The organism is Nocardioides sp. SRI_004 (assembly GCF_057586415.1).
In genome coordinates this window covers 1-56,755 of sequence record NZ_JBYCZV010000009.1, presented here as the reverse complement: position 1 = coordinate 56,755, position 56,755 = coordinate 1, and the positions used below count along the sequence as shown (strand labels likewise).

The 56,755-nt window shown below is 71.3% G+C and carries 51 protein-coding genes; 24 read left to right on the top strand and 27 right to left on the bottom strand.

Features of this window, described 5'->3' with window-relative positions; all coding sequences use genetic code 11:
* Positions 1-256 precede the first annotated feature (256 nt).
* Positions 257-1,333: a M23 family metallopeptidase gene (locus AC2YHB_RS13900; RefSeq protein ID WP_487354142.1), complete on the top strand. Its 1,077-nt coding sequence runs from the start codon at positions 257-259 to the stop codon at positions 1,331-1,333.
* A gap of 79 nt (positions 1,334-1,412) precedes the next feature.
* Here the strand turns inward: AC2YHB_RS13900 and pcrA are convergent, their stop codons facing one another.
* The gene (gene pcrA, locus AC2YHB_RS13895; RefSeq protein ID WP_487354141.1) at positions 1,413-3,875 is read right to left on the bottom strand and encodes a DNA helicase PcrA; all 2,463 of its coding nucleotides are present in this window, start codon (positions 3,873-3,875) and stop codon (positions 1,413-1,415) included.
* A 310-nt stretch (positions 3,876-4,185) separates the two neighbouring features.
* Between pcrA and AC2YHB_RS13890 the strand changes: the two genes are divergently transcribed.
* On the top strand, positions 4,186-5,238 hold the full coding sequence (locus AC2YHB_RS13890; protein ID WP_179647850.1) for a type IV toxin-antitoxin system AbiEi family antitoxin domain-containing protein: 1,053 nt from the start codon (positions 4,186-4,188) through the stop codon (positions 5,236-5,238).
* Between the two features lie 176 nt (positions 5,239-5,414).
* Here the strand turns inward: AC2YHB_RS13890 and AC2YHB_RS13885 are convergent, their stop codons facing one another.
* The 4 genes from AC2YHB_RS13885 to AC2YHB_RS13870 are packed head-to-tail and all read right to left on the bottom strand — an operon-like array spanning position 5,415 to position 8,648.
* Entirely contained in the window at positions 5,415-5,780 is a 366-nt protein-coding gene (locus AC2YHB_RS13885; protein WP_036551391.1) for a hypothetical protein, read from the bottom strand.
* Between the two features lie 42 nt (positions 5,781-5,822).
* Positions 5,823-6,710: a M15 family metallopeptidase gene (locus tag AC2YHB_RS13880; protein ID WP_487354140.1), complete on the bottom strand. Its 888-nt coding sequence runs from the start codon at positions 6,708-6,710 to the stop codon at positions 5,823-5,825.
* Positions 6,707-7,366 carry a LuxR C-terminal-related transcriptional regulator gene (locus AC2YHB_RS13875; protein WP_036551389.1) on the bottom strand — a complete coding sequence of 220 codons (660 nt, stop codon included), beginning with the start codon at positions 7,364-7,366 and terminating at the stop codon, positions 6,707-6,709. The genes AC2YHB_RS13880 and AC2YHB_RS13875 overlap by 4 nt, the downstream gene beginning before the upstream one ends.
* Positions 7,359-8,648, bottom strand: coding sequence for an ATP-binding protein (locus tag AC2YHB_RS13870; protein ID WP_179647851.1), 1,290 nt, complete (start codon positions 8,646-8,648; stop codon positions 7,359-7,361). Before AC2YHB_RS13870 ends, AC2YHB_RS13875 begins: the two co-directional genes overlap by 8 nt.
* A gap of 144 nt (positions 8,649-8,792) precedes the next feature.
* Between AC2YHB_RS13870 and AC2YHB_RS13865 the strand changes: the two genes are divergently transcribed.
* From AC2YHB_RS13865 to AC2YHB_RS13845, 5 genes are read left to right on the top strand one after another with little or no spacing between them, the layout of a single operon-like run.
* Positions 8,793-9,971 carry a PspC domain-containing protein gene (locus AC2YHB_RS13865; protein WP_179647852.1) on the top strand — a complete coding sequence of 393 codons (1,179 nt, stop codon included), beginning with the start codon at positions 8,793-8,795 and terminating at the stop codon, positions 9,969-9,971.
* Positions 9,968-10,339, top strand: coding sequence for a hypothetical protein (locus AC2YHB_RS13860; RefSeq protein WP_179647853.1), 372 nt, complete (start codon positions 9,968-9,970; stop codon positions 10,337-10,339). The genes AC2YHB_RS13865 and AC2YHB_RS13860 overlap by 4 nt, the downstream gene beginning before the upstream one ends.
* The gene (locus AC2YHB_RS13855; protein ID WP_444547290.1) at positions 10,330-10,881 is read left to right on the top strand and encodes a YbaK/EbsC family protein; all 552 of its coding nucleotides are present in this window, start codon (positions 10,330-10,332) and stop codon (positions 10,879-10,881) included. The genes AC2YHB_RS13860 and AC2YHB_RS13855 overlap by 10 nt, the downstream gene beginning before the upstream one ends.
* 48 nt (positions 10,882-10,929) lie before the next feature.
* Positions 10,930-11,463, top strand: coding sequence for a SigE family RNA polymerase sigma factor (locus AC2YHB_RS13850; protein WP_257026802.1), 534 nt, complete (start codon positions 10,930-10,932; stop codon positions 11,461-11,463).
* Positions 11,456-12,493: a hypothetical protein gene (locus AC2YHB_RS13845; RefSeq protein WP_179647854.1), complete on the top strand. Its 1,038-nt coding sequence runs from the start codon at positions 11,456-11,458 to the stop codon at positions 12,491-12,493. Before AC2YHB_RS13850 ends, AC2YHB_RS13845 begins: the two co-directional genes overlap by 8 nt.
* A gap of 21 nt (positions 12,494-12,514) precedes the next feature.
* On the opposite strand, the gene npdG is transcribed toward AC2YHB_RS13845, so the two are convergent.
* Positions 12,515-13,222: an NADPH-dependent F420 reductase gene (npdG, locus tag AC2YHB_RS13840; RefSeq protein WP_179647855.1), complete on the bottom strand. Its 708-nt coding sequence runs from the start codon at positions 13,220-13,222 to the stop codon at positions 12,515-12,517.
* Between the two features lie 156 nt (positions 13,223-13,378).
* Here npdG and AC2YHB_RS13835 point away from each other — a divergent pair, with 156 nt between their 5' ends.
* The 10 genes from AC2YHB_RS13835 to AC2YHB_RS13790 all read left to right on the top strand — a co-directional run bounded on the left by AC2YHB_RS13835 (position 13,379) and on the right by AC2YHB_RS13790 (position 27,639).
* The gene (locus AC2YHB_RS13835; protein WP_036551380.1) at positions 13,379-14,425 is read left to right on the top strand and encodes an LLM class F420-dependent oxidoreductase; all 1,047 of its coding nucleotides are present in this window, start codon (positions 13,379-13,381) and stop codon (positions 14,423-14,425) included.
* The gene (locus AC2YHB_RS13830; RefSeq protein ID WP_036551377.1) at positions 14,425-15,573 is read left to right on the top strand and encodes an acyl-CoA dehydrogenase family protein; all 1,149 of its coding nucleotides are present in this window, start codon (positions 14,425-14,427) and stop codon (positions 15,571-15,573) included. The genes AC2YHB_RS13835 and AC2YHB_RS13830 overlap by 1 nt, the downstream gene beginning before the upstream one ends.
* Before the next feature lie 167 nt (positions 15,574-15,740).
* The gene (locus AC2YHB_RS13825) at positions 15,741-18,101 is read left to right on the top strand and encodes an MMPL family transporter (RefSeq protein WP_257026803.1); all 2,361 of its coding nucleotides are present in this window, start codon (positions 15,741-15,743) and stop codon (positions 18,099-18,101) included.
* Positions 18,102-18,461: 360 nt separating this feature from the next.
* A complete protein-coding gene (locus AC2YHB_RS13820; RefSeq protein ID WP_179647856.1) occupies positions 18,462-19,514 on the top strand; it encodes a hypothetical protein in 1,053 nt (350 codons plus the stop codon).
* An 81-nt stretch (positions 19,515-19,595) separates the two neighbouring features.
* Positions 19,596-22,151 (top strand): bifunctional FO biosynthesis protein CofGH, encoded by a 2,556-nt coding sequence (locus AC2YHB_RS13815; protein WP_179647857.1) that lies wholly within the window; start codon positions 19,596-19,598, stop codon positions 22,149-22,151.
* Positions 22,152-22,232: 81 nt separating this feature from the next.
* Positions 22,233-22,886 carry a hypothetical protein gene (locus AC2YHB_RS13810; protein WP_179647858.1) on the top strand — a complete coding sequence of 218 codons (654 nt, stop codon included), beginning with the start codon at positions 22,233-22,235 and terminating at the stop codon, positions 22,884-22,886.
* Positions 22,887-23,094: 208 nt separating this feature from the next.
* Positions 23,095-24,189, top strand: coding sequence for a sugar ABC transporter substrate-binding protein (locus AC2YHB_RS13805; RefSeq protein WP_036551366.1), 1,095 nt, complete (start codon positions 23,095-23,097; stop codon positions 24,187-24,189).
* Positions 24,190-24,298: 109 nt separating this feature from the next.
* The gene (locus AC2YHB_RS13800; protein WP_179647860.1) at positions 24,299-25,084 is read left to right on the top strand and encodes an ATP-binding cassette domain-containing protein; all 786 of its coding nucleotides are present in this window, start codon (positions 24,299-24,301) and stop codon (positions 25,082-25,084) included.
* Between the two features lie 10 nt (positions 25,085-25,094).
* Complete coding sequence (locus tag AC2YHB_RS13795) at positions 25,095-26,396, top strand: sugar ABC transporter permease (protein WP_207006607.1); 1,302 nt, start codon at positions 25,095-25,097, stop codon at positions 26,394-26,396.
* A 19-nt stretch (positions 26,397-26,415) separates the two neighbouring features.
* Positions 26,416-27,639 carry an ROK family transcriptional regulator gene (locus tag AC2YHB_RS13790; RefSeq protein ID WP_179647861.1) on the top strand — a complete coding sequence of 408 codons (1,224 nt, stop codon included), beginning with the start codon at positions 26,416-26,418 and terminating at the stop codon, positions 27,637-27,639.
* On the opposite strand, the gene AC2YHB_RS13785 is transcribed toward AC2YHB_RS13790, so the two are convergent.
* The 4 genes from AC2YHB_RS13785 to AC2YHB_RS13770 are packed head-to-tail and all read right to left on the bottom strand — an operon-like array spanning position 27,640 to position 32,040.
* Positions 27,640-28,827 (bottom strand): ROK family protein, encoded by a 1,188-nt coding sequence (locus tag AC2YHB_RS13785; RefSeq protein ID WP_487354139.1) that lies wholly within the window; start codon positions 28,825-28,827, stop codon positions 27,640-27,642.
* Positions 28,820-29,992 (bottom strand): xylose isomerase, encoded by a 1,173-nt coding sequence (xylA, locus tag AC2YHB_RS13780; protein WP_487354138.1) that lies wholly within the window; start codon positions 29,990-29,992, stop codon positions 28,820-28,822. Before xylA ends, AC2YHB_RS13785 begins: the two co-directional genes overlap by 8 nt.
* Positions 29,993-30,018: 26 nt before the next feature.
* The gene (xylB, locus tag AC2YHB_RS13775; RefSeq protein ID WP_487354137.1) at positions 30,019-31,404 is read right to left on the bottom strand and encodes a xylulokinase; all 1,386 of its coding nucleotides are present in this window, start codon (positions 31,402-31,404) and stop codon (positions 30,019-30,021) included.
* A 27-nt stretch (positions 31,405-31,431) separates the two neighbouring features.
* Positions 31,432-32,040, bottom strand: coding sequence for a DUF4126 domain-containing protein (locus AC2YHB_RS13770; protein ID WP_179647864.1), 609 nt, complete (start codon positions 32,038-32,040; stop codon positions 31,432-31,434).
* A 43-nt stretch (positions 32,041-32,083) separates the two neighbouring features.
* Here AC2YHB_RS13770 and AC2YHB_RS13765 point away from each other — a divergent pair, with 43 nt between their 5' ends.
* Entirely contained in the window at positions 32,084-32,557 is a 474-nt protein-coding gene (locus AC2YHB_RS13765) for a DUF5709 domain-containing protein (protein WP_036551352.1), read from the top strand.
* A 6-nt stretch (positions 32,558-32,563) separates the two neighbouring features.
* Here AC2YHB_RS13765 and AC2YHB_RS13760 read toward each other — a convergent pair whose 3' ends face one another.
* Entirely contained in the window at positions 32,564-33,796 is a 1,233-nt protein-coding gene (locus tag AC2YHB_RS13760) for an endonuclease/exonuclease/phosphatase family protein (protein ID WP_218864604.1), read from the bottom strand.
* 158 nt (positions 33,797-33,954) lie between these two features.
* Between AC2YHB_RS13760 and AC2YHB_RS13755 the strand changes: the two genes are divergently transcribed.
* On the top strand, positions 33,955-34,098 hold the full coding sequence (locus tag AC2YHB_RS13755) for a GPGG-motif small membrane protein (RefSeq protein ID WP_179647866.1): 144 nt from the start codon (positions 33,955-33,957) through the stop codon (positions 34,096-34,098).
* 25 nt (positions 34,099-34,123) lie between these two features.
* Here AC2YHB_RS13755 and AC2YHB_RS13750 read toward each other — a convergent pair whose 3' ends face one another.
* The 8 genes from AC2YHB_RS13750 to AC2YHB_RS13715 all read right to left on the bottom strand — a co-directional run bounded on the left by AC2YHB_RS13750 (position 34,124) and on the right by AC2YHB_RS13715 (position 41,789).
* Positions 34,124-35,227 carry an FAD-dependent oxidoreductase gene (locus tag AC2YHB_RS13750; protein ID WP_179647867.1) on the bottom strand — a complete coding sequence of 368 codons (1,104 nt, stop codon included), beginning with the start codon at positions 35,225-35,227 and terminating at the stop codon, positions 34,124-34,126.
* The gene (locus AC2YHB_RS13745; RefSeq protein WP_179647868.1) at positions 35,224-36,114 is read right to left on the bottom strand and encodes a DUF1295 domain-containing protein; all 891 of its coding nucleotides are present in this window, start codon (positions 36,112-36,114) and stop codon (positions 35,224-35,226) included. Before AC2YHB_RS13745 ends, AC2YHB_RS13750 begins: the two co-directional genes overlap by 4 nt.
* A 46-nt stretch (positions 36,115-36,160) precedes the next feature.
* Positions 36,161-38,785 (bottom strand): EAL domain-containing protein, encoded by a 2,625-nt coding sequence (locus AC2YHB_RS13740; protein ID WP_179647869.1) that lies wholly within the window; start codon positions 38,783-38,785, stop codon positions 36,161-36,163.
* 212 nt (positions 38,786-38,997) lie between these two features.
* On the bottom strand, positions 38,998-39,246 hold the full coding sequence (locus tag AC2YHB_RS13735; RefSeq protein WP_179647870.1) for a KTSC domain-containing protein: 249 nt from the start codon (positions 39,244-39,246) through the stop codon (positions 38,998-39,000).
* A 25-nt stretch (positions 39,247-39,271) separates the two neighbouring features.
* Entirely contained in the window at positions 39,272-39,652 is a 381-nt protein-coding gene (locus tag AC2YHB_RS13730; RefSeq protein ID WP_179647871.1) for a ubiquitination-like system serine protease family protein, read from the bottom strand.
* Positions 39,649-41,106 (bottom strand): ThiF family adenylyltransferase, encoded by a 1,458-nt coding sequence (locus AC2YHB_RS13725; protein WP_179647872.1) that lies wholly within the window; start codon positions 41,104-41,106, stop codon positions 39,649-39,651. Before AC2YHB_RS13725 ends, AC2YHB_RS13730 begins: the two co-directional genes overlap by 4 nt.
* Positions 41,106-41,495 carry an E2/UBC family protein gene (locus AC2YHB_RS13720; RefSeq protein ID WP_179647873.1) on the bottom strand — a complete coding sequence of 130 codons (390 nt, stop codon included), beginning with the start codon at positions 41,493-41,495 and terminating at the stop codon, positions 41,106-41,108. Before AC2YHB_RS13720 ends, AC2YHB_RS13725 begins: the two co-directional genes overlap by 1 nt.
* Positions 41,496-41,498: 3 nt before the next feature.
* Complete coding sequence (locus AC2YHB_RS13715) at positions 41,499-41,789, bottom strand: hypothetical protein (RefSeq protein ID WP_179647874.1); 291 nt, start codon at positions 41,787-41,789, stop codon at positions 41,499-41,501.
* A gap of 128 nt (positions 41,790-41,917) precedes the next feature.
* Between AC2YHB_RS13715 and AC2YHB_RS13710 the strand changes: the two genes are divergently transcribed.
* Both AC2YHB_RS13710 and AC2YHB_RS13705 read left to right on the top strand, forming a co-directional pair.
* Positions 41,918-42,808 carry an ImmA/IrrE family metallo-endopeptidase gene (locus AC2YHB_RS13710; protein ID WP_179647875.1) on the top strand — a complete coding sequence of 297 codons (891 nt, stop codon included), beginning with the start codon at positions 41,918-41,920 and terminating at the stop codon, positions 42,806-42,808.
* Between the two features lie 8 nt (positions 42,809-42,816).
* Positions 42,817-43,281 (top strand): helix-turn-helix domain-containing protein, encoded by a 465-nt coding sequence (locus AC2YHB_RS13705; protein WP_179647876.1) that lies wholly within the window; start codon positions 42,817-42,819, stop codon positions 43,279-43,281.
* Positions 43,282-43,615: 334 nt separating this feature from the next.
* Here the strand turns inward: AC2YHB_RS13705 and AC2YHB_RS13700 are convergent, their stop codons facing one another.
* Entirely contained in the window at positions 43,616-45,439 is a 1,824-nt protein-coding gene (locus AC2YHB_RS13700; RefSeq protein ID WP_487354136.1) for an ATP-dependent nuclease, read from the bottom strand.
* 563 nt (positions 45,440-46,002) lie between these two features.
* Here AC2YHB_RS13700 and AC2YHB_RS13695 point away from each other — a divergent pair.
* Positions 46,003-47,304 carry an HNH endonuclease signature motif containing protein gene (locus AC2YHB_RS13695; protein WP_179647879.1) on the top strand — a complete coding sequence of 434 codons (1,302 nt, stop codon included), beginning with the start codon at positions 46,003-46,005 and terminating at the stop codon, positions 47,302-47,304.
* A gap of 26 nt (positions 47,305-47,330) precedes the next feature.
* Here the strand turns inward: AC2YHB_RS13695 and guaA are convergent, their stop codons facing one another.
* The 7 genes from guaA to AC2YHB_RS13660 all read right to left on the bottom strand — a co-directional run bounded on the left by guaA (position 47,331) and on the right by AC2YHB_RS13660 (position 55,732).
* Positions 47,331-48,917, bottom strand: a complete 1,587-nt coding sequence (gene guaA, locus AC2YHB_RS13690; RefSeq protein ID WP_036551342.1) for a glutamine-hydrolyzing GMP synthase — start codon at positions 48,915-48,917, stop codon at positions 47,331-47,333.
* Entirely contained in the window at positions 48,914-49,531 is a 618-nt protein-coding gene (locus AC2YHB_RS13685; protein ID WP_487354135.1) for a hypothetical protein, read from the bottom strand. Before AC2YHB_RS13685 ends, guaA begins: the two co-directional genes overlap by 4 nt.
* Positions 49,528-50,766: a hypothetical protein gene (locus tag AC2YHB_RS13680; RefSeq protein WP_487354134.1), complete on the bottom strand. Its 1,239-nt coding sequence runs from the start codon at positions 50,764-50,766 to the stop codon at positions 49,528-49,530. Before AC2YHB_RS13680 ends, AC2YHB_RS13685 begins: the two co-directional genes overlap by 4 nt.
* Before the next feature lie 17 nt (positions 50,767-50,783).
* The gene (locus AC2YHB_RS13675) at positions 50,784-51,521 is read right to left on the bottom strand and encodes an ABC transporter ATP-binding protein (protein WP_179647882.1); all 738 of its coding nucleotides are present in this window, start codon (positions 51,519-51,521) and stop codon (positions 50,784-50,786) included.
* A 1-nt stretch (position 51,522) separates the two neighbouring features.
* Positions 51,523-52,008 (bottom strand): hypothetical protein, encoded by a 486-nt coding sequence (locus AC2YHB_RS13670; RefSeq protein ID WP_179647883.1) that lies wholly within the window; start codon positions 52,006-52,008, stop codon positions 51,523-51,525.
* Positions 52,009-52,373: 365 nt separating this feature from the next.
* The gene (locus tag AC2YHB_RS13665) at positions 52,374-54,089 is read right to left on the bottom strand and encodes a GMC oxidoreductase (RefSeq protein ID WP_487354133.1); all 1,716 of its coding nucleotides are present in this window, start codon (positions 54,087-54,089) and stop codon (positions 52,374-52,376) included.
* Positions 54,090-54,103: 14 nt separating this feature from the next.
* Positions 54,104-55,732: a succinic semialdehyde dehydrogenase gene (locus tag AC2YHB_RS13660; RefSeq protein WP_179647884.1), complete on the bottom strand. Its 1,629-nt coding sequence runs from the start codon at positions 55,730-55,732 to the stop codon at positions 54,104-54,106.
* Positions 55,733-55,995: 263 nt separating this feature from the next.
* Between AC2YHB_RS13660 and AC2YHB_RS13655 the strand changes: the two genes are divergently transcribed.
* Together AC2YHB_RS13655 and AC2YHB_RS13650 are read left to right on the top strand one after the other, a co-directional pair.
* Entirely contained in the window at positions 55,996-56,397 is a 402-nt protein-coding gene (locus AC2YHB_RS13655; RefSeq protein ID WP_487354132.1) for a cupin domain-containing protein, read from the top strand.
* 34 nt (positions 56,398-56,431) lie between these two features.
* On the top strand, positions 56,432-56,755 hold a 324-nt coding region (locus AC2YHB_RS13650), incomplete at its 3' end, for an AfsR/SARP family transcriptional regulator (protein ID WP_487354131.1).

Sequence of the window (56,755 nt, the reverse complement as noted above, 5' to 3'; positions counted from 1 at the left end):
ACGAGTAGGACGAGTCCGGGAGCCACGACGTGACACGGCTCACGGCAACGCCCTCCCGGTCGCACCGCCTCACAGCCCTCCACAGGGGCGGACGCCCGATTTCGAGGGCGTCGGGGTATCGGATATGGTCGGCACGCATGTTTCACCCGGCTGTCACCCGACAGCCACTTCGTGTCGGAGCCACTCGGGCGCCTCGGACGAGAAGGTGCGGGTCGAAACCGGCCTGCACGATCGTCCCCCAAGGAGTCAGCAGTCGATGGGTAGCCACCGAGCGGATCACCGCGCGCCGCAGCCCTCCTCTGCCTCCGGGTACGTCGGCAAGCGAGTCGCCCAGCGGGCGGTCAGCGAGGCCCCCTCGACGTACGTCGGCAAGCGCGTCGCCCGCCCGGTCGACACCCCTGCGCCGGTGGCCCCGGTCGAGGCCGCCGCTCCGGTGGCACCCGCCGCGCCGGTCCTCATCCGCGGCCTGGAGCGCACCCCGACGGTCGAGCTCCCCGCGCTGCGCGACATCCCGCTGCTCGACCCGCTGACCGACTCCTCGACGCAGCTGCGCGCGGTCGGCTCGGTCGGCAAGCGCCGCGCCACCCGCCATTCGGGCCCCCGCGGTCCCCTCTTCAAGGGACTGCCCACCCTCCCCGTCGCCGTCGGCGTCGCGACCCTCGCGGTCGCGGTCGGCGGCGCTGTCGCTTCCGCGGACCCCCAGCTCGCCTCCGGCGGCGACCGGGTCGCCGCCGCCAACGCGATGACCGGCTCCTTCGGCAACGGCTCGGTCACCGAGCGGGTCGACACGGTCAGCCGCGACTCCGACCGCGACGCGCTCTCCCAGGCCAACCCCGGCGATCTCGAGGAGACGGTCGAACTGTCGGTCAAGCAGCGCGACACCGCGCTCGACGACCTCGCGAAGGCCGCCGAGAAGGAAGCCGCCGAGATCGCCCTCAACAAGTGGGGCCTTCCGCTCAAGAGCTACCGCCTGACCGCCACCTTCGGCGAGTACGGCCTCTGGTCGAGCTACCACACCGGCCTCGACTTCGCGGCCCCCAGCGGCACCCCGATCTACGCGGTGACCAACGGCACGGTCACCTCCGCCAGCTTCGACGGCGCCTACGGCAACAAGACCGTGCTCACCCTTGAGGACGGCACCGAGCTGTGGTTCTGCCACCAGACCGCCTTCAACGTCTCCGTCGGTGACACCGTCCGCACCGGCCAGCTCATCGGGTACGTCGGCAGCACGGGCCACGTCACCGGCCCGCACCTCCACCTCGAGGTCCGCCCCGGTGGCGGCGACCCGGTGGACCCCGACGCCGCCCTCCGCCAGCACGGCGTGACGCCCTGACGCGAGCGCGTCCTCGCTCCGTCGGGGGCAGCTCCTGGTCAGGGGCGTCGTCGCACCGCCCGGCGTGAGCCGCCGTCCGCTAGAGCTTCTCCACCGGCGCGTAGCGCAGCAGCAGGCGCTTCACCCCGTCGGAGCCGAAGTCGATCGACGCGACGGACCTGTCGCCCTGGCCCTCCACGGACACGACCGTGCCGAGGCCGAACGAGTCGTGGGTGACCTTGTCGCCGGGGGCCAGCACGGGGATCGCGCGTGACGGCTTGGACTTCGCGGCGGCGTCGGCGCGCGCGGCGGCCGAGCTGAAGTTGCGGCGGCCGGCCGCGGTGGGGGCGCCCATCCCGCCACCGCCGCTGCCGTACGACGACCCGCCGCCGTCGTACCGGCCGGCGTTGCCGTAGGCGGGGCGGGACCAGCGGGTCTGGTCGGCCTCGGTGCGGCGCCAGTCGACGAGGTCGATCGGCAGCTCGCCGAGGAAGCGGGAGCCCGGGTTCATGGCGGGGGCGCCCCACGCGGAGCGGACCATCGCCCGGGAGACGTAGAGGCGCTGGCGGGCGCGGGTGATGCCGACGTAGGCGAGCCGGCGCTCCTCCTCGAGCTCGGGCTTGTCGCCGAGCGCGCGGGAGTGCGGGAAGACGCCGTCCTCCATGCCGGTGAGGAAGACGACCGGGAACTCGAGGCCCTTCGCGGTGTGCAGGGTCATCAGGGTGACCACGCCGGTGTCCTCGGGGGCGTCGGGGTCATCCGGGTCGGGGGCGTCGGGGATCGAGTCGGCGTCGGCGACGAGCGCGACCCGCTCGAGGAAGTCGCCGAGACCGGGCTCGACGGTGCCGGCGTCCACGTCGGCGGGGTCGGCCGACGGACCGGCGACCGGGTCCTCGGCGAACTCCCGCGCCACGGCGACGAGCTCGGCGAGGTTCTCGATGCGGGTGGCGTCCTGCGGGTCGTCGGAGTCCTCGAGGCTGGCGAGGTAGCCGGAGCGGTCGAGCACGGTCTCGAGGATCACGTCGGGCCGCTCCCCCGCCGCGACCATCTGCTGCAGGTCCTGGACCATCGCGACGAACGCCTCGATGTTGGTCTGGCTGCGGGTGGCCAGGCCCGGCGCCTCGCCGGCGCGCTGGAGCGCCTCCCAGAAGGTGATCCGCTCGCGGTCGGCGAACGTCGTGATCGCGAGGACGGCGCGGTCGCCGATCCCCCGCTTGGGGGTGTTGAGGATGCGGCGCAGCGAGACCTGGTCGTCGGGGTTGACCAGCATCCGCAGGTAGGCGAGCGCGTCACGCACCTCGCGCCGCTCGTAGAAGCGCACGCCGCCGACGACCTTGTAGGGCATGCCGGTGCGGATGAAGATCTCCTCGAACACCCGCGACTGCGCATTGGTCCGGTAGAACACCGCCACGTCGGACGGCTTCAACCCGCCCGCGTCGGTCAGCTTGTCGATCTCGCCGGAGACGAAGCGGGCCTCGTCGTGCTCGTCGTCGGCGACGTACCCGACGATCTTCTCGCCGTCGCCGGCGTCGGACCACAGGCGCTTCGGCTTGCGGCTGTCGTTGCGCTCGATGACCGCGTTGGCGGCGGTGAGGATGGTCTGGGTGGAGCGGTAGTTCTGCTCGAGCATGACCGTCCGCGCGTCGGGGAAGTCCTGCTCGAAGTCCATGATGTTGCGGATGTCGGCGCCCCGGAAGGCGTAGATCGACTGGTCCGCGTCACCGACGACCATCAGCTCGGCCGGCGGCACCCGGTCGGCGGGTCGCCCGTCGAGGGTGGTCGGGTCGTGCTCCTCGAGGTCCTGCCCGCAGAGCTGGTGGATGAGCGCATACTGCGCGTGGTTGGTGTCCTGGTACTCGTCGACCAGGATGTGCCGGAACCGCCGCCGGTAGGTCTCGCGGATCTCCGGCTTGAGCTGGAAGAGCCGGACCGTCTCCATGATCAGGTCGTCGAAGTCGAACGCGTTGGCCTCGCGCAACCGCCGCTGGTAGGCCTTGTACGCCGCAGCGTAGGTCTCGTCGATGCTGTTGCGGGCCTCCGCGGCGACCTCGTCGGGGTCGCGCAGCTCGTTCTTGTGGTTGCTGATCCAGTGCAGCACCGGACCGGGCTGGAACTTGCGCGGGTCGAGCTCGAGGTCGTTGCAGACCAGCGTGATCAGCCGCTTCTGGTCCTGGGCGTCGTAGATCGAGAAGTTCGACTTCACCCGCTCGTAGCCGAGGTGCTCGACCTCCTTGCGCAGGATCCGCACGCACGCCGAGTGGAAGGTGCTGACCCACATGACCCGGGCGCGGTTGCCGACCAGCTCGCTGACCCGCTCCTTCATCTCGGCCGCGGCCTTGTTCGTGAAGGTGATGGCCAGGATCGAGCCGGGGTGGGCCTTGCGCACCGCGATCAGCCACGCGATCCGCCGGGTCAGCACCCGCGTCTTCCCGGACCCCGCCCCGGCGACCACGAGGAGGGGCGTGCCCTCGTGCTTCACCGCCTCCTGCTGGGGGCCGTTGAGACCCTCCAGGAGCGCTTCTGCGGTGAGGGCCGGGGGCGTGGTGCTGTGTGCGTCGATCATGCTCCGACCAGCCTACGGCGCCGTACCGACGGTGGTGGTGCCGGGACGGAACGCTCGCCCGGGGTGGTCGCCGCTGTAACACGCTGTTCGCCCGTCTACCTGCCGGGATTCAGGGACGACACGCCGCAGAACGGTCGGATCGGCCCTGAAAACCGCCGACCAGTTGAGCGACCAGCGTGTTACATGAGGACGGCCGCCCCGCCCCGGATTCATCCACCCGCCCTCCACAGGCACTCCGTGCGCGTGGGATATCCACCGGCCGACGGCGCGAGGGGTGGCCCAGCCGGAGCGGGCGGGGACGCTCGCTCCCATGAATGCTCGTGTGGCTGCGCTGATGAGCGCCCAGTGGGGCCTGGTCACGCGCCGGCAGGCGCTCGAGGCCGGCATGACCGGCGCACGCATCGACCACCTCCTGCGCACCCACCGGTGGGAGGCGCTGCGAACGGGCGTGTACGCCGAGACCGCCTTCACTGCCCTGCTGTCCACCGCGCTCCAGCGGAAGGTCCTGGCGGACCGGGCGGCGAGTCTTCGGATCGCGGCCGCGCACGTGATGAGCCACCACTCCGCGGCCGACCTGTTGCGCATGCCACTGCTGAACGAGCGGACGCCGAACACGCACGTCACGCGGCCGGGCATCGTCGGGTCGCACCTCCGACACGGGGTCAAGCACCACCTGGCGCCCTACGCGCCGCACCAGGTGGTGACGGTCGAGGGCGTGCAGGTGCTGGACCGGGCACGTACGGCGCTCGACGTCGCGCGGGAGGAGGGCTACCTCGCCGGACTCGTTGCCGCCGACGCCGCGATGCGCGCTGGAACGAGCAGGCACGAGCTCTCGGCAGCAGCCGCCGCGATGCGTTGCTGGCCCCACGTGAACGTCGTCCGCGACGTGATCGCGTCAGCCTCGGCGTTGACCGACTCGATCGCCGAGACCCTCGGGCGCGACCTCGTCACCGAGCTGGGCTACGGCGTTCCCCAGCCACAGTTCGGGCTGACGGCCGACGGGCGGACCGTCTGGTGTGACCTGCGGCTCGGACGCCACTTCTTCGAGATCGACAGCCGCCTGAAGCTGCGACCGCTCGCGGCGGGCGGGCTGTCGGTGAGGGCGCCCGAGGAGACCTTGTGGGACGAGAAGCTGCGGCAGGACTTCGTCACCGGCTTCAAGACCGGCGTGTCGCGCCTGACCTGGGACGACTTCTTCGGACGACGGCGCCGGGCGGCCCTGGACCGGTGCCGCCGCGAGTTCCTCGATACCTGCGCCAGGTTCGGCACCGACATCTCCGACCTGGCGCAGTTCCGGCCACGGAGCCCCAAGCCCCCGGTCGCCGTACCAGCCGGACCGCTGCTACCCGCGTGGCTCCCGTAGCGCCCGCCGAGCAGACCCAGCGTGATGTAACACGTGGTTCGCGCAACATGGCGCCACTTCTCAGGGACGACACGCCGCAGAACTGTCGGTTGGGCCCTGAAAGGCGCCCCCCAGTTGAGCGGACGGCGTGTTACAGCGGGGGGCGCCCCACCGACACCAGGACGCCGGCCGCGACCTCAGGACACGCTGTGTGCGGACGACCAGAGCACCGCGACGCAGACCTCGGCGATCGACAGCACGAGCAGCCCGGCCCACAGGCCGTTCGGGATCTTCTCCTTGCGGAGGTTGGCCATGACGAGCACCAGCAGGACCAGGCCGATCACCAGCTTGACCGCGACCTTCGCGTGGTTGACCTCGACGCCGTCCATGCCCTCGAGGACCCCGACCAGCAGGAGCCCGGCGAGGAAGGCGGTGCCGACGCCGTCGCGCATCACGCCGGTGACCTTCTTGTCGCCCGGACCGACCTGCGCCAGCAGACCGCCGATCAGGGCCGAGAAGCCGAGGATGTGGGCGATGAGCAGGATGAGGCGCACGGTCTCCATGGGGCGCACTCTATGCAATCGCCGCCGCGCACGGGCAGCGGGTCAGCGGCCCGTCGCGGTGAAGTGCTGGTAGTCCTTCAGCGAGCTCCACGATCCGCCCCACGACCACCCGATCCGGGCGAACTCGCGCACGACCAGGTCGCCGGCGTGGATGACGCCGGGTTGGGTCCGGCTGCGGTCGAGGTACGCCGACGCGCGCTCCGGGAGCACGAGGTCGCCCTTGCTGTAGGGGTTCAGGAACGGGTTGACGTCGATCGCCAGGCCGTAGGCGTGGGCCGACCACGTCGTCGTTCCCCGCGAGGCCCGGCAGACCAGGCCCGCGGTGTCGTTGCCGTCGCCGGTGGGTGGGGCGTCGAGGTCGGCGGTCGTCGGCAGCCGCATCTCCTCGATCGGGTACGACGCCGCGAAGAGCGCCCGGAACACCGACACCACGTCCTCGGCCCGGTCGACGGCCACGACGAGCTCGCCGGTGTGCGCGGCGCCGTCGAAGCCCCGGAACGAGACGTTGAGGTAGGCCAGGTCGGCCAGCGCGACCGGGCAGACCGGTGACCACGTCTCCCCCATCCGCTCCCGGATCGCCGGCGTCACCGGGCCGATGGTCGAGTGGAAGCGCCCGTCGGCCGGCGGCGGGAGCAGGTCGGTCGTCGGGTAGCGCCGCACCCGCAGCGCCTTCGGCGTCGGCAGGATCTCGCCGAAGCCGTCAGCCGTGCGGGGCAGGACGTGGACGCCCAGCTCCCAGTCCGAGTACGACGGCCCGGGGGTCGGCGGAGTCTCCGACGAGGGAGCGGCGGTCGTCGTACCCGGGCTCGACGGGGAGCTCGACGGGGAGCTCGACGGGGAGCTCGACGGGGAGCTCGACGGCTGCGGGCTGCCCGAGCACCCCGCGCCCAGCGCCGCGACGACCACCAGCGTCGCGGCGAGCGACCTCACAGCAGCCGCCGGTCCGAGGCCCAGCGGGTGAGCTCGTGGCGTGAGGAGAGCTGGAGCTTCCGCAGCACCGACGACATGTGGGTCTCGACCGTCTTGATCGAGATGAAGAGCTCCTTGGCGACCTCCTTGTAGGAGTAGCCGCGCGCGATCAGGCGCATCACCTCGCGCTCGCGCTCGGTGAGCCGGTCGAGGTCCTCGTCGACGCTCGCGAGGTCGGCGGAGAGGCCGGCTCCGGCGAAGGCATCGAGCACGAAGCCCGCGAGTCGCGGCGAGAAGACCGCGTCGCCGTCGGCCACGCGACCGATGGCGTCGACCAGCTCAGGGCCGGTGATCGTCTTGGTGACATAGCCGCGGGCGCCGCCGCGGATGGTGCCGATGACGTCCTCGGCGGCGTCCGACACCGAGAGCGCGAGGAAGCGCACGTCGGGGTCGTTGACCCGGCGGATCACCTCGACGCCGCCGCCGCCGGGCAGGTGCACGTCGAGGAGTACGACGGCCGGCCGGTGCGTCGTGACCGCGGCCACCGCCTCGTCGACGTCGGCGGCCTCGGCCACGACCTCGACGCGACCCGCGCCCGTGGCGCCCAGCTCGGCGCTGACGCCGCGACGGAACATGGCGTGGTCGTCGACGACGACCACGCGCACCGGCTCACTCATCGGTCTCCTTCTGCTGGTGGTCCAGGTGGAGCCGGACCTCCGTGCCCTCGCCCGGCGCCGAGCGGATCTCCGCCCGGCCGCCGTGCCGCTCCATGCGGTCGATGATGCTGCGTCGTACTCCCAGCCGGTCCTCCGGGGTCGCGGCCGGGTCGAAGCCGGCGCCGCGGTCGCGGACGAACACGTCGATGCCGGTCGCGGTGATCTCGGCGTAGACGTCGACGCGCGGGACGCCGGCGTGCTTGGCCGCGTTGGTGGTCGCCTCGCGCGCGGCCATCACGATCGGGCGGGTGTGCTCGTCGTGGTCGCAGTCGCCGACCGCCACCACGTCGACGGTGATGCCGTAGGCGTCCTCGATCTCGGCGGCGGCCGCACGCAGGGCGCTGGCCACGGTCGCCTCGTCGAGCGACTCGCCGGCGTAGAGCCAGGCCCGGAGGTCGCGCTCCTGGGCGCGGGCGAGCCGGGTGGCGTCGGCGGGGTTCTTCTGGATGAGGGCGAGGGTCTGCAGCACCGAGTCGTGGAGGTGGGCGGCGACGTCGGCGCGCTCCTGCGTGCGCACCCGCTCCTCGCGCTCGGCGCTGAGCTCGGTCACCAGGCGGTAGACGAAGGGCGCGACGACGATGGAGATGCCGCCTACGCCGAGGACGATGGCCAGGGTGGCGTCGCGCGCGACGGTCAGGGAGCCGTCGCGCAGCACGAGCCAGAGCACGGCGACGCCGACCAGGCCGATGCCGGCGGCCAGCCGGCCCCAGGCCGCCCAGCCGCCCCCGCCGAGGACCACCCGGACCGGGTCGACCTTGCCGGTGGCGTCGAGCCAGCGCTCCCGCTGGGCCTCGTCGGCCTGGCGCCACAGCAGGGCCACGCCGGCCACCGCGATCGCCAGCGGCCAGACCCACCAGCCGGTGCCGAGGAGCGCGCCGGTCGCGAAGACCACGCCGACGCCGAGCGCCGCGAGGGTGATGACCGGTCCGATGTCGGAGAGCCGGCGCGCCCGGCCGGGGCGGCGGCCGTCGCGGGACGCGCTCTCCAGGCCGGGGGCGAGCACCGACGGCGGGGGCCCGGCCGGCAGCATCGCCCAGAGGGCGGCGTACGCGAGGACGCCCATGCCGCTCACGAAGGTCGCGACGACGAAGGCCACCCGCACCCAGAGCACCGGGACCGCGAGGTGCGCGGCCAGGCCGGACGCGACGCCGCCGAGGACCGGCTCGCGCAGGTCGCGCCAGGCGCGCCGGGGCTCCCGGGCCGCGGGGGCAGCCGGGGGCAGGGTGGTCGCAGAGCTCGTCATGGTGCCTCCATCGTCACACAGCGCCACGCGCACGAGCAGGGGGAACGACCCTGATCCGACCCTGAGCCGCACCCCCGGTCCATGCGGCAGGATCAGGGCACTCCCCGATGGTTTCGTCCCGCTCCGGACTCCAGGCTTGGAGACATGAACGCACCGAACGACACCGAGACCGGCCCGTCCGGACCGTACGGGCCCGAGCCCGGCGAGTCCGGCCCCCGCGTGACCCGCGACGAGGTCCGCGACCTCGCCCGGCTGCGCCGGAGCCGGACCGACCGCAAGGTGTCCGGTGTGGCCGGGGGCATCGCCCGCCACCTCGACATCGACCCGCTGCTGGTGCGCGTGGCCTTCGTGATCCTGACCTTCTTCGGTGGCGGCGGCCTGATCCTGTACGGCGTCGCGTGGGTCCTCGTGCCGGAGGAGGAGACCGGTGACACGGTGATCCGCACCGACGAGGGCGTGCGGACCGCAGCGCTGATCATCGCCGGCGTGCTGGCGGTCGCCTCGGTGATCGGCGACTCGGTCGGCGGGATCGACTTCCCGTGGCCGCTGCTCGTGGTCGGCCTGGTGCTGCTGGTCGTGTTCGGCAGCAAGCAGGCCAAGGGCAAGCGGGCCGGAGCGGACACGCTGGTGCCGCCCCCGCCGGGCGCGCCCGGACCGTCGTACGAGACCTACCGCCCGTGGCAGCCGCCGCAGCGCCCGCGCCCGGTCGACCCGCGGCGCCGGGGTCCGCTGCTGTTCCCGTTCACCCTCGCCCTCACCGCCCTCGCCGTCGGCGTCGTCGGCACGATGGACCTCGCCGGCGTCGACGTGGTGCCCTCGGCCTACCCGGCGACCGTCCTGGGCGTGGTCGGCCTGATGCTGCTGGTCGGCGCCTTCTTCGGCCGGGCCGGCGGGCTCATCTTCGTCGGGCTCCTGGCGGCACTGGCGACCGCGGTGACCTCCGTGGTCGACGACGACCACATCGGTGAGGTGCGGGAGACCCCGCAGAGCGCCGCACAGCTCGACGCGAGCTACGGGCTGGGGATCGGCGACATGGTGATCGACCTGACCGAGATCCCCGCCGACGAGCTGGCCCAGCTCGACGGCGACAAGCTCGAGGTCGACAACCGGGTCGGCCACATCCGCGTGATCGTGCCCGACGAGGGCCTCCGCGTCGACGTGGACGCGCAGATCGTCGCGGGCGAGGTCGTCCTGTTCGACACCAAGAAGTCCGACAGCTCGAAGAAGGCGTCCTGGGGTGACGCCGACGAACCCACCCTCACCATCGAGGCCGACATGTTCCTCGGCCAGGTCGAGGTCCTCACGGAGGAGCAGGCAGCATGAGCACGCACGAGAACCCCACCGAGCCGACCGCTGGGCCGACCGCCGGGCCGACCACCGGGCCGACCCGCGAGCAGGACGCTCCCACGCCGCCGCGGCGTACCGGGTGGCACCAGGTCAACACCGGCCACCTCGTCATGGGCACCGCCTTCCTCGGGCTGGTCGGCGCCTGGGCGCTGCTGATCAGCGACACCGTGGCCATCGAGGACCACGGCTGGGTGCTGGGCCTGCCGTGGCTGGTCGCCGGCGCGGTCGGCCTGCTCGCCACCGTGCTGCGCGGACCGCGCCGGCACTGGTCCCACGACCAGTGGTGGCAGGACCACGGCCACGGCGGCAACCACGGATCGGGCAGCATGCACGGGTGGCACTGACCGACCTCCCCCAGCTCCCCGGGCTCCGCTCGCTCCCCGTGCTCGAGCGCCCCGACCTCGTCGCCGCCCCCGTCGCCGCCGCCCTCGCGGACTGGCCGGGGGCGTCGGGCGTCGCCGTCGTCGAGATCGACCCCGAGCTCGCCGACACCGCTGCGATGAGCGCCGCCTACGACCTGCCCATGGAGGCGGGCGCCAACTGCGTCCTCGTCGCCGGCAAGCGCGAGGGCGAGGAGCGGATCGCCGCCTGCCTCGTCCGCGCCGACACCCGCGCCGACGTCAACCACACCGTCAAGCGGCTGCTCGACGTGCGCAAGCCGTCCTTCCTGCCGCTGGAGCGAGCGGTCACCGAGTCGGAGATGGAGTACGGCGGCATCACCCCCGTCGGCCTCCCCACCGGCTGGCGGCTGCTGGTCGACGCGCGGGTCGCCGACATCGACGTCGCCGTGATCGGCTCGGGACTGCGCCGCTCGAAGCTGCTCGTTCCGGGAGGCCTGCTCGTGCAGCTCCCGCGCGCCGAGGTCGTGGAAGGACTCGCCGGCTGACAACCTTTCGGCACCGCTCACCGCTTTGGGAGGGTGAGAGGAGTGCCGATGCAGCGAACGGTGGTGGAGCAGGCGATGCCCCAGGGTGCCGTGCCGGAAGACGGGTTCGACGGCTTCGTCGCCGCGCGCGGTGACGCGCTGTGGCGCTCGGCGTGGCTGCTGACCGGCGACCACCAGCTCGCCGAGGACCTGGTGCAGACCGCCCTGGCGAAGTCGTGGCGGGCATGGTCGCGGGTCGGCGCGGACGGCTTCGAGGCCTACGTCCGGCGCGTCATGTACACGACCTACGTGTCCTGGTGGCGCCGCAAGTGGCGCGGCGAGCGCCCGACCGAGCACCTGCCCGAGCGGCCGGCTGCCGTCGAGGACCGCGACGGCCGCAACGACCTGGTCGCCGCCCTCGGCGCCCTGCCCCGCGGCCAGCGGGCCGTCGTCGTGCTGCGCTACTTCGAGGACCTCACCGAGCAGCAGACCGCGGCGGCGCTGGGCATCGGCGTCGGCACGGTGAAGAGCCAGTGCTCACGGGCCCTGGCCGCGCTGCGCTCCTCTCCCCACCTGCGACGAGAGGAGACGGACGATGAGTGAGCCGAACGACGAGACCTGGCTGCGCGAGGGTCTGGCCGGCGCCGTGCCGGAGCCGCCCGCCGCGCCCGACCGCGCCGAGGGGGCACGCGCGAAGGCCCGCCGCGCCCGTCGTACGACGGTGGCGGCGGCCGGTGGCGTGGCGGCGTCCGTGCTGCTGGTCGCCGGCGTGGTCGCGACGGTCGGCGGCAGCAGCCCGGACGACGACAAGGCCGCGGACGACGTCCCGGTGTCGCCGTACGACGCCCCGGCCTGCCCCGCCGCTCCGGTCGACACGCAGACCCAGGTCGGCCCCGACCACGTCCCGGACGGCGCGAGCTCGGTGCGCCTGTGCGGCGGCAACGAGGTGCCGATCGACGTGCCGAAGGACGCGCTCGTCGACGGCGTGGACGACGTCGCGGCCTCGATCAACGGCCTGGAGACCGCGCCATCGGACCTGGCCTGCACGATGGAGCTCGGGCCCGCCTACCAGCTGGTCTTCGCCTACCCGGACGGGTCGAGCGTCGTCGCGTCCGGCGAGCTCTACGGCTGCCGGCAGGTCGTCGTGGACGGTGTCGAGCGGGTCGGCGCGGACGAGCCGTGGGAGACGTTCATCGACCGGCTGCGGGCGCAGCGGAAGCGGCTCGACCCGCCGGCGCCCGTGGACGCCGCGACGCTCGAGTGCCCGGCCGCGACGGACACCGTCGGCGTCCCCAGCGTCGGACGGGCGCAGGACCTGGCGGTCGCGGCCTACTGCGCGGAGGACAGGCTCGGCAGCGGCACGTGGCGCCGGGCGCCGATCCCCACCGCCGACCTCACGTCACTCGTGACGGACATCCGGGCCAACACGGAGGAGAACGCCGGGATGGTCGACTGCGACGTCACCCCACCCGTCCCGCACATCGTCGGGGTCACCGCGTGGGGCGACCGGGTGGACCTGCAGGCCCAGTGCACCAATGGCTGGTTCACCGTCGACGTCGCGACGAACGCGGTCTGGTCGCCGAGCGAGGACGCCCGCGCGATCCTGGAGAGGCTGTTCGGGGAGGCCCGCTGACGGGCCTCCCCGACCGGGAGGTCAGTGGGCGTCGAGCCCGGTGACCCGGATGCCCGAGTGCGCCTTGTACTTCCGGTTGATCGAGATCAGCACCGCCGTGAACGGCTCCAGCACCCGCGCCAGGCGCAGCTTCCCGCCATCGATGCCCGGGTGACCGGTGACGGAGGCAGCCAGGTCGATCGCGACCTGCTTGCCCTCCACCGAGTCACCCACCACGATCACGTCCTCGTCGAGGAACTCCTCATCGCCCCACAGGCCCACCGCCGACACGTTGTGGAACGCGCCGACGACCACCGCCTCGGGAGCCAGCTCGGCCGCCGACTCCGCCGCCGAGCCCTCACCGCCGTTGACGACCCGCCCGTGCGCGCCGCGCTTGTCGAAGGCCAGCGGGTTCACGCACGAGATCACCGTCTTGCCCGCCAGCGCACCGGCCAGCGACGCGACCAGCTCGTCGTGCCCGTCGTAGGGCACCGCCAGCAGCACCACGTCGGCCGCCGCCACCGCGTCCTCGTTGGCCGCACCACGCGCCGACCCGGCACCGTCGACACCTGCCAGCCGCTCGGCCACCTCGGCCGCGACGGCCTCGGCCTTCTCCGCGGCACGCGAGCCCAGCACGATGTCATGGCCGTGCCGCGCGAACCGGTAGCCCAGTCCCTTGCCCTGCGGACCGGTGCCACCGATCACGGCGACGGTGTAGCGGGGGTTCCCCGCGGGAGTCTCAGAAGTCACGCTTCCTCCTATCACGGCGGCGTACGGCCGCTGCGGCCTCGGTCTCGAACAGGGAGACCATGGACATTGTGACAGTATTACTGTCACAGTTGTACTGGCGGGGTCACACCGCTCCCCTCACCGTCGAGTTCGGCCACCGCGCCGGAAGGGATTTCCATGAAGCTCTCGATGCCCCTCGTCTACGCGGGCAACCCGCGCGAGTCGGCCGACCAGGTCGTCGCGCTGGAGAAGGCCGGCCTGGACACGATCTGGGTCGCGGAGCCCTACGGCTTCGACGCGCCGACCCTGATGGGCTACCTCGCCGCGAAGACCGAGACGGTCGAGATCGGCGCCGGCATCCTCAACGTCTACTCGCGCACCCCGGGCGCCCTGCTGCAGACCGCGGCCGGCCTCGACAACGTCTCCGGTGGCCGCGCCGTGCTCGGCCTCGGCGCGTCCGGCCCGCAGGTGATCGAGGGCTTCCACGGCCTCCCCTACGACCGCCCGCTCACCCGCACCCGCGAGGTGATCGAGGTGCTGCGCGCCGGCCTGCGCGGCGAGCGCCTCGACTTCCAGGGCAAGACCGTCCAGGTCCCGCTCCCCGAGGGCCAGGGCCTCGGCCTCGGCAAGCCGCTCAAGCTGCTCAACAAGCCGGAGCGCGCCGACCTGCCGATCTGGGTCGCGGCCCTGGGCGACAAGAACGTCGCGATGACCGCCGAGGTCGCCGACGGCTGGCTGCCCTTCCTCTACTACCCCGAGAAGGCCAAGGAGGTCTGGGGCGAGCCGCTCGCCCGCGGTGCCGCCAAGCGCTCGGCCGACCTCAAGCCGCTCGAGATCAGCGCCGGAGGCATGGTCGCCATCGGCGAGGGCCCCGAGACCAAGGCGCTGCTCGACTTCATGCGCCCGCTCTACGCCCTGTACGTCGGCGGCATGGGCGCGCGCGACAAGAACTTCTACAACCAGCTCGCCTGCGAGTACGGCTTCGAGAAGGAGGCGAAGGAGATCCAGGACCTCTACCTGTCGGGCAAGAAGAAGGAGGCCGAGGCGCTCGTCCCGCTCGAGTGGCTCGAGGCGGGCAACCTGGTCGGCCCGGCGTCGTACGTCCAGGAGCGGATCGCCGCCTTCAAGGAGTCCGGCGTGACGAACCTGTCCGTCTCCCCCGCGGCCCCCGACAGCGCGGCCGCGGCCGCGACCATCGCACAGATCAAGGAGTGGGTGGCCTGATGCCCGAGCGTCCCAGCATCTACGAGACCGAGCACGAGGACTTCCGCCAGACCGTTCGCGCCTTCCTGGAGCGCGAGGTCGTCCCCTTCCACGACCAGTGGGAGAAGGACGGGATCGTCGACCGCGAGGTCTGGCGCAAGGCGGGAGCGGCCGGCCTGCTGTCCTTCGAGGTCCCCGAGGAGTACGACGGCCCGGGCATCAAGGACTTCCGCTACAACGCGATCGTGGCGGAGGAGTGTGCCCGCGCCGGCGCGAGCGGTCCGGGCTTCGCCGTCCACACCGACATCATCGTCCCGTACCTGATCGCCATCGGGAACGAGGAGCAGAAGCAGCGCTGGCTCCCCGGCACCGTCTCCGGCGACATCATCACGGCGATCGCGATGACCGAGCCGGGCGCGGGCTCCGACCTCCAGGGCATCCGCACCACCGCCGTCGACAAGGGCGACCACTACGTCCTCAACGGGTCGAAGACCTTCATCAGCAACGGCATCCTGTCCGACCTGGTCATCGTCGTCGCGAAGACGAACCCCGAGGCCGGCGCGCACGGCATCAGCCTCCTCGTCGTCGAGCGCGGCATGGAGGGCTTCACCCGCGGCACCAACCTCGACAAGCTCGGCCTCAAGGCGCAGGACACGGCGGAGCTCAGCTTCGACAACGTCATCGTCCCGAAGGCCAACCTGCTGGGCGAGGAGGGCCAGGGCTTCATCTACCTGATGCAGAACCTGCCGCAGGAGCGCGTCTCCATCGCCTGCATCGCCATCGCCGCGATCGAGGCCGCGCTCGACATGACCCTCGACTACGTGAAGTCGCGCGAGGCGTTCGGCAAGCCGATCGGCAAGTTCCAGAACACCCGCTTCACGCTGGCCGAGATGGCCACCGAGGCCTACATCGCCCGCGTGTTCGTGAACCACTGCATCGAGCAGCTCAACAAGGGCGAGGTCGACACCGCGCTGGCGTCGATGGCGAAGTGGTGGACCACCGAGCTGCAGAAGAAGATCGTGGACCAGGGCGTGCAGATGCACGGCGGCTACGGCTACATGATGGAGTACCCCATCGCGAAGGCCTACGCGGACACCCGGATCCAGACGATCTACGGCGGTACGACGGAGATCCAGAAGGAGATCATCGGCCGGTTCCTCGGCCTCTGAGCCCCCACTCCACCAGCAACGAAGGCCCCGGATGTCGAAGTCCGGGGCCTTCGTTCGTCGCATGTGCGGAAGAAGTTCCCGTCGGGCGATGAATCCGGGGCGATCTCAGGGTCGGATCCGGAGAAATCCCGATGCCGATGTCGGTCCTCACTGGAAGAGTTCCCCGCATGCACCGTCAGATCGCCGGAAAGCTGACCGGCCCCATCACCAAGTGGATCGTGGCAGCGATCGTCGTCTTCGCGGCGATGGCGCTGGCCCCCCTGAACGCGAAGCTTGTCGATGTCCAGAACAACGAGGCATCGTCCTGGCTCCCGGAGTCCGCGGAGTCGACCAAGGTCCTCGAGGAGCTGTCCGGCTCTGACACGCAGGACCCCAACGACATCCCGACGCTCGTCGTCTACAGCAGGGACGGTGGCCTGACCGCCGCCGACCTCGCTGCAATGGACGAGCAGGCTGCGAAGATCGCGGCCGACGTCGAGGGCGTCACCGACTCGACCGGCGACGGGAAGGCCGACGTCCTCTCGCCCAATGTCGCCGAGAAGGCCGGCCTCCCCCAGAAGCTCAAGTCCGACGACGACCAGGTCGCCTACCTCTACCTCGTCCTCAACTTCGGCGACGAGGGCTGGAACGCCATCCCCGACGCGGCGGACGAGATCAAGAAGATCGCGAAGATCGACGGTGTCACCGTCCACCTCGCCGGCTACGGCGGCCAGGCGGCCGATGCGGCCGAGTCCTTCGAGGGCATCGACACCAACCTGATCATGATCACCGGCCTCGTCGTGGTCGTGATCCTGCTGCTGACCTATCGCAGCGCGTTCCTCTGGGTCGTTCCCATCATCTGCGCGATGGCGGCCAACCTGATCGCCACCGGCATCGTCTACCTGCTCGCCCGGTACGCCGACCTCACCGTCAACGGTCAGAGCCAAGCCATCCTGAGCATCCTCGTCATCGGCGCCGGCACCGACTACGCACTGCTGCTCGTCGCCCGCTACCGCGAGGAGCTGCGCCGCCACGAGGACCGGCACGAGGCGATGGCCTTCGCCCTGCACCGTGCGGCCCCGGCCATCCTCGCCAGCGCCGCGACCGTCTGCATCGGCATGCTCTGCCTCGTCTTCGCCGAGCTGAACTCCACCGCTGGCCTCGGCCCGGTCATCGCGGTGGGCATCGCCGCCACCTTCCTGGTGATGGTCACCCTGCTGCCGGCCCTGCTGGTGATCTTCGGCCGCTGGATCTTCGGCCCCAGGAAGGACCAGCACGGGCGCTGGGCGAAGATCGGTGCCGGCATGCTCGTGGGCGGCGCGATCGCCGTCGCGCTGAGCTCGACGCTGGGCGACCTCGCCCCGCTGCTGGCGGCGCCGGGCTCGATCTCCCTGCTCTTCGGCCTCCTGATGCTCCTCCAGGTCGGCATCGAGCACTGGACCGGCATCCACGGCCGTCCGGACTTCGGGTCCCGCGAGCCCACCAGCGGAGGCCTGTGGGCCAAGGTCGGCAACGCCATCAAGCCCCGCCCGCGCGCGGTGTGGGTGGTGACCACCGGGCTGCTGCTCCTCGCCTGCCTCGGCCTCTTCCGGCTCGACACCGGCGGCCTGTCGACCGAGGACACGTACACGAAGGAGTTCGACTCGATCAAGGGCCAGAAGCTGCTCGTGGAGCACGGCCTGCAGGACGCGTCGAACACGATCCAGGTCGTGGCGAACGACGACGAGATCGACGCCGTCAAGGGCGCGCTGGGTGACGTCGACGGCCTCGGCGAGCCCGGTCCCGCCATCAAGATCGGCGACGGACGCTCGTTCTTCGAGGCGACGATCGGCGCCGACATCTCCTCCCAGAAGGCCTTCGACATCGTCGATGCCAGCCGTGACGCCGTCCATGACGTCAGCGGTGCCGACGCCCTCGTCGGCGGCGGCTCGGCCTTCTACCTCGACACCAAGACCGCCTCCAACCGCGACAACCTGGTGATCATCCCGCTCGTCCTGCTGGTGGTGTTCGTGATCCTGCTCCTGCTGCTCCGAGCCGTGATCGCCCCGGTGCTGCTGATCGCGACGGTGGTGCTGTCCTTCGGCGCCGCGCTGGGCATCTCGGCACTGCTGTTCGAGTACGTCTTCGGCTTCGCCGGCTCCGATCCCGGGTTCCCGCTGTTCGCGTTCGTGTTCCTCGTCGCGCTCGGCATCGACTACAACATCTTCCTGATGACCCGGGTGCGCGAGGAGACGATCAACCACGGGACGCGGACCGGTTCGCTGATCGCGCTCTCGTCCACCGGCGGCGTGATCACCTCCGCCGGCGTGGTGCTCGCCGCGACCTTCCTCGTGCTCGGCTCGCTGCCGCTGGTGTTCCTCGCCGAGCTCGGCGTGGCCGTCGCCCTCGGCGTCCTGCTCGACACGATGATCGTCCGGTCGGTCCTGGTGACGGCGCTCAACCTCGACCTCGGCGGCAAGATCTGGTGGCCGAGCAAGATCGACCAGGGCGACGCCCCGGCCGACGAGCCGCCCGCGGTCGACATCACCAAGGAACCTGTCGGAGTCTGAGTCGGGCCCTGCCTGCAGCACCTACGATGCTCCCACGGACCGTACGGGCGGTCCGTGGGAGCAAGGGGTTGTCGCCACATGAACGACCAGTCGCCGATCTGGCCGCAGGAGGAGCCGACGAATCCCCGCGGCGAGCGTCCGCAGGGGCCACCGCCGTCGAGCCCTCCCCCTGCCCAGCCGCCGACTGCCCTGCCCCCGCAGTGGAGCCCCGCTCCCCCGCCGGCAGGCCCGCCCGCCGGCCCGCCCGCGGCAGCGCCCCCGCCCGCAGGCGGCGGCTTCCCGCCGTACGGACCTCCTCCCGGCTTCGGCGGTCCCGGCGGCCCGGGAGGCTTCGGACCGCCCCCGAGGCGCAGGAGTCGCGTGGGACTGGTCGTCGGCTCGATCGTCGCGCTGGCGCTCGTCGTCGGGCTCGGCGTCGCCGGGTTCCTCTACTTCACCGGCCGGCTCGGGATCGGCCCGCTGAGCGCGGCCGACAAGGATGCCGCCAAGGCGATCGCCGACGGCGTCGAGAAGCCCGCGTGGGCCAGTGACGGCGACGTCGACTGCGCCGTCGACGACCTCGTCCACGAGCACCGCTCGGGTGAGCTGGAGAAGCGCGGCCTCGTCGACCGCAAGGGAGACGACTGGACCTACACCGGCGAGTGGCGCAGCGAGGACGCGAACGCCTACTACGAGAGCCTGCTCGACTGCACGGGCGACTGGGCGAAGCAGGTCGGCGCCGAGTGGAAGCTCGACGACACCGGCTGCCTCGACGACATCGGTACGACGACGATGGCCGCCTGGTTCGCCCAGGACTTGCTCACCCTGGGCAGCGGCAAGGACGGCGCCGAGGAGGACCGCGCCAAGGCGGTCGAGGCGCTCGACAAGTGCTACCTGAAGACCCCGCCCGCGCCGGAGGCCACGCCCACCGCCGGCTACCGGTCGGTGACGTTCACGTTCGCGGACACCTCGGCCGAGGGCGACGTCACGATCAACACCGGCGGTGCCGGCAACTGGACCCCGCTCACCGGGACGTCGGTGTCGGTCGAGACCGAGGAGGGCGGCGCCCGCGGCTGCGTGGACGCGCAGGCCGTGACGACGTACCCGTGGGGCTCGACGGCCGAGGCGGAGGAGCAGTTCTGCGGCACCGCGAAGCCGAAGCGGATCTGGTGGAAGAAGAAGGCGCGCTGCACGATCGAGCCGGGCTGCTACTCCTTCGTCCTCCACTACGAGGGCTTCAAGGACTTCGCGAGCATCACCGCGAAGTACACGAGCAACGGCGGCGACTGCCTGGCCACGAGCGGGCGGTGCTCCGACACCATCACCGCCGCCATCGGCGGACGCGGCACCGTGGTCACCTGGAGCTTCCCCGGGTCCTACCGCGGCAGCTTCGTCGCCCGCGTGGGCAACCTCAAGTCGAAGCTGCCGAACTGACCGCGCACGGTGGTCCTCGCCGTCCGCGGTGAAGTGGAACACGTTCTAATCCAAGGGTCCAGCAGGTAGCCTGACTCCGTCATGACCGATGGCCCCACCCCCCAGCAGATTCGCCGCGCACTGGCTCGTGCGGAGCGTGGCGCCGCCCTCGACCCCGCCGAGGCCGAGGCCCTCCTCGCCGCGACCGGCGAGGAGCTCGACCGGCTGTGCGCCGCGGCCGCGAAGGTGCGCGACGCGGGCCTGGTCGCCGCGGGCCGCCCGGCGGTCGTCACCTACTCCCCCAAGGTGTTCATCCCGGTCACCAAGCTGTGCCGCGACCGGTGCCACTACTGCACCTTCGTCGAGACGCCGGGCCAAGCCGCACGGGAGGGGCGGGCGCCGTACCTCTCCCCCGACGAGATCCTCGAGATCGCCCGCCAGGGCGCGGAGCTGGGGTGCCTCGAGGCGCTCTTCACCCTCGGCGACCGGCCCGAGGACCGCTGGCCCGAGGCGCAGGCGTGGCTCGACGAGCAGGGCTACGACTCGACCCTGGCCTACATCCGCGCGATGGCCATCCGGGTGCTGGAGGAGACCGGGCTGCTGCCCCACCTCAACCCCGGCGTGATGTCGTGGGAGGAGCTCAACCGGCTCAAGCCGGTCTCCCCGTCGATGGGGATGATGCTCGAGACCACCTCGCGGGGGCTGTTCGAGACCAAGGGCCTCGCCCACTTCGGGTCGCCCGACAAGGACCCGGAGGTCCGCCTCCGGGTGCTCGAGGACGCCGGACGCCTCGGGATCCCGTTCACGACCGGCCTGCTGGTCGGAATCGGCGAGACGCTGACCGAGCGGGCCGAGACGATCTTCGCCCTGCGCGCGAACCTCCGGGCCTATGGCGCCGTGCAGGAGGTCATCGTCCAGAACTTCCGCGCCAAGCCGGACACCGCGATGCGCCACGTCGACGACCTCGACCTGGCCGAGTACCGCGCCGCGATCGCGGTCACCCGGATCGTGCTGGGCCCGAAGGCGCGGATCCAGGCCCCGCCCAACCTGGTCGACCTCGACGAGTGCCGCGCCCTGCTCGGCGCCGGCGTCGACGACTGGGGCGGCGTGTCGCCGCTGACGCCCGACCACGTCAACCCCGAGCGGCCCTGGCCCTCGCTCGACCGGCTCCGCTCGATCACCGCGACCTGCGGGTTCGAGCTCAAGGCGCGGCTCACCGTCCATCCCGAGTACGTCGTCGGCTCGCTCCGCGACGGACAGGCCTGGATCGACCCGCGGCTGCACGCCCACGTGGCCGCCCTCGCCGGACCCGACGGGCTGGCGATCCCCGAGGTCCGCCCGAGCGGCCTGCCCTGGCAGGAGCCCGACGTCGTCCTCGAGTCCGCGGGCCGCACCGACCTCTTCGCCGCCGTCGACAACGAAGGACGCTCCGAGGACCGTCGGTCCGACTTCGCCTCCGTGTACGGCGACTGGGGCGCCGTCGGCGAGGCGGCAGCCCGCACGGGCCTGATCGACGGTGCGCCCGCGGTGCTGCACGCCGAGGGCGGCGCCGCCCTGCGGGCCGCGGAGGCCGCCGCCGAATCAGGGCAGGTCGACCTGTCCGACGAGCACGCCCTGACCCTGATGACGGCCGAGGGTGACCTGCTCCGCTCCGTCGTCCGGCTGGCCGACGACCTCCGCCGGCAGGTCGTCGGCGACGACGTGACCTACGTGGTCAACCGCAACATCAACTTCACCAACGTCTGCTACGTCGGCTGCCGGTTCTGCGCGTTCGCCCAGCGCAGGACCGACGCGGACGCCTACTCGCTGTCCTACGACGAGGTCGCCGACCGCGCCCAGGAGGCGTGGGACCTCGGTGCCACCGAGGTCTGCATGCAGGGCGGGATCGACCCCGAGCTGCCCGCGTCGGCGTACTTCGACATCGCGGCGGCGGTGAAGAAGCGCGTCCCCGACATGCACGTCCACGCCTTCTCACCGATGGAGGTCGTCAACGGCACGGCCCGCACCGGCCTGTCGATCGAGGACTTCCTCATCAAGGCCCGGGAGTCCGGCCTCGGTTCCCTGCCCGGAACGGCCGCGGAGATCCTCGACGACGAGGTCCGCTGGGTCCTCACCAAGGGCAAGCTGCCGGCACGCACGTGGATCGAGATCGTCTCCACCGCGCACCGCATCGGCCTCCCGACCACCTCGACGATGATGTACGGCCACGTCGACAACCCTCGCCACTGGGTCGGACACCTCAACGTCCTCAAGGGCGTCCAGGACACCGCCCGGGAGAACGGATCGTCCGGCTTCACCGAGTTCGTCCCGCTCCCCTTCGTGCACACCTCCGCGCCGATCTACCTCGCCGGCGTCGCCCGCCCCGGGCCCACCCTGCGCGACAACCTCGCCGTCCACGCGATGGCGCGGATCCTGCTCCACGGCCGGATCGACAACATCCAGACCTCCTGGGTGAAGCTCGGCGTCGAGGGCACCCGCGCCATGCTCCGGGCGGGTGCCAACGACCTCGGCGGCACCCTCATGGAGGAGACCATCTCCCGCATGGCCGGCTCCGAGCACGGCTCGGCCAAGACCGTCGCCGAGCTCACCGAGATCGGCGCGGGCATCGACCGCCCGGTCCGCGAGCGCACCACGCTGTACGCCGTACCGACGCGCTGACGCTGCGCCACCCACCCGTTCGCGTTTGCCCGACGACGAACGGTGGTACCCGGGTCCCACCCACCTCTCGGAAGGACCCCCATGAAGCGGATCATCCGCCTGCTCGTCATCGCCCTGGCAGCGTCCGTCAGTCTTGTCGCGTTCCCGTTCGGCGCCCCCGCGGCGCACGCGGACGGCTGGGGCGACGCGTGCAACCCCAACACCTACGGCGGCGCCCGCTACCGCATCGTCAGCGCCACCAAGGCCCCCGTCATCACCCACATCTCGACCTACGCGATCGGCCCCGGGGTGAGGCGGACGATCACCAAGAGCGTCGAGAAGCAGACGGTCATCACCGCCGCGGTGACCTACAGCAGCAAGGTCAACGTCGAGGCCAGCGTGGCCGCGAAGGTGCTCGTGAAGGGCGGCGCCGAGGTCAACCTCCAGCTCCAAGCCTCGGGGAGCCACACGTCGACCACGAACTCGTCGGTCACCGAGGAGGTCGCGAACACCACGAGCCGCAACGTCCAGTACGTCTTCTACAAGGGCGTCTCCAAGGCCAGCGGCCGGTTCCAGAAGCGCACGTGCACCTACTACTACTTCCCGGGCAAGAACTACGGCTACTACCGGGTGCGGGTCAAGGACGGCAACTGGCGCTCCTGGGCCATCGGTGGCTCCGGTGCCGTGCAGTGCGGCGCCGGGACGTCGCTCGGCGCCCTGGCGAAGGCCGCGCTGGCGCTGGGCTGCCCCGCCTGAACCCCGCCTGACCCGCCTGAACCGCGCTGCAGACCTCGCCGAACGCCCGCCGGAAGCTCCCGGCGGGCGTTCGCGTCGTCCGCCCGGAAACTTTTGACCTGTGACCTCTTTACGTGACCGCCGTCACTGAATATGTTGTTCCGAACAACATATGGCCTGCCCGCTTCTGCGGAGCGTTCGGCCAGAGATCGCTAGGAGGCGGTTGGAAGTGAAGCGAACCTACGGAGCGGTCGTCGCGGTGGGCCTCGGCCTCGCCCTGACGCTCACGGCATGCGGCGACGACAGCGGCAAGGGCGGCGACGGCGGCGACGCGTCGAAGGCCAAGGTCGGCGTCATCCTCCCCGACACCGAGTCCTCGGTCCGTTGGGAGGCCGCCGACCGTCCGGCACTCGAGGCCGCCTTCAAGAAGGCCGGCGTCGAGTACGACATCCAGAACACCGAGGGCGACGCCGAGAAGATGACCGCGCTCGCCGAGTCGATGATCGGCGACGGCGTCACGGTCCTGGCGATCGTGAACCTCGACTCCGCCTCGGGCGCGGCGATCCAGGAGAAGGCGGCCGCGGCCGGCGTCCCGACGATCGACTACGACCGCCTGACCCTCGGCGGGTCGGCGTCGGCGTACATCTCCTACGACAACGTCGCGGTGGGCGAGCTGCAGGGCGAGGGCCTGCAGAAGTGCCTCGGCGACAAGGCGGCGAACATCGTCTACCTCAACGGCTCGCCGACCGACAACAACGCCACCCTCTTCGCCGAGGGTGCGCACAAGGTCCTCGACGCCAACAGCAAGCTCAAGGTCGTCGGCGAGCAGGCCGTCCCCGACTGGGACAACGAGCAGGCCGCCAAGATCTTCCAGCAGCTCTACACCGCTGCCGACGGCAAGGTCGACGGCGTCCTCGCGGCCAACGACGGCCTGGGCGGCGCTGCGATCAGCGTCCTCGAGGGCGCGGGCCAGGCCGGCAAGGTCCCGGTCACGGGTCAGGACGCCACGGTCGAGGGGCTCCAGAACATCCTGGCCGGCACCCAGTGCATGACCGTGTTCAAGTCCTCGGTCGGCGAGGCCAACGCGCTCGCCGAGGCGGCGATCGCGATCGCGAGCGGCAAGGACGCGGCGACCACCGGGACCGTGAAGGACACCGAGGGCGGTCGCGACGTCCCGTCGGTCATCCTCGAGCCCGTCGCCATCTCCAAGGACAACATCGCCGAGGAGATCGGCAAGGTCTTCGCCGACGGCAGCATGACGTACGACGACGTCTGCACCGGCAAGTTCGAGAAGCTCTGCACGGACGCCGGCATCACCCCCTGAGCCCCGGCAACCGGCTCGCGTCCCGGTCGGCCACGACCGGCCGGGGCGCGACCCAGCCCACCAATTCGTTGATTCGCCCAACAAACCCGCTTCCCACGGAGGGATCCCGATGACAGCCGAGCCCGGCGCCCCGTTGCTGGAACTGCGCAAGGTCAACAAGAGCTTCGGTGTCGTGCACGTGCTGCACGACGTGGACTTCGCCGTCTACCCCGGTCAGGTCACCGCCCTCGTCGGCGACAACGGCGCCGGCAAGTCCACCCTGGTCAAGGTCATCGCCGGCATCTACGGCCGCGACAGCGGCGACTACCACTTCGAAGGCGCCCCCGTCGCCGTGCACGGTCCCCGTGACGTCTCCGCCCTCGGCGTCGAGATCGTCTACCAGGACCTCGCGCTGTGCGACAACCTCGACATCGTCGACAACATGTTCCTCGGCCGCGAGAAGCGCAAGGGCATCGTGCTCGACGACGAGACGATGGAGACGATGGCCTGGGAGACGCTCACCTCCCTGTCGGTGCGCACCGTCAAGTCCGTCCGGCAGAGCGTGGCGAGCCTGTCCGGCGGCCAGCGCCAGACCGTGGCGATCGCCAAGGCCGTGCTGTGGAACTCCAAGGTCGTGCTCCTCGACGAGCCGACCGCGGCGCTCGGTGTCGCCCAGACCCGTCAGGTGCTCGACCTCGTGCGGCGCCTGGCCGACCGCGGGCTCGGCGTCGTGCTGATCTCCCACAACATGAACGACGTGTTCGAGGTGGCGGACCGGATCACCGCCCTCTACCTGGGCCGGGTCGCAGCCGACGTACCCGCCAAGGACCTGACCCACAACCAGGTGGTCGAGCTGATCACCGCGGGACGCTCCGGAGACCTCGGGATCCGCGACGTCGCCGCCGCGACCATCTGAGGTGACACTGATGACGACCGACATCGACATGAACAAGCCCGCTCCGTCCGCCGACGGCGGCGACTCCAGCCCCACCGGACGCTCGAGCTGGGGCAGTGAGCAGGCGCGGCTCGTCCGCGGCGAGCTCGCGGCCTACGGCAACCGGCTCCGGGGCGGCGACATGGGCTCCCTGCCCGCGGTCCTCGGCCTGGTGGTGCTGTTCGCCGTGTTCGCGAGCCTGCACGACCGGTTCCTCACGACGTACAACATGGCGAACCTGGTCATCCAGGCCGCCTCGATCTGCGTCCTCGCCATGGGCCTGGTGTTCGTCCTCCTCCTCGGGGAGATCGACCTGTCCGCCGGTGTCGCCGGTGGCGCCTGCGCGACGATCACCGCCCTCGCGATGATCGACCACGGCTGGACCTGGTGGGCAGCCACGCTGGCCGGGATCACGGTCGGTGCCCTGATCGGCCTGGCCATCGGCCTGCTGGTCGCCTACCTGGGGATTCCCTCCTTCGTGGTCACGCTGGCCTTCTTCCTCGCGCTGCAGGCCGTGCCCCTCAAGCTGATCGGCGCCGGCGGATCCCTCCGCTTCAACGACGAGGTCCTGCGCGGCCTGTCGATCAAGAACGTGCCCGTCACGGCGGGCTGGATCGTCGCGCTCGTGATCGTGCTGGCGTTCGCGGCCCTCTCGCTGTGGCGCCACACCTCGCGCGTGCGCAAGGAGCTGACCCACAAGCCGCTGCTGCTCGTGATCCTGCAGATCGCCGTCCTCGCCGCCATCGTGCTCGGCCTGACCGCCCTGCTCAGCCGCAACCGCGCGCCGAACCCGCTGGTCTTCAACATCAGCGGCATCCCGTGGGTCGCGCCCGTCGTCATCGCCCTGCTGGTGTTCTGGACCTTCGTCCTCACCCGCACCCGCTTCGGACGCCACCTGTACGCCGTCGGCGGCAACGCCGAGGCAGCCCGCCGGGCCGGCATCAACGTCAACCGCATGAAGATCGCGGCCTTCGTGATCTGCTCCGGCATGGCAGCGATCAGCGGCATCCTCGCGGCGTCGTACACCGGGAAGGTGTCGCCGGGCTCCGGCGGCGGCAACGAGCTGCTGTACGCCGTCGGCGCCGCCGTCATCGGTGGGACCAGCCTCTTCGGCGGCCGCGGCCGGGCGATCGACGCGGTCGTCGGCGGCCTGGTCATCGCCACGATCCCCAACGGTCTCGGCCTGCTCAACCAGGCCAGCTACATCAACTTCCTGGTGACCGGCGGGGTCCTGCTGCTCGCGGCCAGTGTCGACGCGGTCTCGCGGCGTCGGCGCTCGTCGGCGGGCGTGTAGCGGAGATGATGTCGCCACCATGACAGCTGCGACTCGTGGCGCGGGCACCAACCAGGAAGGCGTCCGCCGCCACAATCTCGGGACCCTCCTCCGCCACGTCCACGACACCGGCGAGCTCTCCCGCGCCGAGCTGACCGGCCGGATGGGCCTCAACCGCTCGACGATCGCCGCGCTGGTCAGCGAGCTCGACACGCTCGGCCTGATCGAGCACTCCTCGCCGGCCACGAGCCGGCGGGGAGCGGGCCGGCCGTCGGCGGGCGTGCGGATCCGCGAGGACGGTCCCTACGTCGTCGCGGTCGACCTCGGCGTCGACAACGCGGTCGTCGCCCGGGTCGGCCTCGGCGGCAAGATCTGGCACCGCGCGGCGGCGCCGATCCCGGAGGACCCCGAGGCGTGGATGGTCGGCGCGACCATCGCGACCCTCGTGCGCCAGGTGGTCGCGCTGTCCCCGGCCGACGCTCCCCTGCTGGGCATCGGCCTGGCCGTCCCCGGCCTCGTGCGGCGCAGCGACGGGCTGATCCGGCACGCCCCGAACCTCAACTGGCACGACGTGTCCTTCGGCTCGATCGTCCTCGCGGCGCTCGCCCTCGACGTACCCATCGCGCTGGGCAACGACGCCGACCTCGGCGCCCTCGCCGAGCACCGGCGCGGTGCGGCGGTCGCCGTCGACGACCTCGTCTACCTCTCCGGCAACGTCGGCGTCGGTGCCGGGGTGATCACGAGCGGCCACCGGCTCGAGGGTGTCGCCGGGTACGCCGGCGAGGTCGGCCACCTCTACCACGACCCGCGCGGCCTGCCCTGCCACTGCGGCAGCCGGGGCTGCTGGGAGACGGTCGTCGGCGCGCCGGCGATCGCCGAGGCGCTGCGTTGCTCCCCCGACCAGGTGCCCCGGCTCGGCGAGATCCTCGACGAGATGACGACGGCGCCGCGTGAGCTGCGGTCGATCGCCACCGACCTCGGCCGGGGCCTCGGCGCGGTCGTCAACATCTTCAACCCCAGCCTCGTGATCCTCGGCGGCTACTTCCTGCCGCTCTTCCGGCTCTGCCGGGCCGAGGTGACCGCCGGCCTCGGCGACCGGGCCCTGATGCCGGCCCGCGACTCCGTGCGCCTCACCCTGCCCGGCCTCGGCAACGACTCCGTGCTCCTCGGCGCGGCCGAGATGGCCATGGAGCCGGTCTTCACCGACCCGGTCGCGAGCCTCGGGTCCGCCATCACCGACGCCCCTGCCCGACTGGCCGGCTAGTCAGATGAGGTCGAGGGTGCCGGCGAGGACGTCCTCGAGGGCCCGCTCGGCGGCGCCGGTGGAGGCGGAGCCGGTGCCGAGCTCGCCGAGGCGGAGGTCCGGTACGCCGAGGCTGCTGCTCGCGAGGGTGGCGGCGAGCTCGGCGGTGGCGGGCGCGAGGACCAGGTCGCCGAGGGGCGCGAAGTAGCCGCCCAGGACGATCGTGCCGGGGTCGGCGACGCCGGTGACGATGGCGAGGCCGCGGCCGAGCCAGCGGCCGACCGACGCCACACCCTCCTGGACGACGACCGACGACGGCCCCTCGGACCGGGCCGCCGCGGCGACCGCCGCCGCGGTCTCCTGGGGAGTGCCGACCTCCTCGAGGCCGACGGCAGCGAGCAGCGCGTGCAGGCCCACCGATGCCTCCCAGCAGCCGGTCCGGCCGCAGCCACAGGGGGCTCCCGGCTCACCGACCGGCAGGTGGCCGACCTCGCCGGCGAAGCCGCGGGCGCCGCGCACCAGCCGGCCGTCGTCGACCAGACCGGCACCGATGCCGACGGTGCCGGTGAGGTACAGCAGGTGGGCGGCTCCGCGACCGGCCCCGTGGTGGAGCTCGGCGAGCGCCGAGCAGTCCGCGTCGTTGGTGACCCTGGTCCGGCCGGACCAGCCGAAGGCGGCGTCGACGGCGTCGGCGACCGCGGTGCCGGTGGCGTCGTCGAGGTTCGGCAGCCACACCGCGGTCCGGTCGTCGCCGTCGACGAGCCCCGGTACGGCGACCGTGGCGCCGACCGGCTCCAGGCCCTCGCCGGCGAGGTCTACCGCGAGCTCCCGGGCCAGGCCCGCCAGCGCGGCGACGACGTCGCGCCCGCGGACCGGCCGGGTCGTCTCGCGGCGCACGGTGCCGGCGAGGTCGAGGGCCACCGCGGCGACGTACTCGACGTTGACCTCGAAGCCCAGACCGACCGGGCGCCCACCGTCCAGCGTCAGGAGCAGGCCGGGCCGGCCACGCTCCCCGTTGCGGACCTGCTCGAGCTCGCGGACGACGCCCGCCTCCTCGAGCCCGGCGGCGATGGTGCCGACGGTCGCCTTGGCCAGGCCGGTCCGGGACGCGAGCTCGGCCCGCGAGCCCGGTCCGTCCACCCGCAGCGACCGGACGACGGCCGCGGCGTTGCGCCGCCGCAGCGACTCGGCGCCGGCAGGCTCAGCCACGGACACCGTAGAGGTGCTCGAGGGCGAGCTGGTCGAGCTTCTCCATCGCCACCTCGCGCTGGGCGAGCGCGTCGATCGCGTCGGCGTCGGGCAGCGGCCAGTCCGCCAGTCCACGCCATCCCTCGCCGTCGTCCAGCGTGGGCCGGGCCAGCTCCGGCAGCTCGGCCTCGACGAGTGCGGCCTGCACCTCGGGGTCGGCGCGGAAGGCGGTCACCTTGTCGCGCAGGATGAGGTAGTTGTCGATGCAGGCCTTCGCCGAGGCCCAGACACCGGCCTCGGTCTCGGGCCGGACCGGCTTGTAGTCGAAGTGCACCGGACCGTCGTACCCACCGGCGAGCAGGGTGTCGACCACCCAGAACGCTCCGCGGACGTTGCCGGCGCCGAAGCGCAGGTCCTGGTCGTACTTCGGACCGTTCTGGCCGTTGAGGTCGATGTGGAAGAGCTTGCCGTGCCACAGCGCCTGGGCGTAGCCCGCGGCGGCATTGAGCCCGGCCATCTCCTCGTGCCCGATCTCCGGGTTGAGGCCGACCAGGTCGGGCCGGTCGAGCGTCTCGATGAAGGCGAGCGCGTGGCCGACGGTCGGGAGGAGGATGTCGCCGCGCGGCTCGTTGGGCTTGGGCTCGATGGCGAAGCGCAGGTCGTAGCCCTGGTCGGTGACGTACTCACCGAGCACGTTGAAGGCCTCCTGGTAGCGGTCCAGCGCCGCGGGCACGTCCTTCGCGGCGCCGTACTCGGCACCTTCGCGACCGCCCCAGCAGACGTAGACCTTCGCGCCGAGCTCGGCGGCGAGGTCGAGGTTGCGCATCACCTTGCGGATGGCGAAGCGGCGCACGTCGCGGTTGTTCGAGGTGAAGCCGCCGTCCTTGAAGACCGGGTGCGTGAACAGGTTGGTGGTCGCCGTCGTGACGACGAGGCCGGTGTCGGCGAGGCCCTTGCGGAAGCGGTCGATGATGCCGTCGCGGGTGGCGTCGTCGGCGCCGAACGGGATCAGGTCGTCGTCGTGGAAGTTCACGCCGTAGGCGCCGATCGCGGCGAGCTGCTCGAGCGCGTGGACCGGGTCCATCGGGGCGCGGGTCGCGTCGCCGAAGGGGTCGCGCGCCTGCCAGCCGACGGTCCAGAGACCGAAGGAGAACTTGTCGGCGGGGGTGGGGACGGGTCGGTTCATCGTGGCTTCCTCGGACTGGTCGGGCTTCAGGGCTGGGCGAGACGGTCGCGGAGCGCGGCGTAGCGCTCGCGCACCGACGGATCAGTGGGTACGACGGGCAGGGTGGCCTCGGTCGGCAGCGGCCAGGCCGGCGGCTCGGCCGCCCCGGACAGGGCCCACGCCGCCTGGCGGGCGGCGCCCCGGGCGACGTACTCCCCCGGCGCGGGCAGCAGCACCGGCCGGCCGAGGATGGCGGGGGCGAGCGCGCGCACGGCCTCGCTGCGGGTGGCACCGCCGACCATCAGCACGCGTCGCGGCTCGGCGCCGGTCTCGGCGACGAGGGCGTCGACCGCGTCGGCGAGCGAGCAGAGCAGGGCCTCGACGGCTGCCCGGGCGAGGTCGGCGCGGGTCGTGGCGGGCGTGAGCCCGGTCCAGGTGCCGACCGCGTCGGGTCGGTTCGGCGTGCGCTCGCCGCCGTAGTACGGCGACAGGGTCACCCCGCCCGCACCGGGCGTGGAGGCGAGCGCGAGGGCGGACAGCTCGTCGTGGTCGACGCCGAGCCAGCGCGCCTGCAGGTCGAGGATGCCGGCGGCGTTCATCGTGGTGACCATCGGCAGGTAGCCGCCGGCGGCGTCGGCGAAGCCGGTGACCGTGCCGGTGCCGTCCGCCACCGGGTCGGGTACGACGGCCGAGGCCACCCCCGACGTACCGATGGAGACGAGCACGTCGCCGGCCGTCAGCGGCATCCCGAGCGCGGCGCCCATGTTGTCGCCGGTGCCGCCGGCCACCACCTGTCCGGCGGGGGTCGTGGCCGCCGCGGCGCCGGCCGCGACGACGACGGGCAGGTCGGCGTCGTGGCCGAGGGCGGCGGCGAGCAGGTCGTGGCGCCAGGTGCTCGTACGGGCGTCGAAGTAGCCCGTGCCGGAGGCGTCGCCGCGGTCGGTGAACGGCGCGGTGCCGGGGGCGGACAGGTGGCGGGACACGTAGTCGTGCGGCAGCAGCACCTGTCGCACCTGCGCCGCCTCGGCCGGGGCGTGGTCGCGCAGCCAGCGCAGCTTGGTGCTGGTGAAGGACGCGACGAGCACGCTGCCGAGCGCATCGGCGCAGGCCTGCGGACCGCCGAGCTCGGCGACCAGCTCCACGGCGGCCGCGGCGGAGCGGGTGTCGTTCCACAGCAGGGCGTCCCGGACGGGCTCGCCGTCGGCGTCCAGCGCGACCATGCCGTGCTGCTGGCCGGCGACGGCGACCGCCTCGGCGCGCTCGAGGAGGCCGGCGGTCGCGGTGTCGACGGCGGCCAGCCAGGCGCGGGGGTCGACCTCCGTCCCGGGCGGGTGCGGGGCGGACTGCTGGGCCACGACCGTCCCGTCGTCAGCATCGACGAGGACGGCCTTGGTGGACTGCGTCGAGGAGTCGACGCCGAGGACGAGCGGCACGACTCCTATTTAGTACGAGACTTGAACTTAAGTCAAGGCGCCCGGCGAGACACCCCTGCGTCGCGCCCGCCAGGCCTGGAAGCGGGCCCATCCGCGACGGACCAGCTTCCACGCCATCCACAGCACCAGCAGGCTCAGCACGAGCAGCACCAACGCGACCACCGCGGCCGCGACCGGGTGGTTGACGGCGAACCAGATCACCGCGAGGACCAGCAGGTCCTCGCCGATGCTGACCGCGATATTGGTGAACGGCTCCGGCGAGGTGTTGACCGCGATTCGCGTGCTCGTCTTGATCGCGTGCGACGCGAGCGCGCTCGTGCCGCCGACCGAGCCGCCGACCAGGTCGTTGATCGCGTTCGTGTCCCCCGCGATGAGCACCCCGACCGTCCCGCCGACCATCGGACGGATCACCGTGGAGACGACGTCCCACACCGTGTCGACGAAGGGCACCTTGTCGGCGACGAACTCGAAGGCGTACATCACCGCCGCGGCAGCCAGCACCTCCCACTTGCCGAGGGCGTCGGGGATGTCCGCGAACGAGCCGAACCGGTCGGCGAGCCCCAGCACGAGCACCACGAGATAGCTGTTGATCCCGCTGGCCCATCCCGAGGAGAAGGCGAGGGCGAGTGATTCCACCGCGCAAGCGTAAGGGTCGGCCGGGACGGGGTACTGCAGGCCGATGAGCACGGAGATCCCCGAGAACGACCCCGAGCAGTACGACGACTACAGCGTCGACGACGAGGACCAGCTCCAGCCGGAGGACACCCTGGTCGGCGACGACGTGGAGGACGAGCTGGACCGCGGGTACTCACCGCCCGAGCGGTACTCCCCCGCCCAGCGCTACGGCACCACGCCGTGGGAGCAGGCGCACGACCGGCCGCTCGACGAGCGCCTCGCCGAGGAGGTGCCGGAGCCGGACCCGACCGCCGTGGCCGACGAGGACGAGGACGGGGTGCCGCACGAGGCCGACGAGGAGGGCATCGAGGTCGGCGACGCGCGGGCCGGACGCCTGGTCGCGCCGGACGAGGGCGTGCGCGACGACACCGAGAAGGACCTGGTGGCCGAGGACGTCGGGATCGACGGCGCCGCGGCCAGCGCCGAGGAGGCCGCCATGCACGTCGTACCGGAGGACGAGCTGGGCGCGTCCGACTGAGGCGGCTCAGCGCACGTCGAGCCAGACCATCCGGTGGTCGGAGGTCGGGAACGGATAGGCGCCGGTCAGGCGGTACAGCGGGTCGGTGGTCGCCGGCCAGAACACGCCGCCGCCCAGGACCTTCAGCCGGCGCGAGGGCAGCACGTAGTCGACGCGCAGGTTGCCGGGCGCGCCGTCGGCGAAGTCGGCGGTGTCGAGGTCGGGGTCGCCGGTCTGCGTGAGGTTGGCGCCGCCCTGCAGGGCGGCCGCCTCCGGCGCCCCCGCGGACGACGGGGCGAAGCGGCTGTTGACCAGCGGGTGGTCGAGCAGCTGCAGCACGGCGTCGTCGACGGAGTCGCCGTCCTCGGGATCGGCGTTCTGGTCGCCGGCGATGACGAACGTCGATCCGGGGCGCAGCCCGCCGCGGACCCCGGCGTCGTCGTACAGGTAGCGGCTGCGGGCCGGACCGGAGACGTAGTCGGCCCAGAACCGGATCTCGTCGTGGTTGCGGGTGCCGTTGCGGTCCTCCGCGCCGTCGAAGGTCGGCGGGGTCGGGTGCGAGACGAGGAAGTGGACGGTGCGCCGGCCGACCTCGATCGGCAGGTCCCAGTGCGACTTGGAGGAGAGGCGGAGGACGGCCTGCTCCTGCGGCGAGTACCAGTCCGCAGGCGCGGCGGTCGCCGGGTCGTCCGGCAGCAGCGCGCCGGGCATGTCCTTCCAGAGGAAGCGCTGGAAGGTGCGCACGCCGTCGGTGTCGATCGGATACTTCGAGTAGACGACCATGCCGTACTGGCCCGGGAACAGGCCGAAGCCGAAGGCGTCGTCGCCACCGCCGACCTGGCCGTTGTTGTTGAGGTCGAAGCCGCTCGGCACGCCGGTGTTGGAGGGCGCGATGAAGGCGTAGGGGTAGTCGACCGGGGTGGAGCCGTGGTGCGACACCTCGAGGTAGTTGTCGCGGAAGAGGTCGACGGCCTCGGGCGCGTAGTCGAACTCGTTGATGAGGACGACGTCCGGGTCGACCCGCTGGATGGTCTCCGCGACGTTCTGCGCCTGCTGGTCGTCGGGCGTCGAGAGGTCGGCGACGAGCTCTCCCTCGACCGCGCGGTTGAGCGAGGCGTTGAAGGTCGCGAACCGGACCGGCTCCGCGGGGGCGGCCGCTGCGGCAGCGGGCTGCTGCGGGACCGCACCCACAGGCACGGCGAGGGCCGCGAGCGAGGCGACGGCGGCGAGTGGGATCAGGGCAGCAGGGGTGCGTCGCACGAGGGTCCTCCGAGCAGGGTTGGTCGACACCGCGACCCTAGGCCCCACCGCCGACCGTCGCACCCGCTCGCCCGGTGAAGGTTGGATGAACCGTCTGCTCCGGGGATCGCGGGGTACCTCACTTCCGGGCCGGAAGGCCCCATGGAAAGGGAGGAATCGTGGCTTTCATCTTGTGGATCCTGGCCGTCATCCTGGTGGTGTCGGGCATCGTCAGCCTCTTCCGGGGCGAGGTTCTGTGGGGGGTCGTCCTGATCGTGGTCGGACTCCTGGTGGGGCCGGGTGGCGTCAGCATCTTCACCTGACGCACCCCTGGTGCGGCGGGGTCGCTCAGCGGCCCCGCCGCACACCGCCGTAGATCCCCCGGCGCACGATCCACGGCTGCAGCACACGGTCGACGGACCACGCCGGGAACCGGAACGGGTGCCCTGACGGCGCGAACACCCGCAGCCCGTCGGCCTCCGGTCCGAGGACCGATCCCCAGCGCCGCTCCCTCCCCCTGTACGACGCCAGCGGGCGCCCCTGCAGGTGCGCCACCACGTTGCGCGCGACCAGCCGGTCGGCCCGGTTGCGCGCCGAGGTGCGCAGCGCATCGGTCGCCGCGACGTCGCCGACCGCGAAGCCGCCCGGGACCCCGGGCATCCGCAACGTCGGCTCGACCCGCACGAAGCCCTGCTCGTCGAGCAGGTCCGCCGGCAGCCACCCGCTGTTCGGTCGCACCCGGCCGACCGCCCAGAGCACCGCGTCGGCCGTGCTCGCCGGCTGTCCCGTGGACCAGGCCACCGGCCCGGTCGTGATCTCGTCGGCCCCGGACCCGGGCGGCAGCTCCGCGCGGTGCCCCGGGAGCAGCGCGACGCCGGCCGCGGCGAGCCGCCGACGCGCCACGCCCCAGGCCCGCGGGTGGTGGCGCGGAAGGGCCCGCTCCCCCGGGAACGCCAGGCTCACCGACTTCTCCGGCCACCGGGTCGCCACCTGGAGCGCGCTGCCCACCGCCGCCGCCCCGCCGCCGACGACCAGCACGGACGCGGACGCCGCCAACCGGTCGTGGGCCGAGCCGAGCGCCTCGGTGACGTCGGCCTCGGTCTGGAAGCGGGGGTGTCGCCAGAAGCCGTTGCTCACGCCGGTGGCGACCACCAGGACGTCGTACCCGATCGTGCGGTGGCGGGTCGTGACCACCCTTGCCCCGACGTCCAGCCCGGTCAGCTCGTCGTGCACCAGCTCCACGCCGTCGAGCCGCCGGAAGCGCTCGAATCCGATCCGGTAGTCGCGCGCCCACGCGTCGGGGCGGGCCAGCCGCAGGCCGAGCTCCTGGCCGCTGACCAGCCCGGGCTTGCTGGAGATACCGATGACGTCGACATCCGCACGGGCGAGGTGGATCGCGGTCAGCAGGCCGCTGTCACCGAGCCCGGCGACGACGACGCGCGGCCGGCTCATGCCGCCGGACGGCGCCGCGGGGGGCGCGGCACCAGGCGGGGCACCCGGTCGATGATGTCCTGGTACGTCGGTCGCCGCTCCAGGCTGCGCTTCTCCATCATCGGGATGCTGGCCGCCTGGAACATCACCGTCATCGCGACGCCGCCGACGACGAGCCACCACCAGTCCCCCGGCGCGCCGGCGATGCCGAACAGCGCGAGCGACCACCAGAGGGCGACCTCGCCGAAGTAGTTCGGATGCCGCGACCACGCCCACAGGCCCGACTCCATCGCCTGGCCCGGCTGGCGGTTGCGGATGAACTCCCGCATCTGCGCGTCGGCGACCAGCTGCAGCATCGCCGCGCCGATCCCCGTGACCGTGGCGACCGCGTCGAGCCAGTTGACCGGCTCACCGGGGCGCGCCAGCACGGCGTACGCCGGCACGAGCCCCAGGAACACGATCAGCGTCGGCACGAGGTGGATCCCCACCAGGTCGGCCAGCAGCTCGAAGCGACCGGCCCGCTCGCGGACCCCTGGGTAGCGGAAGTCCTCGTGGTGCAGGCCCGGCCAGTCGTACAGCCAGTTGCCGGTCAGGCGCACCGCCCAGACCGCCACGACGACGACCAGGAGCACGGTCCGGCCGTCGTCCACCCCCGCCACGTCGCGCGCGGCGAGGAGCCAGAACCCGACGAGGAACGGCGGCAGCACGCTCCAGTAGGGGTCGTAACAGCTGGAGTTGTGGAGGACCCGGCTGGCGACGAAGACCCCGAGCGTGGCGATCAGGTCGGCGATCAGTCCGTCGAGCCACAGCCACTCGGTGTCGGGGCCGGCGAGGAGCCACAGCGTCGCAGCGACGAAGGCGATCAGGTAGGCGATGCCCACGCGGGCGAGCGAAGCGGTCTTGCTCATCCGCACAGGTTAGTAGAACGTGTTCTAGAACGACAGGGCTTCGGGGTCACCGACGGGGACGGCGGTCCGCGTGGCGTCGCTTGGCGTCGTACATGCGCACGTCGGCGACGCGCAGCAGCTCGTCGGCATCGTGCCCGTCGGCACCGACGAGGGCGGAGCCGATGCTGACGCCCACGCCGACGTGCAGCGCGAAGGGGTGGCCGTCGAGCGTTGCCTGGACGGCCTCACGCAGTCGCGTGGCGACGTCGTCGTGCGTGACGCCCGGCTCGAGGCGGACCACCAGCACGAACTCGTCACCGCCCATCCGGGCCACCGTGTCGTCCGGGCCGACCGATCCGCTGAGCACGTCGGCCACCGCGCACAGCACGCTGTCGCCCGCGGCGTGGCCGAGCTCGTCGTTGACGGCCTTGAAGCCGTCGAGGTCCAGCATCACGAGAGCCTGGGACGGCCGCCCGGGCGCCGAGGCGGCACTGAGCGCCTCGTCGAGGGCGATCCTGTTCGCGACCCCGGTGAGCGGGTCGACGCGGCCCTGGGCCCGCAGGCGGTCGTGCTCCTCGTGGTGCGGCGTCACGTCGATGAGCGCGTGCAGGCGCATCGGCTCGCCGGCCGGACCGGCGAGCTCGCGGACCCGGACCTCGACCAGCCGGACCTCGCCCTCGCGGGTCACGACCGTCGCAGAGAAGCCGTCGCGTCCCGTCGACGGCTGGTCCCGGGTCGTGAGCCAGCTGCGGACGCTCTGGCCGCGCAGGGAGTCGGCCGGCACGCCCAGCAGCGCCGCGGCCTCCGCGTTGGCGTGCTGCACGAGGTCGTCGACGTCGCTGACCAGGACCGGCGTCGGGGTCGCGTCGAGGACCGAGGTCAGCCAGGCGTTCGACCGCCTCAGCTCGGCCTTCAGCTGCCGGCGCCGCCGGTCGTTGAGCATCCACAGCAGGACCAGCACGAAGCCGGTGCCCGCCAGCAGCCCGGTGACCAGGGGGTCCGCGTGGCCGACCACCGTGCCGACGGCCTCGTCGCGGTCCTGCTCGACCAGCAGCCAGCCGCCGATGGCCGGCACTCCGCTGACCGCCCAGAGGACCCCGTCCGTCCCCCGGCCCGACGCCTCCCGGGCCGCGAGCAGGCGCGGGTCGCGGGTCTGCTCCCCGACCCGCCCGGCGGAGCTCGCCAGGGTGGTGTCGTGCCGGTCGACGACGGTCACCTCGACGCCGTACTGGTCGAAGACGGAGGCGATCTCGGCCTGCAGCCCGGACAGCGCCAGCGTCGCGACGACGAAGCCCTGCACCCGACCACGGTCGTCCCGCACCGCCGCGGCGACCGCGATCGCCCACGTGCGCTGCGCGGTCATCAGCTGGTAGGCCTGCGTGACGTACGCCGTCGTCGACCGGCCCGCCGGGGCGTACCACTCGCGGTAGGCGAAATTGCGCCCGACCACGACGGGCTCCGCCTGCGCGGGCGCCAGGTCGAGCATGGTGCCCTCGGCGTCGTACAACGAGGTGTTGAAGGTCCCCACCGTCGACGAGGCGAGCGTCTCCAGCGCCAGGTCCATCCGCTCCGGGTCCCGGGTCGCCAGCGCCGTGCGCACCGCATCGCTGCGGCTGAACGCGGTGACGACGCCCCGCACCCCACCGAGGCGCATGTCGACGCCGCGGGCAGCGAGCGAGTCGATCGCCGCGAGGCGGTTGCCGGCCGCGGCGGTCAGTGTCTCGTGGCTGTCCTCGTGACCGACGGCGGCGAGCACGGCCACGAGGCCCAGCACCAGCGCCACCAGTCCGCCCAGCACGCGCGGCACGAACCGCTCGAGGAGCGTGAGCCGGTGGGCATCGGGCTCCGCGACGAGCGCGGGCAGGACCACCGCCTCCTCGTCGTGACGGAGCGCCGCTGGTACGACGTCCGACGCCAGCAGCTCCTCGAGCTCCGCCGCCGGCAGGGGCCGGCTCATCAGGAACCCCTGCCCGAACGGGCAGCCCAGGCGCCGCAGCACCGCCACGTGCTGCGGCCGCTCGATCCCCTCGGCGACGACGTGCACGCCCAGCGACAGGCAGAAGCGCACCAACGACTCCGACATCCGGTCGCGGCGGCCACCGGTGCCGAGGTACTGCACGAACGAGCGGTCGATCTTGACCCCGTCGACGTGGAAGCGGCGCAGGTAGTCGAAGCTCGCGTTGCCGGTGCCGAAGTCGTCGAGGGTGACATTGCAGCCCATCGCGGAGAGCTCGGCCAGCACCTGCTCATGCCCCCGACCGGTCTCCGAGAGCAGGGTCTCGGTCAGCTCGACGATGATGGCGTCCATCGGCAGCCCCGCCGCCTCGGTCGCCTCCCGGAACCGGACCGGCAGCAACGGGTCGTCGAGGTCCGCGGGCGACAGGTTGATCGCCAGGCACAGCCGCCGGCCGGCGGGCAGGCGACGCCAGTCCGCGACCTGCCGGGCCGCCAGCGCCAGCACCATCTCGTCGAGGTGCACGACCAGGCCCGACTGCTCCAGGACCTCCAGGAACGCGGCCGGCTGGAGGAGCTCGTCGCTCTCGGCGTCGTACACGCGGGCGAGGGCCTCGACGGCGACCATCTCGCCGGTACGGAGGTCGTAGCAGGGCTGGTAGTGGACGACCACGTCACCCTGCTCGAGGGCGTGCGCGAGCCGCTCCGCAGTCATCTCCCGCGCAGCTGCCGCTCCCATGACGCCCCCACTCCGGGCCCGCCGACCGTGCTCCCGAGGCGGTCGGGCCCCGGCCAACCATGCTAGGAGCGGGGGTCGGTGGGCTCAGGTGGTTTGGGGCGTGGTTGGGACTTTGGTCCCGGGAGTCCCGACCGATCGTCGGCGCGGCGGGGTGTCGGGCGGTGGTACGGCGTCGTGGCCGGGCTTGGGCCAGTGAAGTGATGTGGAGCCTTTCACCCAGAATGACGCGCCCCGCTGAATGTCGGGTCTTTGTCAGGCAGCGATGCGCCGGTACCGGAGTGCGCGAATCTGTCGCCCGACGCGGCGCCAGGGGTGCGGGAGGAGCATGGCCTCGTATAGGAAGCCGGGACGTCGTAGTAGTCATAGGTGCCGCCGCTGCGAAACCTGACCCGCAGGATGCGCGTGACGTGGTCGTAGCCCACGAAGGCGACGTTGTCGGAGACGACGGGGACTAGGTTCATGTTCCTCTCCTCTGGTCGAGGTTGTTCAGCCGCGGGTCCGGTTGGGGACCCAGTGGATGCGCCCGTCCTTGAGCCAGTAGTGGCATCTGTGTTGGCCTTGGTAATCGATGGACGGGTGGAGGGACGGCCGGCCGGTCTCGTCAGTGGTGACCGTCCAGCGGGTTCGCGCGGGGTTGGCCAGGTTCAGCTCGATGGTGTGGCCGCGTCCGCAGGGGCAGTCGAGAAGCGCCCATTTCGGTGTCGTCGCACCGAGGAGGTAAACGCATCGGGGGTGCAGGTCCTCGGGCAGTTCGGCTCGGCGGGCGACGGCAATGACCCGGGGCATGCGGGACTTGGCGTGGGCATTCCGCGTTCGCCGGTAGGCCCGGACGGCGCCGATCTGGGTGCGGGCGAAAAGGCGCTTCACTGGAGCACCCCGGCGAGGTCGAGGTACGGGGCGCGGGTGCCGCGGCCGATGAAATCCGGGTTGGTGCAGAAGCATCCGAGGCGCGGAGACCGGGCGTTACGGCGCAGCTCACCAAGGTGGGAGCGGAGCAGCAGTTCGGTGGCGTCGGTCTTCCCTAGGCCGGTCAGGCGCAGGAGGAACTCGGTCGCCGCGAGCGCAGCAACGCTGGTGGTGAGGGTGACGACCGCGGGCTGCGGGGTCTCGGCGGCTTGGACGTACCCCTCGCCGGCGAGACGCTTACGGGTCTCCGGGTCGAGGTTCTCCGCCGCGGCGAGCGCGGGATCGACCCGGCGCCGGCACAGCAGGCACGCCGTACCGGGAGCGACCCAGGTGACGCGCTGCTCGATCTGGACCCTCCGGGTCCCGTCCTCGCCCTCGGTTGGGGCGACCAGGACGGCGACGTCGATGACCGGCGCGATGTGCGCGAACGCCCACCGGTTCAGGATAAGGCGGGCGCCGTGCCCGTCGACGCAGCTGAATACGACGTCGGCGTGGGCGATCGCCGCGATCGCGTCCGGGTGGTTCAGCGGCTTGTCGATGCGGATCACCGGTGTGCCGAGCCCGATGGCGTCTAGGTGGTCGCCGAGGGCGTCCACCTTGAGCCGGTCGACGTCCTCGGTCGTGATGCCGTGACCGCGGGTCGGCGTCGGGTCCGTGACGACGTCGTCGTCGACGACCACGAGCTCGCCCAGTCCGAGGCGCGCGACCTGGACAGCGACCGCTGAGCCGGTGCCGCCGCCGCCGATGATGGCGGCGCGGACGTGCTTGAGGGTGCGGTTGCCGTCGGGACCGAGCATCCGGATCTGCCGGTCGAACACCGACAGGCGCTCCTTGGTCGACTCCTCGCCGTCTGCGCTGGGCGGCAGGTACAAGTGGAGGCCGGCGCCAGCGACGCGGACGGCGTCGATAACGACGAACTCCGGCGCGCGGGCGTTGAACTCCTCACCGAGGTCGAACAGGCGCGCGGCGACTTCCGGAGCGTCCGGAGTGCCGGCGAGGACGACGGCCGCGTAGTACTTCGCGCCGAACGCTCGGGCGGAGATGGCCAGGTCGATGTCGACCTGGTCGTCGTAGGTGGAGAACTTGGGCATGCCCTGCGGGTGGGTGTGCACGAACACAGGGACCTGGTTGCACGCGGCCGCCGCACGGAACGCAGGCACCCAGCCCGTGGAGGAGATCGACAGGCCCATCGGACCGCGCACGGCGTACGCCACCTCGGGGACCGGGGTGATCGTCTGGGCGACGAGCGTGACGCGCTGATCGACCTTGGTGCCTTCAGCGTCAGCGGTCGTCACGGTGGTCGCTGGGGCCTCAACGAAGGAGGTCGCGACGACCGCCGCGGTTTCGTCACGGGCTCCGAGGGCAGCGACGAGCGGGGTGAACTGGTCCTCGGTGAACGCGATGCGGCTCGACATCAGTTGCCGCCCGCCATCGCCAGGGCCCGGCGGACGTACGCGAGGTACGTCTCGAGGTTGTCGATGCCCGGGCGCCACTGACCCCCGATGTGGCGACTCCACCGCTGCCAGGACCGGCCGAGGTAGTTCTCGATCTGCTCGGTGCCCGGGATAGCCACGCCCTTAGCCGTCAGGGCCGGCGCGACCCAGAACATGTCCGGGGTCGCATCGGGGAACCCGATCGGCAGGCGCAACAGGAGGTCGACATGGCGCTGGTCAAGTCCAGGGGTCGGGAAGTCGGCGAGGACCACGTTGACGAAGCCGTCGGAGACCTCGACCGAGTGGCTGTAGCCCAGCGACTCGAGGAACGACTGGTCTTGTTCGCGGAGGACCACCACGAGCGGACCCATCGGTCAGGCCCCACCGCTCGGGTTGGTGCCCTGGCCGGGGTTGATGACGCGCGGCACGGTGAAGAACCGCATGTTGTTCTCCAGTTCGACGACCTCGCCGTCCTCGATGAGCTTGTCGAGCTCGTCGACGATGTCGAGCCACAAGTCGCGGTCGCTGCTGACTGGCGGCGACGGCACCAAGCGCAACTGCGCGCCCGTGAGCTTGTCCCCCTCGGGGTGGTACTTGGTCCCGTCGATGTAGATCGGCGTCTTCCCCGACGTCGAGTCCTTCGCCTTCTTGGTGTCCTGAGACATGGATCCTGCTCCTGTGTCTTGACGGGATCCGCCACTGTCTGTGAAAGAAAACCCGTGTTCGCAGTTGCGAACACTTCGAAGGTAGCACATTGCGTTCGCAACAGCGAACGACCTAAACTCAAGTCAAGATGCCGACTTCCCAGCTCGAACTTGCGCGCGACCTGTGCCCAGGCGTGCCCGACGCCGTGCTCGTAGAGAGCCTCGTTGAAGTGCTCGGACAGAAGCTGGACCTCGAGCCGCCGATAGATCTCCATCGAGTTGCGAGCTTCCAGGGCGTCAAGGACATTCAGGTCGCTGAGATGGACTGGGCGGGAATGCTGGCGCCCTCAGAGAGCGGCGGATTCATCATCAAGGTGCGCAGCGCGGACCGACCGCACCGAAGGAACTTCACCATCGGGCACGAGATTACGCACACACTTCTCCCTGGGTACGCCGTCATTCAGCATCGTTGCGGAGGGCTTGGAACCCGTAGCCTCCACGGCAACCGACACCTTGAGAACCTCGCCGACATAGGAGCCGCCGAGTTGCTGCTGCCTCGGCGGTTCCTTCAGCCCATCTTCGCGGACCTGGCTTTCGACATGAGTGCAGTCAAGGATGTCGCTGACAGGCACCACGCAAGTTTGGACGCGACGCTTCGACGGCTCCTTCACCTGACGAGCCGGCACGCCATCGTCGTCGACCTTCGCCAATCGGTATTGCCTGATGGCCGCACGCTCACCACGATCCATCGCGTGTTTAGTAACAGCGAATGGTGTCCGATCGCGCCCCTTCAACTGCACGGGAAGAGGGTCCCCCCGATGCACCCAATTAACGAGGTTCTTGGCTGCGCCGAAGCGGCCGACGTCGTCGACCTTTCCTTTCTTCACACGGCCACCCCAACAGCCCACATCTCGGCAATTTCCGATCCCTACATCGACAACGAAGGAAGAACTGTGATGCGTTCACTCGTCCTCGCTACGCCACGCCAAACCCAGTCTGTCCACGCCCCCGGCCACGGCCGGCTGCCTGCAGCGAGCTGACGACCACCATGTCTCCGCACAACCAAAGACTGACGTCTGCAACGAACTTGCTCGAGCGTCTTGATTCGGATGAGACCAACGCCGAGGAAATCGGCGCGCGAATCACGAATCTCCGCCATGACAAGGGCCTATCGCTTAGTGAGCTCGCGTCGATCGCGACAGTGAGCAAGTCCTATCTCTCGACTGTAGAGAAGGGCAGCGGCAGTCGCCCGGGCGCTGCGTTTCTCCACAAGATCGCGCAAGCGCTGGGCGTGACTCTCGCAGATCTCGTCGGCCGGGAATTGGTCGCCGACTCTCCAGGCATTCCGGCTGCATTGCAGGAGTTGGCGTCCGAACGGAATCTTCCGGCTCGCGATGTCGAGATGCTGGCCGGCATCGCGTTTCGTGGTGAAGCCCCGAAAACGAGGGAGCGATGGGAGTTCATCTACAACGCGATCAAGAGCAGCGCCGCAATGGATTCAGACGTCAAGTAGTTCGCGTCCAGATCACCTGAATCCGATACGTGCAAGAGTTCTGGTCCGCCACGAGCCGGCGTCAGCTCGCTACCTTGCCGGCGCAGGGTCGTTCATTGGTGCCACATCAGCCAAGATCCGCTCGGCGGCGGCTGGGCGGACAAGCGTCCGGTCGAACTCGCTCACGCGGGCATCGTTTGATCTGGCTCTTCGCTGACTGTACGAGGTATTGGCAGGCTCTAGCAGGATTCGACGGGTCGGCAGTGTTCGCCGCGAGAGTGCGGGAGCCCGCCGCTGAAGCGGCAAGGCCGCAACTGCGCGACTTCTCTCGGCGCGGAGGCCAGCGCCCCGCAGATCAGACCGGGGCGTGCCGGACGCTAGCGATGATCTGCTCCAGCCAAGTGACGAGTGGCTGGAGGGCCATTGGGAGCGGATCTCCAAGAGCAAGGCAATCGTCCAGCAAGTACGGCGCAAGATGCGGCTCAAGCTTGCCGCTCTTCTTGCGATTCGAGTTCCATCCCCTTGAGCCCATCCAGCTCGCCAACTGCTCGTAGGCGTCAGGGGCTGTCGACAAGGTGCTGGCGAAACTAGCGTCGATGGATCCGTCGCGTCCGGGGCCCAGAGCGGCGACAACGCCGGCGACACCGAGGGCGTCGAGGAACAGTCCCTCCAAGTCCGAGGACAGGACGAAGACATCGAACGGCGACAACAAGTGGTTCAACTTCTTCTGGTTGGCGAAGGCCTGGGATGCGGTCGTACTGGCCTGGTCAGCCTGCTGCATGATGCTGTCGCGTTCGGCCTTGCTCGGTTGCTGATGGCGTGAGGCGAGGATGTTCAGAACTTCGCGCTTGCCACTGCCCGCCGTGCGGACCGCGTCCCCGTCGACGATCACGTAGGAGCGGATACCAAAGACATTGGCGAGCTGCACGAGGTACTGGATCTTGCCTACACCACCCGCTTCGATAACGGTTACCCCCAGCGCATAATGGCCGCCGGGAGCGGCGCAGGCACGGCTCAGGAGCCTCTCCACGACTGAGTAGTCGCCCTCGCCTTCCACGAACACCACCGCGTTCGCGAAGACCAGTTCGCTGTTGGCTGCCGAGCAATAGCGACTCAGACGTCCGGCGTCCGTCGGGTCGAGGACGGGCTTACTTCGTTCATAGGTGGTACCGCCACTCTGGAGGGGAAGCCTTGCGATCCGGGAGATGTCGAAGGAATCGACGAGCACCGAGCTGTGCGTCGTGACGAGGACTTGGGCGTCGTCGGCAATGTCCCCGATGATCTTGGCCATCGCGCGCTGGGTTTGCGGATGCAGGAAGGCCTCAGGTTCCTCGATGGCGAACATGAGGTTCGCCCCCGTTTGAGCCTCCTTGCTCGCTACGTATCGGAGGATGCCGAGCACTAGGGCGGACTGGAAGCCAGTTCCGCGCTCCGAGACAGCGACCGGCGCATCGGATCCGCTCTCGATCAAGGCGGACTCGAGCATCCCCCGCAGCGCGGCGCGGGGCTCGGGCAATTTGAAGCGCACCTCCGACTCTTGGAAGGGCAGGTCGGCGACGATCGCCGCCGCAGATTGATCGAGCGTCTCCCGTACCAGTGTCTCGAGCGGCTCCATCTGGTCGCGGAACTGCTGTTGAAGACCGGTACTGCGTGAGCTACCGGTGCGGATCAAGATGGCCTCGAGCGTGTCCAACAGGCGCGCGAGGGACTCCGGTTCATTGCGGTCGACGTCGCCGGCGACGCGGACAGAGGGGATCTTGACGAAGTGGAACCGGTTCAGGACCTCGAGGTAGAGACGTCGCGCGTCATCTGCCGTCACTCGCTGCGAGGTCTCGTAGGACACGGCACCGCCACGGCTGCACCGCACCTTGATCCAGAACCGGTTGTCGCGGCGCAGAATCGGGGCGAAGGCCGTGCGTTCGTCCTCGGTCAGATCGGTGAACCAGACCTGGATACTGGACAGGGTTCGGGCTCCAAGGTCCCGGTAGTAGGCATTGCGAGGCAACAGGCCGCGCAGGCTCTCGCCCGTCGGATCGGCGAAGAATGCCTCTAGCAGCCGAACCGCCGACGACTTGCCGGCGTTGTTCGGCCCGGCAACGAGCTGGATTGCCGTATCGACCTCGAGCTTGAGTGACTTGAATCCCAAGAATCGCTCGACATCGAGCTCGCAGACACGCACCCGGAGAATTTAGTTGCTGCCGAAGCGCCGCGCGGATGTTCAGCAGGAACGAGGCGCGAGCCCGGTGACGACCGGCCGCTTCGCCCCCGAGGCCGAAGAGCCTGCGTCACCTGTGCCGCGGCCCAACCCTGGGTCCGCCGGTGCGCTCGAGCCGCGCCTCGTCGCCAAATCGGGCCGGGTCGATGGCTCTGGTGGCCGATGTCCGGACGAAGGCAGACACGCCTTCCGCTCAGGGCTCCGCAGTCCACAAGCAGATTCCTGCCCCATGTGGAATGCCGCGCACTCGATTCCCGAGGTACGTCACACCGCCGCCAATGCTGCTCGATCGGAACAGCGCCAGCGGGTAGTCCACAACAGCCCACCGCCCCTTGCGCGGATATTCGAACAGATGTACGATCGGCCCACGGCCGCAAGGCGGGGTGCAACGAGAGGCCCCGGGGACCTGAGGTCGATGTCCAACAGGACATGGCACGCACCTTCCTGGTGCGGAGCCGCTGCACCGGACGGTGCCTCCTGGCGGGCGACAAGTCAGTTTGTCGCGCCTGCCCGAGGAGTTCCGCCAGATGTCCGTCGCCGTCGTCGCACCGCCGCACCCGGTCCTCGGGTGTGCGGCCGAGATGCGTGCGGCGCTGGACGCGGTGGCGGCGGTGCAGCCGACGTACATGAGCACCGCCGACAAGCAGACGGCGCTCGTCGAGCTGGCGCGCATCGAAGGGCGGGTCGCCGAGCTGCGGATGCGGGTCCTCGCGGCCTCGGGCGAGGTCGGGGAGGAGTCGGGAGCCCGGGATGCTGCGGCGTGGCTCGCGCACGCGACGCAGGCGGAGCCCGCCACCACCCGGTCCGACGCCGTGCTGGCCGAGCGACTCGAGCGCCGGCCGCTGGTGGCGGCCGCGATGCGCGAAGGGCGCGTCTCCCCTGCCCAGGCACGCGTTGTCGCCGCCGTCCTCGAGGACCTCCCTAGCCGCCCCGGCCAGGAGGTCGCCACCGATGCCGAGACCACCCTCGTCGCGTTCTGCGAGCACTTCCGGCCCAGCGAGCTGCGCCGCCTCGCCCGGCGCCTGCTGGAGGTGGTGGCACCGGAGGTGGCCGAGGCTGAGGAGGCCAAGCGCCTCGAGGAGGAGGAACGACGGGCGCTGGCTGAGGCGTTCCTCAAGTTCCACGACCTCGGCACCGGCCTCACCCGCTTCTGGGGCGCCTTGCCGACCGCCGTCGCCGAGCGGCTGAAGCGCTACCTGCAGGCCTACTCCTCGCCGCGGCGTACGAAGAAGCGCGGCGGACCCTGCGAGGACGACCCCTCCCCCGATCCCGCCGCCCCCACGGGCACCGGCGAACGCGTACCTGCCCACCGGGCCCACGCCCGGGCGTTCGCGGCCCTGCTCGAGCTGCTCGACCCCGACCGCCTGCCCGAACACGGCGGCGACGCCACGACCGTGATCATCACGATGACCCTCGATCAACTGTTGACCGACCTCGCCACCGCGGGGATGGCGTCGACGAGCAATGCCGACGGCGAGATCACCATCTCCGCCGAGGAAGCACGCCGGCTGGCCTGCCAGGCGGGCCTGGTGCCGGTCGTCCTCGACGGCAAGGGGCAGCCGCTCGACGTCGGGCGGGCCAGCAGGCTCTACCGGGCTCCGCAGCGACGGGCGATCCGGCTCCGCGACCGGCGCTGTCGGGCCGAGGGGTGCACGATCCCCGCGGCCTGGTGCGAGGTCCACCACCGCGAGCCGTGGTCCCAGGGCGGGCGCACCGACATCGCCGATGGCGTCTGCCTCTGTTCCCACCACCATCACCTGGTCCACGACCGGGCGTACGACCACCACTGGACAGCCCAGGGCGACGTGAGGTTCCACCGACGGCGGTGACGCAGACGCGCCCTACCGCCCGGACCTCACTCCCACTCGATGGTGCCCGGCGGCTTCGAGGTGATGTCGACGGTGACCCGGTTGATCTCGGCCACCTCGTTGGTGATGCGGGTCGAGATCTTCTCCAGCACGTCATACGGCAGGCGCGCCCAGTCGGCGGTCATGGCGTCCTCGGAGGTGACCGGGCGGAGGACGACCGGGTGGCCGTAGGTGCGGCCGTCGCCCTGGACGCCGACCGAGCGGACGTCGGCGAGCAGGACGACCGGCATCTGCCAGATGTCGCCGTCGAGGCCGGCGGCGGTCATCTCCTCGCGGGCGATCGCGTCGGCCTCGCGCAGGATGTCGAGGCGCTCGCGGGTGACCTCGCCGATGATCCGGATGCCGAGGCCGGGGCCGGGGAACGGCTGACGCTGGACGATCACGTTGGGCAGGCCGAGCTGGGCGCCGACGGCGCGCACCTCGTCCTTGAAGAGCTCGCGCAGCGGCTCGACCAGCTCGAACTCGAGGTCCTCGGGCAGGCCGCCGACGTTGTGGTGGGACTTGATGGTCGACGTACCGGCGCCGTGGCCGGACTCGACGATGTCGGGGTAGAGCGTGCCCTGGACGAGGAAGCCGACCTTCGTGCCCTCGGGCGCGTCCTTGATGACCTCGAGCTCGGCGCCCTCGAAGGCGCGGATGAACTCGCGGCCGATGATCTTGCGCTTCGCCTCCGGCTCGCTGGTGCCGGCGAGCGCGTCGAGGAACTGCTTCTCGGCGTCGACGATGACCAGCTTGGCGCCGGTGGCGGCGACGAAGTCGCGCTCGATCTGCTCGGTCTCGCCCTTGCGCATCAGGCCGTGGTCGACGTAGACGCAGGTGAGGCGGTCGCCGATCGCCTTCTGCACGATCGCGGCCGCGACGGCGGAGTCGACGCCACCGGAGAGGCCGCAGATGGCGCGGCCGTCCGGGCCGACCTGCTCGCGGATGCGCGCGATCTGCTCCTCGGCGATGTTGCCGATGGTCCACGTCTGGCGGCAGCCGGCGATGTCCCACAGGAAGTGCTCGAGGACCTTCTGGCCGTGCTCGGAGTGCAGCACCTCCGGGTGCCACTGCACGCCGGCGAGACCGCGGTCGACGTCCTCGAAGGCGGCGACCGGGGTGACCTCGGTCGAGGCGAGGACGGTGAAGCCCTCGGGAGCGGCCGACACCGAGTCGCCGTGGGACATCCACACGTTGTGCTCGGCGGGGATGCCCTCGAGCAGCGTGCCGCCCGTGCCGACGGTCACGCGGGTGCGGCCGTACTCGCGGGCGCCGGTCGCGGAGACCGTGCCGCCGAGGCCGCGGGCCATCAGCTGGAAGCCGTAGCACATGCCGAAGACGGCGGGGCCAGACGTGAAGACGGCCGGGTCGATCGCCGGCGCGCCCTCCTCGTAGACCGACGACGGGCCGCCGGACAGGATGATCGCCTTCGGGTTCCGCGCGACCATCTCCGCGATCGGCATCGTGTGCGGCACGATCTCGGAGTAGACCCGCGCCTCGCGCACCCGGCGGGCGATCAGCTGGGCGTACTGCGCCCCGAAGTCCACCACCAGGACCAGGTCGTGCTCGTGCTGGGTCTCCGGGGCCTCCGTCATGGGCGAATCGTATCGACCGCGCGCCCGTCCTCCGACTCGGCGCCGACCCCACGGACGACGCGCCGCACGCGCCAGGCCTCCACGGCGACGTACAGGGAGCCGCCGACCGCGAGGGCGAGCAGCGCCGGCGTGCGCCACTCGGGCCCGGCCACGCCGGACAAGCGGTCCGGGCTCGCATAACCCCACGCCACCAGCACCCCGAACATCGGCGCCCAGTACCAGAGGCGAAGGAGGGCCGTGCTCGCCGCGGCGATCCCCACGAAGCCGAGCACCGTCGACGCCCCACCCACCGGCCAGCCGAGGGCGACGAGTGCCGCCGGCACCGGAAGCGAGACCAGGATGAGGCATCCCATGCGGAGCGCCGGCAGCCTCATCGGCGAGCGGGGCGCCAGCAGGGCGAGCTCGGGCATCCGGTCCACCAGCGGAAAGCCGAGCGCCATGCCCGCCAGCACGGGCATGAGGTGCAGCACCGCGAGCCGGTTGCGCAGGAAGGGCAGCTCGACGTACGCGTCACTGGTGACCAGTGCGGCGAGCGCCAGGCCCAGCGACACCACCAGGGCGCCGTCGAGCGACCAGGCACGGGCCACCGCCCAGGCACGGGCGACCCAGCTCATCCGTGCTTCCTGACCTCGTCGTAGCGGCACTCCGCCAGCTGGCGGTACGTCGTGCGGACCCACGCGTCCTGCACCTCCGGGTCGCCGTGCAGCCAGTCGTAGTCGCCGTCGCTGGGGTCCGGCTTCAGCAGCCCGGCTCGGAACTGGAGCCACCGGCCGAGCTGCCGGCGCACGTCGAACGCCAGCACCGGCGGCCCCTCCGCGTAGTCGGCCGGACAGGCGGCCGGCCGGACCAGCGTGTCGGTCGCCCGGTCGACGTCGACCGTGCGGCGGACCTCGTCCTCCTGGAGGTTGACGACACCGTCACGAGGATCGGCGGGCGGGCCGTAGGGCGTCGCCACGAACCGTTCCGGCAGGCTCACCCCGATCGCGCGCAGTTCCGCCGCCTGGCGATCCACCTTGTCCGTGAAGTCGTCCAGCGGCAGAGGGAGGTCGGCCAGCAGACACACCTCGGGCTGAGCACCCGCGCAGGTGAGCGGCGGGTCGGCGATCGGGACCACGCGATCGCCCGCATCCCCCGGCGCGAACCACCAGGCGCCGACCCAGGCCGCTCCGACGCCGAGGGCGACCACCCGCCGCACGGGCGTGGCCAGGAACAGCCGGGGATGAGCCAGCACCAGGGCCACGCCGGCGAGCGCCAGACCGGCCAGGCCGATCGCCGTCGGGCGCCAGGCGCGATAGGTCATGCCACCCAGCGAGGCGGTGGCGCCACCGGTGTCGAAGAAGTCCGGCGCACCGCCGACCGTCGTCCACATGTAGAGCAGGAAGACGAGGACCACCGCCGCGGGCGCCGCCCACTCCCGCGCCGTGAGGTGGCCGATGAGCACTCCGAGGGCTGTCTGGCCGGCCAGCACCCCGCACGCCGGCACCACGATCCAGTAGAGGACGGGTGAGGCAGGAGCCCCGCGAACGGCAGCCACCGACGAGGCGGCGACGGAAACGAGCAGCAGGGCCAGCGATGCCAGCGCCCAGATCGTCAGGAACGGCCGCAGCCAGCGCTGCCAGTCAAGCCGACTCTGCAGCACGATGTCGCCCATCGCGGACGACCGCAGCCGGGCATAGACCAGGCACGCCGCTCCCGCGGCCGCCGGCCCGATGAAGACGGTGCTGCCCACCCCGTTGTCGAGGGCCTGCTTCCACGACCCCGACCAATGGCCCACGCGCGGCGCGGTGGCGACGGCACCGGCCAGCACCAGCAGACCGAACAGGAGCGCGACCCGCGGTCGGTCACCCACCCAGACCCAGGCGCTCCTCATGAGCGCGCCGCCGCGATCGTGGCGAGGAAGGCGTGCTCCGCGGACCCGTCCGGGCCGCCTCGTTCGGCGACGAAGGCAGCCGTGGGCCCGACGTGCAACAGGCGTCCGGCCTCCAGCACCGCCACCTGGTCCGCCATCATCACCACGTCCTCCATCACGTGGCTGCTGAGCAGCGTGACCGCCGACGTCCCGAGGTCGGCGAGGATCCCCCGCAGACCCGACCGCTGCTCAGGGTCGAGGCCGGTCGTCGGCTCATCCAGCAGGAGGACGTCGGGCTCCGTCACCAGCGCCACCGCCAGTGCCAGGCGGCGCTTCATCCCACCGGAGAGGTGGCGCACCCGGTCCTGCGCCCGGGACGCGAGCCCGACCCGGTCGAGGATGTCCCCGTTCCTCGCCCGGGCCACCGTCGCCGGCACGTCGCGGACCCAGCTCGCGTAGCCGAGCGCCTCGACGACGCGGAGCTCGCCGGGAAGGTCGAGCTGCTGGGGCATGTAGCCGATGCGACCGACCACCGACCGGCGGCGCCGACCGTAGAGGTCGACGCCGCCGACGGTTGCCCGACCCCCGTCGGGCCGCCGGCAGCCGGCCAGCGTGCGGAGCAGGGTCGACTTCCCGGCTCCGTTCACCCCGACCAGGCCGCACACGCCGCGCGCCATCGTGAAGGCGTCGATGTCGACGACCGGCGCTGCGCCGCGCCCGTAGGCGCAGCGCAGCGAGGTGACCGCGACCTCCACCTCAGAGGTTGAAGGTGAAGTACGGCTGGCGGCTGCAGGCATCCGGGCTCCACGACTGGTCCTCGCAGACCTTCGAGTAGACCCGGCCCTTGTCGGCGGCGCGCGTCGAGTAGTCGTCGGCGTCGTACTGGTCCTGCCAGCTGCCGCTCTGCGTCCGCGCACTCTGGTCCGAGCTGCCGACGGCGCACCACGACGGCGCGGTGTTGCCGGTGCACACCACGTAGTAGCGGTAGCCGGTCTCCGTGTAGACGGCGTTGCCGTTGTCGCGGCGGTCGCGGTAGTAGGTGTGGTTCTTGAGGAAGCCGTCCTTCTGGTACGACGTGCCGAAGGCCGACGCACGCAGCGTGCCGTCGTAGGCGTTGAGCGGGTCGCCCGCGGAGTACCAGTTGTACGACGCCGCCATCGCGGCCGGCGCGGTGACGAGGAACAGCAGGCCGGTCAGCGCCGTGAGGAGCAAGGTCGCGACCGAGCGCGAAGAAGTGAGCATGGAACGACTCCCGAGATGAGACCGTCGGCGACGGTCGCCGAGCGGGAGCCACATACTCGTATGGCCACATCGGGAATGTCAACGAGGCCCGTGACCGGTTGTGGATATCCGGGCAGACGTCCGAAAACGCACCAGGACCCGGCCGGGGAGGGAGGGTGGCCGGGTCCTGATTGTCCACGCAGCTGATGGACAGTGCCTGGACCGAGCCCGGGCTTCGGGAGGGAGCGTGATTCCCGGGCTCGGTGGATCAACGAGACCGGGAGGGGCGGGTTACGCCGGTTGGTCACAACTTGGCCAAAAGTTCTGGGGCGGCCCCGGGAGACCCGGAACCGCCCCAGCAGTGCACTTCTGCCCCAGGCGTCGACTCAGCTCACACCGACGATGGGCAGCCGGAGCGCCGCCGGCGCGTCAGCCGGTACGACGGGCGCCTTCGGCGCCACCGGCTGGATCCGCTCGTAGCCCTCGCCGAGCGACGGGCGGGCGTCCTGCTCGCCCTTGTTGGGCCAGTAGGCCATCGCCCGCTCCGCCTGCGCGGTGATCGTGAGCGACGGGTTGACCCCCAGGTTGGCCGAGATCGTCGAGCCGTCGACGATGTGGAGGCCGGGGTGCCCGAAGACCCGCTGGTAGCCGTCGACCACGCCGGTCTCCGGGCTGTCGCCGATCGTGCAGCCGCCGATGAAGTGGGCGGTCAGGGGCCGGTTGAACGGCTCGCCGATCGTCCCGCCGGCGGTGCCGCCGCCCATCACCCGCGCCATGCGGCGGACGGCGTCGTTGGCGGCCGGGATCCACGTCGGGTTCGGCTCGCCGTGGCCCTGCTTCGACGACAGGATCCACTTGCCGGCGACCCGCTTCGGGAAGGTCGTGATCGAGTTGTCGACCGACTGCATGACGAGCGCGATGACGACCCTCTCCGACCAGTGCTTCACGTCGTACAGGTCGCGGACCCGTGAGCGCTCCTTCCACAGCTCCTTGAGCCACACCTTCCAGCGGGCCTCGGGGCCGTCGCCGTCGGTGAGCACGGTCTGCATCAGCGACATCGCGTTGCTGCCCTTGCCGTAGCGCACCGGCTCGATGTGGGTGTGCTCGTCGGGGTGCCACGAGGAGGTGATCGCCACGCCCTCGGTGTAGTCGACGTCGGCGCCCTCGGGCGCGATGGCACCGAGGATCGACTCGGAGTTGGTGCGCGTCAGGTGGCCGATCCGGTCGGAGACGTTGGGCAGGTCGCCCTCGGCCTTGAGCCGGTGGAGCAGCTTCTGGGTGCCGAGCGCGGCGGCCGAGAAGACGACCTGCTCGGCGGTGAACGTCTTGACGGCGGTACGACGGGACAGCTTCGCCTTGGTCCAGCGCGTGTCGACCCGGTAGCCGCCGCCGGCCAGCGGCCGCACCCGGGTCACCGTGGTCAGCGGGTGCACCTCGGCGCCGTTCTGCTCGGCGAGGTAGAGGTAGTTCTTGACCAGGGTGTTCTTGGCGTTGTGCCGGCAGCCGGTCATGCACTCGCCGCAGTCGAGGCAGGCGTTGCGCTTCGGGCCGGCCCCGCCGAAGTACGGGTCGTCGGCCTGCTCGCCGGCCGCCTGGCCGGGACCGCCGAAGAAGACGCCGACCGGGGTCGCGTGGAAGGTGTCACCGACGCCCATCTCGTCGGCGACCTTCTTCATGACCTCGTCCGACGGGGTCATGCGCGGGTACTCGACGACGCCGAGCATCCGCTTGGCCTGGTCGTAGTACGGCGCCAGCTCCGCCTTCCAGTCGGTGATGTGGGCCCAGGACGGGTCCTTGTAGAACGGCTCGAGCGGCTCGTAGAGCGTGTTCGCGTAGACCAGCGAACCGCCACCCACGCCGGCGCCGGCGAGGATCAGGCAGTCCTTGACCATGTCGATGCGCTGGATGCCGTAGCAGCCGGCCGCCGGGGCGTAGAGGTACTTCTTCAGGTCCCAGGAGTTGTCGGCGAAGTCGGCGTCGGTGAACCGCGCGCCGGCCTCGAGGACGCCGACGCGGTAGCCCTTCTCGGTCAGCCGGAGCGCGGTGACTGAGCCGCCGAAGCCCGAGCCGATGACGAGGACGTCGTAGTCGAAGTCGGTCATGTGTTCCCCCTTGCTCAGGCGCGGCCGAGCTTGTCCATGATCCGCAGCGAGGCGGTCATGATCTTCGCGTAGGACTCGTCGGACATGCCGAGAACCGGCCCGAAGCGCAGCAGGCGCTGGACCGCGACCGACTGGGTCTCGGTGTAGCGGTGGATGCCCTCGCTCCCCTGGCGGCGGCCCATGCCGGACTCGCGCATGCCGCCCATCGGGGCGCTGATGCTGGCGAAGGTGGCGCCGAACGCCTCGTTGACGTTGACCGTGCCGCACTTGATCTGGCGGGCCACGGCGCGCCCGCGCGCGGTGTCGCGGGTGTAGACCGAGCCGTTGAGGCCGTACTCGCCGTCGTTGGCGCGCGCGATCGCGTCGGCCTCGTCGTGGAAGCGGTAGATCGAGACGACCGGGCCGAAGGTCTCGTGGCCGAAGCAGGTCATCTCCGGCGTGACGCCCTCGAGGATCGTCGGCTCGTAGTAGTACGGCGCCAGGTCGGGCCGCGCCTTGCCGCCGGCCAGCACGCGGGCGCCCTTGGCGACGGCGTCCTCGACGTGGGCGGAGACGGTCTCGAGCTGGTCGGCGGAGATGAGGGTGCCCATGTCGGAGTCCCAGTCCATCGTGGCGCCGAGGCTCATCGCCTTGGTCCGGGCCACGAAGCGCTCCACGAACCGGTCGTAGACGGCGTCGGCGACGAACATGCGCTCGGTCGACACGCACAGCTGGCCGGCGTTGGAGAAGGACGCCCGGACGGCACCCTCGGCGGCACGCTCGATGTCGGCGTCGCGGAGCACCAGGATCGGGTTCTTGCCGCCGAGCTCGAGCGAGCAGCCGATGAGGCGCTCGGCCGCCTGCTTGGCGATGATCTTGCCGGTCGCGGTGGAGCCGGTGAAGCAGATGTAGTCGGCGCGCTCGATGATCGGCGTGCCCAGCACGCGGCCGGGGCCGGCGACGACCTGCCACAGGTCACGCGGGAAGCCGGCCTCCTCCAGCAGCTGCGCGCCGAGCAGCGCGGAGAGCATGGTCTGCGCGTCGGGCTTGGTGACGACGGCATTGCCGGCGAGCAGGGCCGGGAGACCGTCGCACAGCGCCATCGTGAAGGGGTAGTTCCACGGCGAGATGATGCCGACGACGCCCTTGGGCACGCGGTTGAGCTCCACCTTGGTCAGCACGGGTACGACGCCCGGCCGGCTCTCGGAGTCGAGGTGCTCGTGCGCGGTGCGGGCGTAGTAGCGCGCGGTGAGCGCGATGTGCAGCGGCTCGTCGAAGGCGTGCTTGCGGGACTTGCCGGACTCGAGCTGGATCAGGTCCATGATCTCGGCCTGGCGGTCGAGCACGATGTCGTGGAGACGGTGCAGGATCCGGGCCCGCTCGTCGATCGACACCCGCGCCCACGCCGCCTGGGCGACCCGCGCGCGACGGAAGGCCTCGGCGACGTCGGCCTCGCTCGACTGCGGGATGTTGGCGACCGGGGCGCCGTTGATCGGCGAGTGCACCTGGGTCGTCGTGCCGGTGGTCGCCAGCACGCGATCCGTCAGCCGGGCGACGTACTCCGGCTCGAGGGCGTACGACGCCCGGGGGTCGTGCTCGGGGTCGTGCGGGCCGTCAACGACCGGGCCGTCGGAGGCGCCGGAGCCGGAAATCGCTTCGCTCATGGAAGGAGCGTAGGTGACCGCCGTCACCGAATCTACTGATCGGTAGCAGATGTGCTGCTTTACACATGCCTTTCTCGTGTCAAGGACCGATTTCGGGGTGTCAGACCGCCTCGTACCGGACTGAATGGTTGCGAATCGGCCGAATTCACAGCCACTGGGTCCGGTACGACGAGAAGCCCGCGCTGCAACCGCACTGCAAGGCCGTCGGCGCAGGCTCCGTCCCGAGGCGGCGAGAGGCGCCGCACGGACCACCGGAGGCTCCCATGAGCGTCGACCAGCACACCCACGACCAGAACACCCACGGCCAGCACCAGAGGACCGAGCAGAAGAGCTTCAGCGCCCCCGACGAGACCCGCTCCTTCGAGCGCGGCGTCGCCGAGATCCTCACCGTCGGCGGCACCCCGATCGGCCGGCTCACCCTGCAGCCGGGCTGGCGGTGGTCGGAGCACGTCAAGGCGATCGCCGGCACCGAGCTGTGCGAGGCCCCGCACTTCCAGTACCACGTCAGTGGCGAGCTGGGGATCCTGATGGCCGACGGCACCGAGCTGGTCGCGCGGCCCGGCGACGTCACCTCGCTCCCCGAGGGACACGACGCCTGGGTGATCGGGGACGAGCCGGTCGTGGTCGTCGACTGGTGGGGTGCCTCGAACTACGCGAAGCCCTGATCCCCGACCCTCGCGGCGGCGTACCATCACGCTCGTGAGCGCACTCGCCGTGCGTGTGCTCGGGGAACTCACGGTCGACGGCTTCGACACCGCAGTGCTGGACAGGAAGGCCCGCGGCCTCCTCCTGCTCCTCGCGCTGGCCGGCGGCCGTCCGGTGCCCCTCGACGCGGCGGTCGACGCGCTGTGGGGTGACACGCCGCCGGCCCGGCCGGCGGACCAGGTCGCCGTGCTCGCGAGCCGGGTACGCCGCCTGCTCGGCCGCGACCGCGTCGAGCGCACGGACGGCGGCTACCGGCTGCGCGCCGACTGGACCGACCTCACCGAGCTGGACGCGGTCGTCCGCGAGGCGGAGCGGCGG

Bases quoted from the DNA above. Each gene is read 5' to 3' on its own strand.
- AC2YHB_RS13900 (WP_487354142.1), top strand. From the start codon at position 257: ATGGGTAGCCACCGAGCGGATCACCGCGCGCCGCAGCCCTCCTCTGCC.
- pcrA (WP_487354141.1), bottom strand. From the start codon at position 3,875: ATGATCGACGCACACAGCACCACGCCCCCGGCCCTCACCGCAGAAGCG.
- AC2YHB_RS13890 (WP_179647850.1), top strand. From the start codon at position 4,186: ATGAATGCTCGTGTGGCTGCGCTGATGAGCGCCCAGTGGGGCCTGGTC.
- AC2YHB_RS13885 (WP_036551391.1), bottom strand. From the start codon at position 5,780: ATGGAGACCGTGCGCCTCATCCTGCTCATCGCCCACATCCTCGGCTTC.
- AC2YHB_RS13875 (WP_036551389.1), bottom strand. From the start codon at position 7,366: ATGAGTGAGCCGGTGCGCGTGGTCGTCGTCGACGACCACGCCATGTTC.
- AC2YHB_RS13870 (WP_179647851.1), bottom strand. From the start codon at position 8,648: ATGACGAGCTCTGCGACCACCCTGCCCCCGGCTGCCCCCGCGGCCCGG.
- AC2YHB_RS13865 (WP_179647852.1), top strand. From the start codon at position 8,793: ATGAACGCACCGAACGACACCGAGACCGGCCCGTCCGGACCGTACGGG.
- AC2YHB_RS13860 (WP_179647853.1), top strand. From the start codon at position 9,968: ATGAGCACGCACGAGAACCCCACCGAGCCGACCGCTGGGCCGACCGCC.
- AC2YHB_RS13850 (WP_257026802.1), top strand. From the start codon at position 10,930: ATGCAGCGAACGGTGGTGGAGCAGGCGATGCCCCAGGGTGCCGTGCCG.
- AC2YHB_RS13845 (WP_179647854.1), top strand. From the start codon at position 11,456: ATGAGTGAGCCGAACGACGAGACCTGGCTGCGCGAGGGTCTGGCCGGC.
- AC2YHB_RS13835 (WP_036551380.1), top strand. From the start codon at position 13,379: ATGAAGCTCTCGATGCCCCTCGTCTACGCGGGCAACCCGCGCGAGTCG.
- AC2YHB_RS13830 (WP_036551377.1), top strand. From the start codon at position 14,425: ATGCCCGAGCGTCCCAGCATCTACGAGACCGAGCACGAGGACTTCCGC.
- AC2YHB_RS13825 (WP_257026803.1), top strand. From the start codon at position 15,741: ATGCACCGTCAGATCGCCGGAAAGCTGACCGGCCCCATCACCAAGTGG.
- AC2YHB_RS13815 (WP_179647857.1), top strand. From the start codon at position 19,596: ATGACCGATGGCCCCACCCCCCAGCAGATTCGCCGCGCACTGGCTCGT.
- AC2YHB_RS13810 (WP_179647858.1), top strand. From the start codon at position 22,233: ATGAAGCGGATCATCCGCCTGCTCGTCATCGCCCTGGCAGCGTCCGTC.
- AC2YHB_RS13800 (WP_179647860.1), top strand. From the start codon at position 24,299: ATGACAGCCGAGCCCGGCGCCCCGTTGCTGGAACTGCGCAAGGTCAAC.
- AC2YHB_RS13795 (WP_207006607.1), top strand. From the start codon at position 25,095: ATGACGACCGACATCGACATGAACAAGCCCGCTCCGTCCGCCGACGGC.
- AC2YHB_RS13790 (WP_179647861.1), top strand. From the start codon at position 26,416: ATGACAGCTGCGACTCGTGGCGCGGGCACCAACCAGGAAGGCGTCCGC.
- xylA (WP_487354138.1), bottom strand. From the start codon at position 29,992: ATGAACCGACCCGTCCCCACCCCCGCCGACAAGTTCTCCTTCGGTCTC.
- AC2YHB_RS13765 (WP_036551352.1), top strand. From the start codon at position 32,084: ATGAGCACGGAGATCCCCGAGAACGACCCCGAGCAGTACGACGACTAC.
- AC2YHB_RS13750 (WP_179647867.1), bottom strand. From the start codon at position 35,227: ATGAGCCGGCCGCGCGTCGTCGTCGCCGGGCTCGGTGACAGCGGCCTG.
- AC2YHB_RS13745 (WP_179647868.1), bottom strand. From the start codon at position 36,114: ATGAGCAAGACCGCTTCGCTCGCCCGCGTGGGCATCGCCTACCTGATC.
- AC2YHB_RS13740 (WP_179647869.1), bottom strand. From the start codon at position 38,785: ATGGGAGCGGCAGCTGCGCGGGAGATGACTGCGGAGCGGCTCGCGCAC.
- AC2YHB_RS13735 (WP_179647870.1), bottom strand. From the start codon at position 39,246: ATGAACCTAGTCCCCGTCGTCTCCGACAACGTCGCCTTCGTGGGCTAC.
- AC2YHB_RS13725 (WP_179647872.1), bottom strand. From the start codon at position 41,106: ATGTCGAGCCGCATCGCGTTCACCGAGGACCAGTTCACCCCGCTCGTC.
- AC2YHB_RS13720 (WP_179647873.1), bottom strand. From the start codon at position 41,495: ATGGGTCCGCTCGTGGTGGTCCTCCGCGAACAAGACCAGTCGTTCCTC.
- AC2YHB_RS13715 (WP_179647874.1), bottom strand. From the start codon at position 41,789: ATGTCTCAGGACACCAAGAAGGCGAAGGACTCGACGTCGGGGAAGACG.
- AC2YHB_RS13710 (WP_179647875.1), top strand. From the start codon at position 41,918: ATGCCGACTTCCCAGCTCGAACTTGCGCGCGACCTGTGCCCAGGCGTG.
- AC2YHB_RS13705 (WP_179647876.1), top strand. From the start codon at position 42,817: ATGTCTCCGCACAACCAAAGACTGACGTCTGCAACGAACTTGCTCGAG.
- AC2YHB_RS13695 (WP_179647879.1), top strand. From the start codon at position 46,003: ATGTCCGTCGCCGTCGTCGCACCGCCGCACCCGGTCCTCGGGTGTGCG.
- guaA (WP_036551342.1), bottom strand. From the start codon at position 48,917: ATGACGGAGGCCCCGGAGACCCAGCACGAGCACGACCTGGTCCTGGTG.
- AC2YHB_RS13685 (WP_487354135.1), bottom strand. From the start codon at position 49,531: ATGAGCTGGGTCGCCCGTGCCTGGGCGGTGGCCCGTGCCTGGTCGCTC.
- AC2YHB_RS13670 (WP_179647883.1), bottom strand. From the start codon at position 52,008: ATGCTCACTTCTTCGCGCTCGGTCGCGACCTTGCTCCTCACGGCGCTG.
- AC2YHB_RS13665 (WP_487354133.1), bottom strand. From the start codon at position 54,089: ATGACCGACTTCGACTACGACGTCCTCGTCATCGGCTCGGGCTTCGGC.
- AC2YHB_RS13660 (WP_179647884.1), bottom strand. From the start codon at position 55,732: ATGAGCGAAGCGATTTCCGGCTCCGGCGCCTCCGACGGCCCGGTCGTT.
- AC2YHB_RS13655 (WP_487354132.1), top strand. From the start codon at position 55,996: ATGAGCGTCGACCAGCACACCCACGACCAGAACACCCACGGCCAGCAC.